General features: G+C 43.6%; 54 protein-coding genes, 16 tRNA genes and 2 rRNA genes (1 of these 72 running past the window's edge). 61 read left to right on the top strand and 11 right to left on the bottom strand.

Annotated features, from left to right (window positions below; all coding sequences use genetic code 11):
- From HWX64_RS05540 to HWX64_RS05675, 28 genes are all read left to right on the top strand, one after another.
- Positions 1–2,067 (top strand): 23S ribosomal RNA (locus tag HWX64_RS05540); it begins 869 nt to the left of the window's first position.
- A gap of 171 nt (positions 2,068–2,238) precedes the next feature.
- A 5S ribosomal RNA gene (rrf, locus tag HWX64_RS05545) occupies positions 2,239–2,355 on the top strand.
- A gap of 7 nt (positions 2,356–2,362) precedes the next feature.
- Positions 2,363–2,437, top strand: a tRNA-Asn gene (locus HWX64_RS05550).
- 3 nt (positions 2,438–2,440) lie between these two features.
- A tRNA-Ser gene (locus tag HWX64_RS05555) sits at positions 2,441–2,533 on the top strand.
- Positions 2,534–2,550: 17 nt separating this feature from the next.
- Positions 2,551–2,625, top strand: a tRNA-Glu gene (locus tag HWX64_RS05560).
- A 43-nt stretch (positions 2,626–2,668) separates the two neighbouring features.
- Positions 2,669–2,744, top strand: a tRNA-Val gene (locus tag HWX64_RS05565).
- 114 nt (positions 2,745–2,858) lie between these two features.
- A tRNA-Met gene (locus tag HWX64_RS05570) sits at positions 2,859–2,932 on the top strand.
- Positions 2,933–2,939: 7 nt separating this feature from the next.
- Positions 2,940–3,016, top strand: a tRNA-Asp gene (locus HWX64_RS05575).
- A gap of 176 nt (positions 3,017–3,192) precedes the next feature.
- Positions 3,193–3,268, top strand: a tRNA-Phe gene (locus HWX64_RS05580).
- 11 nt (positions 3,269–3,279) lie between these two features.
- A tRNA-Thr gene (locus tag HWX64_RS05585) sits at positions 3,280–3,355 on the top strand.
- Between the two features lie 10 nt (positions 3,356–3,365).
- Positions 3,366–3,449: transfer RNA gene (locus HWX64_RS05590), tRNA-Tyr, on the top strand.
- A 119-nt stretch (positions 3,450–3,568) separates the two neighbouring features.
- A tRNA-Trp gene (locus HWX64_RS05595) sits at positions 3,569–3,642 on the top strand.
- A gap of 11 nt (positions 3,643–3,653) precedes the next feature.
- Positions 3,654–3,729, top strand: a tRNA-His gene (locus tag HWX64_RS05600).
- A 39-nt stretch (positions 3,730–3,768) separates the two neighbouring features.
- Positions 3,769–3,840: transfer RNA gene (locus HWX64_RS05605), tRNA-Gln, on the top strand.
- 7 nt (positions 3,841–3,847) lie between these two features.
- Positions 3,848–3,922 (top strand) — tRNA-Gly (locus tag HWX64_RS05610).
- Between the two features lie 7 nt (positions 3,923–3,929).
- Positions 3,930–4,003 (top strand) — tRNA-Cys (locus HWX64_RS05615).
- A 7-nt stretch (positions 4,004–4,010) separates the two neighbouring features.
- Positions 4,011–4,095: transfer RNA gene (locus tag HWX64_RS05620), tRNA-Leu, on the top strand.
- Between the two features lie 3 nt (positions 4,096–4,098).
- Positions 4,099–4,172 (top strand) — tRNA-Gly (locus HWX64_RS05625).
- 699 nt (positions 4,173–4,871) lie between these two features.
- On the top strand, positions 4,872–5,813 hold the full coding sequence (locus HWX64_RS05630; protein ID WP_175988002.1) for a carbohydrate ABC transporter permease: 942 nt from the start codon (positions 4,872–4,874) through the stop codon (positions 5,811–5,813).
- Positions 5,813–6,640, top strand: a complete 828-nt coding sequence (locus HWX64_RS05635; protein ID WP_175988004.1) for a carbohydrate ABC transporter permease — start codon at positions 5,813–5,815, stop codon at positions 6,638–6,640. Before HWX64_RS05630 ends, HWX64_RS05635 begins: the two co-directional genes overlap by 1 nt.
- A 70-nt stretch (positions 6,641–6,710) precedes the next feature.
- A complete protein-coding gene (locus HWX64_RS05640) occupies positions 6,711–7,988 on the top strand; it encodes an ABC transporter substrate-binding protein (RefSeq protein ID WP_175988005.1) in 1,278 nt (425 codons plus the stop codon).
- Positions 7,989–8,181: 193 nt separating this feature from the next.
- Positions 8,182–9,993 carry a sensor histidine kinase gene (locus HWX64_RS05645; RefSeq protein WP_175988007.1) on the top strand — a complete coding sequence of 604 codons (1,812 nt, stop codon included), beginning with the start codon at positions 8,182–8,184 and terminating at the stop codon, positions 9,991–9,993.
- A complete protein-coding gene (locus HWX64_RS05650; protein ID WP_175988009.1) occupies positions 9,974–11,548 on the top strand; it encodes a response regulator in 1,575 nt (524 codons plus the stop codon). The genes HWX64_RS05645 and HWX64_RS05650 overlap by 20 nt, the downstream gene beginning before the upstream one ends.
- A gap of 13 nt (positions 11,549–11,561) precedes the next feature.
- Complete coding sequence (locus HWX64_RS05655; protein ID WP_175988011.1) at positions 11,562–12,287, top strand: ThuA domain-containing protein; 726 nt, start codon at positions 11,562–11,564, stop codon at positions 12,285–12,287.
- Positions 12,288–12,301: 14 nt separating this feature from the next.
- The gene (locus HWX64_RS05660; RefSeq protein ID WP_175988013.1) at positions 12,302–13,327 is read left to right on the top strand and encodes a Gfo/Idh/MocA family protein; all 1,026 of its coding nucleotides are present in this window, start codon (positions 12,302–12,304) and stop codon (positions 13,325–13,327) included.
- Positions 13,328–13,344: 17 nt separating this feature from the next.
- Positions 13,345–14,385 (top strand): Gfo/Idh/MocA family protein, encoded by a 1,041-nt coding sequence (locus tag HWX64_RS05665; RefSeq protein WP_175988015.1) that lies wholly within the window; start codon positions 13,345–13,347, stop codon positions 14,383–14,385.
- A 12-nt stretch (positions 14,386–14,397) separates the two neighbouring features.
- Entirely contained in the window at positions 14,398–15,366 is a 969-nt protein-coding gene (locus HWX64_RS05670; protein ID WP_175988017.1) for a sugar phosphate isomerase/epimerase, read from the top strand.
- A 5-nt stretch (positions 15,367–15,371) separates the two neighbouring features.
- Positions 15,372–15,569: a hypothetical protein gene (locus tag HWX64_RS05675; RefSeq protein ID WP_175988020.1), complete on the top strand. Its 198-nt coding sequence runs from the start codon at positions 15,372–15,374 to the stop codon at positions 15,567–15,569.
- 9 nt (positions 15,570–15,578) lie between these two features.
- Here the strand turns inward: HWX64_RS05675 and HWX64_RS05680 are convergent, their stop codons facing one another.
- A complete protein-coding gene (locus tag HWX64_RS05680; protein WP_175988022.1) occupies positions 15,579–16,250 on the bottom strand; it encodes a B3/4 domain-containing protein in 672 nt (223 codons plus the stop codon).
- 106 nt (positions 16,251–16,356) lie between these two features.
- On the opposite strand from HWX64_RS05680, the gene queG reads away from it, so the two are divergent.
- The 13 genes from queG to proC all read left to right on the top strand — a co-directional run bounded on the left by queG (position 16,357) and on the right by proC (position 28,020).
- Positions 16,357–17,499 (top strand): tRNA epoxyqueuosine(34) reductase QueG, encoded by a 1,143-nt coding sequence (gene queG, locus HWX64_RS05685; protein WP_175988024.1) that lies wholly within the window; start codon positions 16,357–16,359, stop codon positions 17,497–17,499.
- Between the two features lie 91 nt (positions 17,500–17,590).
- Entirely contained in the window at positions 17,591–18,463 is an 873-nt protein-coding gene (locus HWX64_RS05690) for an amidase domain-containing protein (RefSeq protein WP_254871115.1), read from the top strand.
- A 64-nt stretch (positions 18,464–18,527) separates the two neighbouring features.
- Positions 18,528–19,016 (top strand): tRNA (uridine(34)/cytosine(34)/5-carboxymethylaminomethyluridine(34)-2'-O)-methyltransferase TrmL, encoded by a 489-nt coding sequence (gene trmL / locus HWX64_RS05695; RefSeq protein WP_175988028.1) that lies wholly within the window; start codon positions 18,528–18,530, stop codon positions 19,014–19,016.
- Between the two features lie 91 nt (positions 19,017–19,107).
- Entirely contained in the window at positions 19,108–19,857 is a 750-nt protein-coding gene (gene nfsA, locus HWX64_RS05700) for an oxygen-insensitive NADPH nitroreductase (RefSeq protein ID WP_175988030.1), read from the top strand.
- A gap of 439 nt (positions 19,858–20,296) precedes the next feature.
- A complete protein-coding gene (locus HWX64_RS05705) occupies positions 20,297–22,192 on the top strand; it encodes a PrkA family serine protein kinase (RefSeq protein WP_175988032.1) in 1,896 nt (631 codons plus the stop codon).
- A gap of 519 nt (positions 22,193–22,711) precedes the next feature.
- On the top strand, positions 22,712–22,906 hold the full coding sequence (locus HWX64_RS05710) for a hypothetical protein (RefSeq protein ID WP_175988034.1): 195 nt from the start codon (positions 22,712–22,714) through the stop codon (positions 22,904–22,906).
- Between the two features lie 87 nt (positions 22,907–22,993).
- Entirely contained in the window at positions 22,994–23,164 is a 171-nt protein-coding gene (locus HWX64_RS05715; RefSeq protein WP_175988036.1) for a hypothetical protein, read from the top strand.
- A 314-nt stretch (positions 23,165–23,478) separates the two neighbouring features.
- The gene (gene yhbH, locus HWX64_RS05720; RefSeq protein WP_175988038.1) at positions 23,479–24,648 is read left to right on the top strand and encodes a sporulation protein YhbH; all 1,170 of its coding nucleotides are present in this window, start codon (positions 23,479–23,481) and stop codon (positions 24,646–24,648) included.
- Positions 24,649–24,800: 152 nt separating this feature from the next.
- Positions 24,801–25,295, top strand: coding sequence for an STAS domain-containing protein (locus HWX64_RS05725; RefSeq protein ID WP_175988040.1), 495 nt, complete (start codon positions 24,801–24,803; stop codon positions 25,293–25,295).
- A gap of 125 nt (positions 25,296–25,420) precedes the next feature.
- Positions 25,421–25,744 carry a YciI family protein gene (locus tag HWX64_RS05730; protein ID WP_254871046.1) on the top strand — a complete coding sequence of 108 codons (324 nt, stop codon included), beginning with the start codon at positions 25,421–25,423 and terminating at the stop codon, positions 25,742–25,744.
- Between the two features lie 22 nt (positions 25,745–25,766).
- On the top strand, positions 25,767–26,783 hold the full coding sequence (locus HWX64_RS05735) for a phosphotransferase enzyme family protein (protein ID WP_175988042.1): 1,017 nt from the start codon (positions 25,767–25,769) through the stop codon (positions 26,781–26,783).
- Between the two features lie 6 nt (positions 26,784–26,789).
- On the top strand, positions 26,790–26,993 hold the full coding sequence (locus tag HWX64_RS05740) for a hypothetical protein (protein WP_175988044.1): 204 nt from the start codon (positions 26,790–26,792) through the stop codon (positions 26,991–26,993).
- 220 nt (positions 26,994–27,213) lie between these two features.
- Positions 27,214–28,020 (top strand): pyrroline-5-carboxylate reductase, encoded by an 807-nt coding sequence (gene proC, locus HWX64_RS05745; RefSeq protein ID WP_175988046.1) that lies wholly within the window; start codon positions 27,214–27,216, stop codon positions 28,018–28,020.
- Between the two features lie 57 nt (positions 28,021–28,077).
- Here the strand turns inward: proC and HWX64_RS05750 are convergent, their stop codons facing one another.
- The 3 genes from HWX64_RS05750 to HWX64_RS05760 form a co-directional block, all read right to left on the bottom strand.
- The gene (locus HWX64_RS05750) at positions 28,078–28,746 is read right to left on the bottom strand and encodes an SIMPL domain-containing protein (RefSeq protein ID WP_368495571.1); all 669 of its coding nucleotides are present in this window, start codon (positions 28,744–28,746) and stop codon (positions 28,078–28,080) included.
- 3 nt (positions 28,747–28,749) lie between these two features.
- Positions 28,750–29,121: a collagen-like protein gene (locus HWX64_RS05755; RefSeq protein ID WP_175988064.1), complete on the bottom strand. Its 372-nt coding sequence runs from the start codon at positions 29,119–29,121 to the stop codon at positions 28,750–28,752.
- Between the two features lie 94 nt (positions 29,122–29,215).
- On the bottom strand, positions 29,216–30,166 hold the full coding sequence (locus HWX64_RS05760; RefSeq protein WP_175988066.1) for an L-lactate dehydrogenase: 951 nt from the start codon (positions 30,164–30,166) through the stop codon (positions 29,216–29,218).
- Positions 30,167–30,508: 342 nt separating this feature from the next.
- Between HWX64_RS05760 and HWX64_RS22180 the strand changes: the two genes are divergently transcribed.
- The 3 genes from HWX64_RS22180 (at position 30,509) to HWX64_RS05780 (ending at position 32,635) form a co-directional block, all read left to right on the top strand.
- Complete coding sequence (locus HWX64_RS22180; protein ID WP_368495572.1) at positions 30,509–31,561, top strand: tetratricopeptide repeat protein; 1,053 nt, start codon at positions 30,509–30,511, stop codon at positions 31,559–31,561.
- Positions 31,562–31,861: 300 nt separating this feature from the next.
- Entirely contained in the window at positions 31,862–32,065 is a 204-nt protein-coding gene (locus tag HWX64_RS22185; RefSeq protein WP_175988068.1) for a DUF2614 family zinc ribbon-containing protein, read from the top strand.
- 15 nt (positions 32,066–32,080) lie between these two features.
- Positions 32,081–32,635, top strand: coding sequence for a histidine phosphatase family protein (locus tag HWX64_RS05780; protein ID WP_175988070.1), 555 nt, complete (start codon positions 32,081–32,083; stop codon positions 32,633–32,635).
- A gap of 232 nt (positions 32,636–32,867) precedes the next feature.
- Here the strand turns inward: HWX64_RS05780 and HWX64_RS05785 are convergent, their stop codons facing one another.
- Positions 32,868–34,169, bottom strand: a complete 1,302-nt coding sequence (locus tag HWX64_RS05785) for an NCS2 family permease (protein WP_175988072.1) — start codon at positions 34,167–34,169, stop codon at positions 32,868–32,870.
- Between the two features lie 191 nt (positions 34,170–34,360).
- Here HWX64_RS05785 and HWX64_RS05790 point away from each other — a divergent pair, with 191 nt between their 5' ends.
- Complete coding sequence (locus tag HWX64_RS05790; protein WP_175988074.1) at positions 34,361–36,007, top strand: M20/M25/M40 family metallo-hydrolase; 1,647 nt, start codon at positions 34,361–34,363, stop codon at positions 36,005–36,007.
- A 57-nt stretch (positions 36,008–36,064) separates the two neighbouring features.
- Here the strand turns inward: HWX64_RS05790 and HWX64_RS05795 are convergent, their stop codons facing one another.
- Positions 36,065–36,676 (bottom strand): nitroreductase family protein, encoded by a 612-nt coding sequence (locus HWX64_RS05795; RefSeq protein WP_175988076.1) that lies wholly within the window; start codon positions 36,674–36,676, stop codon positions 36,065–36,067.
- 149 nt (positions 36,677–36,825) lie between these two features.
- Between HWX64_RS05795 and HWX64_RS05800 the strand changes: the two genes are divergently transcribed.
- Positions 36,826–37,149, top strand: a complete 324-nt coding sequence (locus HWX64_RS05800; protein WP_175988078.1) for a helix-turn-helix domain-containing protein — start codon at positions 36,826–36,828, stop codon at positions 37,147–37,149.
- 38 nt (positions 37,150–37,187) lie between these two features.
- Here the strand turns inward: HWX64_RS05800 and HWX64_RS05805 are convergent, their stop codons facing one another.
- On the bottom strand, positions 37,188–37,325 hold the full coding sequence (locus HWX64_RS05805) for a hypothetical protein (protein ID WP_175988080.1): 138 nt from the start codon (positions 37,323–37,325) through the stop codon (positions 37,188–37,190).
- Positions 37,326–37,453: 128 nt separating this feature from the next.
- Between HWX64_RS05805 and HWX64_RS05810 the strand changes: the two genes are divergently transcribed.
- The 7 genes from HWX64_RS05810 (at position 37,454) to wrbA (ending at position 46,193) form a co-directional block, all read left to right on the top strand.
- The gene (locus tag HWX64_RS05810; protein ID WP_175988082.1) at positions 37,454–38,413 is read left to right on the top strand and encodes a LacI family DNA-binding transcriptional regulator; all 960 of its coding nucleotides are present in this window, start codon (positions 37,454–37,456) and stop codon (positions 38,411–38,413) included.
- 315 nt (positions 38,414–38,728) lie between these two features.
- Positions 38,729–39,187 (top strand): large conductance mechanosensitive channel protein MscL, encoded by a 459-nt coding sequence (gene mscL, locus HWX64_RS05815; protein WP_175989658.1) that lies wholly within the window; start codon positions 38,729–38,731, stop codon positions 39,185–39,187.
- A gap of 90 nt (positions 39,188–39,277) precedes the next feature.
- Positions 39,278–40,213 carry a RimK family alpha-L-glutamate ligase gene (locus tag HWX64_RS05820; RefSeq protein ID WP_175988084.1) on the top strand — a complete coding sequence of 312 codons (936 nt, stop codon included), beginning with the start codon at positions 39,278–39,280 and terminating at the stop codon, positions 40,211–40,213.
- 596 nt (positions 40,214–40,809) lie between these two features.
- The gene (helD, locus tag HWX64_RS05825; protein WP_175988086.1) at positions 40,810–43,080 is read left to right on the top strand and encodes an RNA polymerase recycling motor HelD; all 2,271 of its coding nucleotides are present in this window, start codon (positions 40,810–40,812) and stop codon (positions 43,078–43,080) included.
- Positions 43,081–43,220: 140 nt separating this feature from the next.
- Positions 43,221–44,192: a sensor domain-containing diguanylate cyclase gene (locus HWX64_RS05830; RefSeq protein ID WP_175988088.1), complete on the top strand. Its 972-nt coding sequence runs from the start codon at positions 43,221–43,223 to the stop codon at positions 44,190–44,192.
- Between the two features lie 147 nt (positions 44,193–44,339).
- Positions 44,340–45,170: an aldo/keto reductase gene (locus tag HWX64_RS05835; RefSeq protein WP_175988090.1), complete on the top strand. Its 831-nt coding sequence runs from the start codon at positions 44,340–44,342 to the stop codon at positions 45,168–45,170.
- Between the two features lie 408 nt (positions 45,171–45,578).
- Positions 45,579–46,193 (top strand): NAD(P)H:quinone oxidoreductase, encoded by a 615-nt coding sequence (gene wrbA, locus HWX64_RS05840; protein WP_175988092.1) that lies wholly within the window; start codon positions 45,579–45,581, stop codon positions 46,191–46,193.
- A gap of 268 nt (positions 46,194–46,461) precedes the next feature.
- Here the strand turns inward: wrbA and HWX64_RS05845 are convergent, their stop codons facing one another.
- Positions 46,462–47,352, bottom strand: coding sequence for an RluA family pseudouridine synthase (locus HWX64_RS05845; protein ID WP_175988094.1), 891 nt, complete (start codon positions 47,350–47,352; stop codon positions 46,462–46,464).
- Positions 47,353–47,527: 175 nt separating this feature from the next.
- Here HWX64_RS05845 and HWX64_RS05850 point away from each other — a divergent pair, with 175 nt between their 5' ends.
- A complete protein-coding gene (locus HWX64_RS05850) occupies positions 47,528–47,923 on the top strand; it encodes a YhcU family protein (protein ID WP_175988096.1) in 396 nt (131 codons plus the stop codon).
- Positions 47,924–48,142: 219 nt separating this feature from the next.
- On the opposite strand, the gene HWX64_RS05855 is transcribed toward HWX64_RS05850, so the two are convergent.
- Positions 48,143–48,610 carry a co-chaperone YbbN gene (locus HWX64_RS05855; protein ID WP_175988098.1) on the bottom strand — a complete coding sequence of 156 codons (468 nt, stop codon included), beginning with the start codon at positions 48,608–48,610 and terminating at the stop codon, positions 48,143–48,145.
- 1 nt (position 48,611) lies between these two features.
- Positions 48,612–49,037, bottom strand: coding sequence for a disulfide oxidoreductase (locus HWX64_RS05860; RefSeq protein WP_175988101.1), 426 nt, complete (start codon positions 49,035–49,037; stop codon positions 48,612–48,614).
- Between the two features lie 313 nt (positions 49,038–49,350).
- Here HWX64_RS05860 and HWX64_RS05865 point away from each other — a divergent pair, with 313 nt between their 5' ends.
- From HWX64_RS05865 to HWX64_RS05895, 7 genes are all read left to right on the top strand, one after another.
- Positions 49,351–50,892, top strand: a complete 1,542-nt coding sequence (locus HWX64_RS05865; protein ID WP_175988103.1) for a bifunctional GNAT family N-acetyltransferase/carbon-nitrogen hydrolase family protein — start codon at positions 49,351–49,353, stop codon at positions 50,890–50,892.
- 141 nt (positions 50,893–51,033) lie between these two features.
- Entirely contained in the window at positions 51,034–51,519 is a 486-nt protein-coding gene (locus HWX64_RS05870; RefSeq protein WP_254871048.1) for a hypothetical protein, read from the top strand.
- Between the two features lie 150 nt (positions 51,520–51,669).
- Positions 51,670–53,403, top strand: a complete 1,734-nt coding sequence (locus HWX64_RS05875) for a phospho-sugar mutase (protein WP_175988104.1) — start codon at positions 51,670–51,672, stop codon at positions 53,401–53,403.
- A gap of 138 nt (positions 53,404–53,541) precedes the next feature.
- Positions 53,542–54,264 carry an SDR family oxidoreductase gene (locus HWX64_RS05880; protein WP_175988106.1) on the top strand — a complete coding sequence of 241 codons (723 nt, stop codon included), beginning with the start codon at positions 53,542–53,544 and terminating at the stop codon, positions 54,262–54,264.
- Between the two features lie 365 nt (positions 54,265–54,629).
- On the top strand, positions 54,630–55,745 hold the full coding sequence (locus tag HWX64_RS05885) for a GAF domain-containing sensor histidine kinase (protein ID WP_175988109.1): 1,116 nt from the start codon (positions 54,630–54,632) through the stop codon (positions 55,743–55,745).
- 10 nt (positions 55,746–55,755) lie between these two features.
- Positions 55,756–56,391, top strand: a complete 636-nt coding sequence (locus tag HWX64_RS05890; protein ID WP_175988111.1) for a response regulator transcription factor — start codon at positions 55,756–55,758, stop codon at positions 56,389–56,391.
- 24 nt (positions 56,392–56,415) lie between these two features.
- Positions 56,416–56,958, top strand: coding sequence for an NADPH-dependent FMN reductase (locus HWX64_RS05895; protein ID WP_175988114.1), 543 nt, complete (start codon positions 56,416–56,418; stop codon positions 56,956–56,958).
- 327 nt (positions 56,959–57,285) lie between these two features.
- Here HWX64_RS05895 and HWX64_RS05900 read toward each other — a convergent pair whose 3' ends face one another.
- Positions 57,286–57,540 carry a YhdB family protein gene (locus HWX64_RS05900; RefSeq protein ID WP_058298714.1) on the bottom strand — a complete coding sequence of 85 codons (255 nt, stop codon included), beginning with the start codon at positions 57,538–57,540 and terminating at the stop codon, positions 57,286–57,288.
- Between the last annotated feature and the right edge of the window lie 131 nt (positions 57,541–57,671).

Consider the following 57,671-nt stretch of genomic DNA (forward strand, 5'->3'; position numbering starts at 1 on the left):
AGCTTTAGGGCTAGCCTCATGTGTAAGAGTCTTGGAGGTAGAGCACTGTTTGGACTAGGGGCCCTCATCGGGTTACCGAATTCAGACAAACTCCGAATGCCAAAGACTTATCCATGGGAGTCAGACTGCGAGTGATAAGATCCGTAGTCGAAAGGGAAACAGCCCAGACCACCAGCTAAGGTCCCAAAGTATACGTTAAGTGGAAAAGGATGTGGAGTTGCTTAGACAACCAGGATGTTGGCTTAGAAGCAGCCACCATTTAAAGAGTGCGTAATAGCTCACTGGTCGAGTGACTCTGCGCCGAAAATGTACCGGGGCTAAACGTATCACCGAAGCTGTGGATTGACACCTCTAGGTGTCAGTGGTAGGAGAGCGTTCTAAGGACAGTGAAGTCAGACCGTAAGGACTGGTGGAGTGCTTAGAAGTGAGAATGCCGGTATGAGTAGCGAAAGATGGGTGAGAATCCCATCCACCGAATGCCTAAGGTTTCCTGAGGAAGGCTCGTCCGCTCAGGGTTAGTCGGGACCTAAGTCGAGGCCGATAGGCGTAGACGATGGACAACAGGTTGATATTCCTGTACCACCTCTTTTCCGTTTGAGCAATGGGGGGACGCAGGAGGATAGGGTAAGCGCACTGCTGGATATGTGCGTCTAAGCAGTTAGGCTGATGATGAGGCAAATCCCATCATCGTGAAGGCTGAGCTGTGACAGCGAGCGAATTATAGTAGCGAAGTTCCTGATTCCACACTGCCAAGAAAAGCCTCTAGCGAGGAAAAAGGTGCCCGTACCGCAAACCGACACAGGTAGGCGAGGAGAGAATCCTAAGGTGAGCGAGAGAACTCTCGTTAAGGAACTCGGCAAAATGACCCCGTAACTTCGGGAGAAGGGGTGCTCTTTGAGGTGCATAGCCTCGAAGAGCCGCAGTGAATAGGCCCAGGCGACTGTTTAGCAAAAACACAGGTCTCTGCGAAGCCGTAAGGCGAAGTATAGGGGCTGACGCCTGCCCGGTGCTGGAAGGTTAAGAGGAGTGCTTAGCGCAAGCGAAGGTGCGAATCGAAGCCCCAGTAAACGGCGGCCGTAACTATAACGGTCCTAAGGTAGCGAAATTCCTTGTCGGGTAAGTTCCGACCCGCACGAAAGGCGTAACGATCTGGGCACTGTCTCAACGAGAGACTCGGTGAAATTATAGTACCTGTGAAGATGCAGGTTACCCGCGACAGGACGGAAAGACCCCGTGGAGCTTTACTGTAGCCTGATATTGAATTTTGGTACAGCTTGTACAGGATAGGTAGGAGCCTTGGAAGCCGGAGCGCCAGCTTCGGTGGAGGCGTTGGTGGGATACTACCCTGGCTGTATTGAAATTCTAACCCGCGCCCCTTATCGGGGTGGGAGACAGTGTCAGGTGGGCAGTTTGACTGGGGCGGTCGCCTCCTAAAGAGTAACGGAGGCGCCCAAAGGTTCCCTCAGAATGGTTGGAAATCATTCGCAGAGTGTAAAGGCACAAGGGAGCTTGACTGCGAGACCTACAAGTCGAGCAGGGACGAAAGTCGGGCTTAGTGATCCGGTGGTTCCGCATGGAAGGGCCATCGCTCAACGGATAAAAGCTACCCCGGGGATAACAGGCTTATCTCCCCCAAGAGTCCACATCGACGGGGAGGTTTGGCACCTCGATGTCGGCTCATCGCATCCTGGGGCTGTAGTCGGTCCCAAGGGTTGGGCTGTTCGCCCATTAAAGCGGTACGCGAGCTGGGTTCAGAACGTCGTGAGACAGTTCGGTCCCTATCCGTCGTGGGCGCAGGAAATTTGAGAGGAGCTGTCCTTAGTACGAGAGGACCGGGATGGACGCACCGCTGGTGTACCAGTTGTCTTGCCAAAGGCATCGCTGGGTAGCTATGTGCGGAAGGGATAAGTGCTGAAAGCATCTAAGCATGAAGCCCCCCTCGAGATGAGATTTCCCATCACTTTATGTGAGTAAGATCCCTGGAAGATGACCAGGTAGATAGGTCAGAGGTGGAAGCATGGCGACATGTGGAGCTGACTGATACTAATCGATCGAGGACTTAACCACAAAGAGTCATTTTTAAATGAACACATTGGTCGATATTCGGCTTTCTTGACATCAATCCTTTATCTAGTTTTCAGGGAACAAAATTCTCATGAAAAGTACAAAAAAAGTCTTGAAAAATCTTTAAAAGACGATATAATAGTACTTGTCCTTAAAAAAGACATCATAAATTTGTCTGGTGACTATGGCGAAGAGGTCACACCCGTTCCCATGCCGAACACGGAAGTTAAGCTCTTCAGCGCCGATGGTAGTTGGGGGATCTCCCCCTGTGAGAGTAGGACGTCGCCAGGCATATCGTTCCGCAGTAGCTCAGTGGTAGAGCTATCGGCTGTTAACCGATCGGTCGCAAGTTCGAATCTTGCCTGCGGAGCCATAAGGAGAGCTGTCCGAGTGGTCGAAGGAGCACGATTGGAAATCGTGTAGACGGTCAAACGCTGTCTCAAGGGTTCAAATCCCTTGCTCTCCGCCATATAATTTCTTTTACCTGGCCCGTTGGTCAAGCGGTTAAGACACCGCCCTTTCACGGCGGTAACACGGGTTCGAATCCCGTACGGGTCACCAAAGAAGTCTTTTCGCCTAAGCGAAATGAACACACATACAATTTGGAGGATTAGCTCAGCTGGGAGAGCATCTGCCTTACAAGCAGAGGGTCGGCGGTTCGATCCCGTCATCCTCCACCATGGATTTTTGCATAGCGTAGCGGAGCAAAAGATCCTTCCAAAACTTTCACGAAGCACAACAAAGTGAAAGTAGCGCTCCTTACTATAAGGAAAACGCTTAAAAAATATTATCGTCGCGGGGTGGAGCAGTTCGGTAGCTCGTCGGGCTCATAACCCGAAGGTCGCAGGTTCAAATCCTGTCCCCGCAATACCATTGGTCTGGTAGTTCAGTTGGTTAGAATGCCTGCCTGTCACGCAGGAGGTCGCGGGTTCGAGTCCCGTCCAGACCGCCATTTTTCTTAAAATGCTAATAATGAATATGGCTCAGTAGCTCAGTTGGTAGAGCACGGTGAATAAGCTTCACCCGAGTAATCATCAGCGTACAGCTCGAGCAGCAACTTGAATAATCCTTCTGAGAGCTGGATGATGGACAATTGGATGCTCACATTAGGAACGAAAATATTAATATGGCTCAGTAGCTCAGTTGGTAGAGCAATGGACTGAAAATCCATGTGTCGGCGGTTCGATTCCGTCCTGAGCCACCATCTATTTTAGTGCCGGTGTAGCTCAACTGGTAGAGCAACTGACTTGTAATCAGTAGGTTGGGGGTTCAAGTCCTCTTGCCGGCACCACTGAACAGATGGAGGGGTAGCGAAGTGGCTAAACGCGGCGGACTGTAAATCCGCTCCTTCGGGTTCGGCAGTTCGAATCTGCCCCCCTCCACCAAGAATTTTTGCGCAGCGTAGTGAAGGAAAAGATTCCTCATTAAAGTTTACGAAGCGTTAGCGGAGTAAAATAAGCGTCCTTATATTTTGCACAGCGAAGCGTAATAAATAAATTTTCATAGGGGCATAGTTTAACGGTAGAACGAAGGTCTCCAAAACCTTTGGTGTGGGTTCGATTCCTACTGCCCCTGCCAATATGATCATGGCGATTGTGGCGAAGTGGTTAACGCACCGGATTGTGGTTCCGGCATTCGTGGGTTCGATTCCCATCAGTCGCCCCATAATTGTCACATTAACAATATTGTGACATATACTATCAATGGGCTATAGCCAAGCGGTAAGGCATCGCACTTTGACTGCGACATGCGTTGGTTCGAATCCAGCTAGCCCAGTAGTATTGCGGAAGTAGTTCAGTGGTAGAACACCACCTTGCCAAGGTGGGGGTCGCGGGTTCGAATCCCGTCTTCCGCTCCATTCATATGGCGCCATAGCCAAGTGGTAAGGCAGAGGTCTGCAAAACCTTTATCACCGGTTCAAATCCGGTTGGCGCCTCCATATGAATGCCGGTGTGGCGGAATAGGCAGACGCGCACGACTCAAAATCGTGTTCCTCACGGAGTGCCGGTTCGACCCCGGCCACCGGTACCATCCGCGGGTGTAGTTTAATGGTAAAACCTCAGCCTTCCAAGCTGATGTCGTGGGTTCGATTCCCATCACCCGCTCCAATCATACATACAAAAGACTTTCTCTTTAGGAGAAAGTCTTTTTTGCTATTCAATTGGAGAAATAACTTCAGAGGATCTTGATGAGACTGTAATGAAGTCGTCTGTGATATCAAGGGAGCAAGCAAGTTGATGGACTTCCATTCTTATTATACTAATTCTAAGTAGCGCAATAATCCATAATGTGGCGCAATAAATAAAATTGCTGCGCGATTATCGAAAAAGCTGCGCAATAAATGAGATTCCTGCGCAATTATCAGGAAACTGGCGCCATTATTTAAGTCTCAAGAGAATCCTGTATGGCACAAGGGCATATGTCCACTCGGGGACATCCAGACTATCGAAAGTTGGTACTCTTTTATACGATCCAGACCGTTTCGAGTACTTTCTAGCAACTGCTATAGCCCCCATGCCATTAACTTACACCATTCCCAACCACCGTTTAATTAGATAACAATCATTTTCAATTCGAATCATCTGTACTCCTCCAAAGCCAATCAATAAAACAACCCATGTCCACACCATAAATCCCACCCCATTCCCTGATAACCAAAAATCCTAATACTTAAATCCTTGCAATCAACCGATATCACAACTAGTCAAAATATTGCACCTTCTTTGTCAATTTTGTTGACCTAATAAAATAAGCACAGCCTTTATACTATAAGAAAACGGTTACATAACAAAGGGGTGGTGAAGCGTGTGGAACCAACATTGAAGACTGGACCGGTAAGTACCCAAGCACAGATCAAGGCAGTGTCAAAGAAGAAATTTAAATATAAGAGCTTGTTGACTTACGCTGCCTTTGTAGGACCTGCACTACTTTTTTTCATTGTGATACAGATTCTTCCCTTTTTAATGGGAGTCTATTATTCTTTCACTTCATGGAATGGAGTCAGTTCTGTTGTAGAGTGGGTAGGTTTTGAGAATTATAAGCAGATTTTCACGAATGACAAAACGTTCTTTAATTCTTTTATGTTTACGACGAAATTTATGTTTGCTGCCGTTATCATTAGTAATTTAATCGGTTTTGGTTTTGCTTTGCTTTTGAATGCAGCGCTGAAAACCCGTAATATCCTGAGAACGGTGTTTTTTATTCCGAATGTCATCGGAGGGTTATTATTAGGTTTCATCTGGCAATTCATCTTTGTTAAAGGATTCGCTTCAGTCGGGAACATGACGGATATCGCATTCTTCAAGATGCCATGGCTTGGTGATGAAAAGACTGCTTTCTGGGGAATTGTCATCGTATTTGCCTGGCAGATCAGCGGTTATATGATGGTCATCTACGTAGCAGCCTTGCAAGGGGTGGATAATTCCCTGTTGGAAGCTGCTAAGATGGACGGGGCGTCGAATTGGACTCTCCTGACGAAGATTATTATTCCATTAATTCTTCCGGCATTCACGATTTGCTTCTTCCTCACGATATCAATGGCTTTCAAGATCTTTGATCTGAATATATCGTTAACCGGCGGAGGTCCATTTAATTCGACTCAGTCTGTAGCGATTAATATCTATCAGGAAGCATTCCAGAATAATCGTTATGGTCTTGGAACAGCAAAGTCCATTTTATTCTTTGTTGTCGTAGCGATCTTTACAACGTTCCAAGTCATGCTGACGAAGAAGAAGGAGGTTGAGGCATAATGGGCAATCGATATACAAAAAAGACGTTTGTACTTGAGATTATCGGGATTGTCCTTGGTCTCATCTTCTTGATTCCCTTTTACTTTGTTTTTATCAATTCTGTTAAGCCGTTTGCAGCCATTCTCATTGATGCTGCGGCATGGCCGAAGGAATTTATGTTTTCGAACTATGCTAAGGTGTGGGACATCATCAATTTCCCCAGGGCATTCTGGAATTCACTTGTCATCACGGTAGCCAGCAACATCGGTTTAGTGGTGATCAGTTCAATGGCTGCCTGGAAGATGGTCCGGACACCTGGCAAGTTCAGTAAGATTCTATTTGTTATTTTCGTATCAGCGATGGTCATCCCTTTCCAGACGGTGATGATTCCGCTTATGAAACTCGGAGGGGCTTTGAACCTGACGAACAGCATACCAGGGTTGATCATCATGTACTTTGGTTTTGGAGTACCGCTATCTCTGTTCTTATTTCATGGTTTTGTGAAGACGGTGCCTGTTGAGATTGAAGAGTCAGCGATGATTGACGGATGCAGCCAGTTTGGCGTGTTTTGGAGAATTGTATTTCCTCTCCTGAAGCCGATCACCGTTACAGTTATCATTTTGAATACTCTCTGGATATGGAATGATTACCTGCTGCCGCTCCTGGTTTTACAGGATGCCGAGCTGCGTACGATTCCACTTGCTGCAAGTTCATTCTTTGCACAGTATACAAAGCAGTGGGATATGGGGCTTGCGGCATTGGTGCTGGGCATTGCACCGGTCATCGTTTTCTTCCTGTTCTTACAGAAACATATCATTAAAGGAATTGCTTCAGGTTCTATTAAGTAGATATAAAGGTTCTGTTATTCATGCAGGACTTTATATACAATAAAATTATATCAGGGAGGTCAAACCAATTATGAAACGCATTCTTTTACTTCTTACATCTTTCGTTCTTGTATTTGGTATTATCGCAGGGTGTTCTTCAAAAGATACATCATCAGGCGGTGACAGTGATTCCAAGTCAGGCGATGACGTAGTCACTCTTAACTTGTTCCAATTCAAAGTGGAAATTGCTGATCAGCTTCAAGAGATGATCAAGGAATTCGAAGCAGAACATCCAAATATCAAGGTGAAACTTGAAACTGTTGGCGGCGGTGCCGATTACGGTGCTGCACTTAAAGCGAAGTTTGCTTCCGGGGAAGAGCCGGATATTTTCAACAACGGTGGTTTTAAAGAGTTAGAGCTATGGCAGGAGAAGTTAGCGGATCTTTCAGGTGAGCCATGGGTGGAGCATGTTCTTCCTATCGGCAAAGTTCCTATGACTGCTGAAGACGGTAAACTGTATGGTATGCCGGTAAACCTTGAAGGTTACGGGTTTGTATACAATAAAGATCTGTTTGAAAAAGCAGGCATTAAAGAAGCTCCTAAAACAATTGATGAATTGAAAGATGCTTCCAAGAAACTTGAGAAAGCTGGAATCACTCCATTTTCGGCTGGATACGGCGAATGGTGGGTAATCGGACAGCATTTACTGAACATTCCTTTCGCTCAGCAGGATGATCCTGAGGCTTTTATCGCAGGATTATACGATGGTTCTGAAAAGATTGTCGGAAATGAAAAGTTCAAGCAATTCAAGGAAGTGCTGGATACTGAGCTGAAATATGCGAATGATAATCCATTAACAACTGACTACAACACGCAGGTAACGCTTTTCGCTTCTGGTGAAACAGCAATGCTTCAGCAGGGTAACTGGACGGAAAATATGATCACTGAGATCAACCCTGAAATCAACATGGGCTTCCTTCCGATTCCGATCAGCAATGATGAAAGTGCTAACAGCCTGCCTGTAGGTGTTCCGAATAACTGGGTATTAAATAAAAACTCAGAGCATCTAGAAGAAGCAAAAACGTTCTTGAACTGGATGGTTTCGTCTGAAACAGGAAAACGTTATATCACTGAAGAATTCGCGTTCATCCCGGCATTTGATAACATCGAACCTGCTGGACTTGGTGACCTTGGTACGTCAATCCTTGACTACTCTAAAGAAGAGAAAACAATTCCTTGGACTTGGTTCAAATGGCCGGATGGAGCAAACAAAGAATTTGCTGCCGCCATCCAGGAATATGCTGCAGGAAAAATCGACTATGATACTTTACTAGAGAGATTCCAGCAATCCTGGGATAACTTGAAGTAAAACAGAATAAACGGAAGCATGTCTGTGAAGGCATGCTTTCTGTTTATTCCTAAAAGTATCTCACGGGGGAAGTTAACAACTCTCGTAAACAAAGTTTACTTTAGAAAAATTTCATTATTTTGAAAAAACTCTTCATGTATGTACAAGCAGGTATTATACTAGGGGTAAGCAAAATGTGGAGGTACCTTTCCTCATGTTAAAGAACAGTATACGGAATAAGCTGATCGTGCTCCTGATGATCACAACCATAGTACCTTTTGGCAGCTCCATTGTGATTACATATTTGTACACGAAGAATTCGATAGAAGACCAGGTGGTTGCAGAAAGCCGGAATTTGTTATATCAGGGTAAGATTAATCTAGAAAGTTATATTAATGAATTAAATGATTTGACTTTATCCCTCTATAATAATCCTGATTTTATCAACTATATGAGAAACCCGGGACAGGAGAATGATTACCTGACAATCGGGATCGTGAAAAATGTGGTGCAAACCATTTTATACACTGCAGACACAATCACCGGGGTAAAGATTTCGTTTGAGAATGAAGACAGGGTCATCTCGGCTACAAAACGTTCAAACGTCGTATTTTCAAGTGAAAAAAAGGAGACAAAAAAAGAAGCATTTCTAAGAGCGGAACGCAGTCCTTACAATATGTATATTGAACCGACCTTTCCTCAGAAAGAAAATGAAATCAAGCGTTCCAAAAATATCATTACGGTTCACCGGGCGTTCAGGAATATCCCTGATGATGAGGTTCTCGCTTACATATCCCTTGAGATATCCCCGGAAAAAATCATTGATTTGAGCAGGAATTTATATACGGCCGAGACAGAGGAGTTCTACATTCTGACTCCTCAGGGAGAAATGATTTACAGCTCTGACCTTGACGTGTCGGATGATCAGAATAACCAGAAGTGGATCAAACGCATTGTTGAGGGGAAAGAGCTTGCAGGGACGCTTGAATGGAAAGAAGATGAATTCAACGGCGTGATTATGTATGATCAGCTGCCTGTATCGGCAGGGGGCTGGATCCTTGCGAAGCGGGTCAGTTATGCGAACCTTTACGAAAGCGCCTTCAGTGTCGCGAAGATCAATATTCTATTTGGCATTCTCGGATTGACGCTGGTCGTGCTTGCCACATTGTTCGTGTCATTCAAGATCACGTCGCCGATCCGGGTACTCCTTAAGAATATCCAGCAAGTGGAAAAAGGGAATATGAATGTTCAGCTCCCGTCCTTTGGTCCAGATGAAATCGGATTACTGGGGTTCAGGTTTCAACAGATGATCGAGCGGGTCAATATGCTGATCAATCGTGAATACAAGCTCGAGCTTGAGAATAAGAACAATCAATTAAAAGTGCTGCAATCCCAAATAAACCCCCACTTTCTATACAACGCACTTCAATCCATCGGAACAGTGGCGTTAAAGAATAAAGTGCCGCAAGTCTATACACTCATTACTTATCTCTCGAAAATCATGAGGTACGGAATGAATATGGAGGAGGACATGGTACCGCTGGATAAGGAGATCAGCTATACAAAGGCATTTCTTCTGCTTCAAAAGGAGCGGTTCGGGGAAAACCTTGACTACACGATAAAAGTGGATGAACGGGTAAGGGAAGCTGCCGTTCCGAAGATGATTCTCCAGCCAATCATCGAAAACTATTTTAAGCATGGTTTTGATATACGTGAAGGAATCGGCAAGATCGAGCTGAATTGCATGAGTAAAGATGATCAGCTCGTCATCACCATAGAGGACAATGGCATTGGGGTGACCGGAGAGCGATTGGAGGAAGTATTTGCTCATTTCAAGGCTGCTGCATTAAATAATATCGGCGAAGACACGAACATTGGATTGAAGAACGTATTTGTACGCTTGAAGCTTTATTATGATGATGACGCAGCGTTACTCCTTGAAAATCCTGCAGAAGGAGGCTTTAAGGTCACTATGAAGCTGCCAATAAAGATGGAAGGTGAAGCGAATGAAAGCAATCATCATTGACGACGAAAAACATGTGCGTGAAGGGTTACTTTTATTGGCTGACTGGGCTCAATTCGGCATTCATGCCATCCTTGAAGCAGAAGATGGAGAACAGGCAAAGAAGCTGATCACTGAGCACCGGCCGGAAATTATTTTCACCGATATGAGGATGCCGAAGCTTGATGGAATCAGTCTCTTAAAGTGGCTGCATTCTTCCGATATAAAAAGCAAAACGATTGTCGTAAGCGGGTATGATGATTTTGAGTATATGAGAAATGCAATTTTCTATAAAAGCTTTGATTATATCCTCAAACCGATTGAACCAGATGTGTTGAATGACACATTGGAGAAAGCGGTCAATGAATGGAAGGAACAGAGGCGTTCGAGAAAATACCTCGTGGAAGAAAGCAGGGTTATAAATGAGGTGAAGCCGCTTTACTGGGATCAGCTGTTTTCAAATCTGTGCACGGCTGAAATCATTCCTGGTGCAGCGGAAGAGAAGATTGAAAATGAATTCGGCATTGTATTCAGTAAACTGCAAAAGACCGCTGCACTCATTCCAATCAAGCCCATTGTTATGAAATCATTCCAGGGAGATAAGGATCTCGCCTTCTTTACGTTGACGAATATTTGCAATGAACTGCTGAGAAAACATAATGACGGGGTTTGTTTCAGAAACATCCGTAAAGACGAAGAGCTCGTAATCCTTTTTTGGAACGATAAGAACGTAAAGTTTCTACTGGAAGAACTTTACTCACTGATTTATCAGTTCAGCAAAATCTGCATAACGATTTCTTTGGGGGAGAAATCACTGAACATGCGGGAAGCTTATAGTTCCTCTCAGGAAGTGTATATGAAACATGATTTAAGGAAGCCGGATAAAATCATTACGTCCGGTGGAAAATCTAACCCGCTTCTGCATTTACTGGATTATGCAAATGATCTGAAATGGACGATCCGTACAGGCAGTCCTGCTGCGGTTGAATCCTTGCTTCAGCTAATCTTTCAGGCGTTGGAGAACAGTCATACGCTTTCTCTTGAGCAAATTGAGGTATGGGAAAGTCAATTTGAACTGCTCCGGAATAATTGGTTGAAAGAATATGAGATTGAAAGTCGAACCTCTTTTTACCGAGGAGTGGATTATTGGAGTGAAGAGGGGGCATTTTCACTTCAAAAATTTAAAGAAGAAAAAGTGAAAGAATTTACCGAGTTGGTCGAAACCTTGACCAAGAAGAAGTATCAGAAAGAGAAAAACAATATGCAGAGAATCGAAGAGTACTTACAGCAGCATTATCAGGAGGATGTGAACCTGCAGGAAATCGCCGATACATTTTTCCTGAGCAGGGAATACATTTCAAGGAAATTCAAGCAGGAATACAAGCTGACGATCACGGATTACTTAACGAAAATCCGACTTGAAAAAGCTATGAAGCTATTAGAAAATCCATATCTCAAAATATATGAAGTTGCATATGGCGTTGGATATGGAAATGAAAAATATTTCAGCAAGGTGTTTAAAAAGCAAGTCGGGATTACGCCCAATGAATTCAGGCAGTCCCTTCTAAAACAAAACTGACGGAGGTCAAATCATGGTAAACGTAACAGTATGGAATGAAAATCGACATGAACAGAAAAGTGAAAAGGTGCGCGAGGTATATCCGGAAGGAATCCACGGAGCGATTGCTTCATTCCTGGGTGAGGAATCCTTCAACGTCAGGACCGCGACGTTGGATGAAGAGCAGCACGGGCTGACAGATGATGTACTGAATTCAACAGATGTCCTCCTTTGGTGGGGGCACATCGCCCATGATGAGGTATCGGATGACGTGGTGGAAAAAGTGAAGCAGCGCGTCCTTGACGGGATGGGTCTGATTGTCCTTCATTCCGGCCATTTCTCAAAAATTTTCAAAGAGCTGATGGGAACGTCCTGCGATTTGAAATGGAGAGAAGCGGATGAAAAAGAACGTATCTGGATTGTCGACCCGAGTCACCCGATCACTGCAGGTCTGGGGGAATACATCGAGCTTGAAAAAGAAGAGATGTACGGTGAACATTTTGACATCCCGGCACCCGATCAATTGGTGATGGTGAGCTGGTTCGAAGGAGGCGAAGTGTTCAGGAGCGGATGTACCTATCAGCGGGGGAACGGGAAGATCTTTTATTTCCGTCCTGGACATGAAACATACCCTACTTATTACAACCGTGAAGTCCAGAAAGTGATCATCAATGCAGTGGAATGGGCAAAGCCTGTAGAACGCAAGAGACCTGTTTACGGAAATGCAAAGCCGTTGGAAGATATTAAAGGAACTAACTAAAGGAGGAAGTAAAAATGAGTAAATTGAAAATTGGTGTTATCGGTTGTGGAAGTATCGCACAGCATCGCCACCTTCCTGAATATGCGGGCAACAAAGATGTTGAGATTGTTGCCGTATGTGACATAGTGGAAGAGCGTGCTAAAAAGACCGCTGAAAAATATGGGGCGGAAGCTTATACAAGCTATAAGGAACTCCTTTCAAATCATGAGGTGGAGGCAGTAAGTGTATGTACGCCGAATTTTCTGCATGCACCGATTTCGATCGCCGCACTGAATGCAGGTAAACATGTACTTTGTGAAAAGCCGATGGCGACATCGACTGAAGAAGCGGAAAATATGATTGCAGCAGCTGAAAAGAACGGCAGGAAATTGATGATCGCTCATAATCAGCGCTTTGTTCCATCGCATCAAAAAGCAAAAGAGTTGATCGAAAAAGGTGAAGCAGGCAAGATCTACAGTTTCCGTACGGCATTCGGCCACGGCGGTCCTGAAGGATGGAGTGCCGATGGGAAGGACAGCTGGTTCTTTAAGAAAGATGAGGCATTCATCGGGGCGATGGGGGATCTCGGTGTACATAAGACCGACCTGCTCCGATACGTGCTGGGGGAAGAATTCGTTGAAGTGGGAGCATTTGTGGAAACGAGTGCAAAGGAAAATGCCGATGTGGATGATACAGCGGTATGTGTGCTGAAGACGGAAAGCGGCACGATTGGAACTCTGGCTGCCAGCTGGTCGTACGTGTCAAAAGAAGACAACTCTACGATAATCTACGGAGAAAAAGCGATCCTCCGGTTAGAGGATGACCCGGTCCATTCACTGGTTATTCAATATGCGACTGGGGAAGTGGTTCGATATGAGCTTGGCGGCATACAAACGAATGAAGAAGGCGGCCAGTCTAATTCGCGCGTGATTGATCAGTTTGTACAGTCTGTACTGGGTGATACTGAACCGCCTGTAAGTGGAAGTGAAGGAATGAAGTCGCTGCAGGTCGTATTATCTGCACTTGAGTCAAATGAAACGAAAACAATCGTAAAACTGTAACCTGAGGTGAATGCAGCATGTCAAAACTTCGAATGGGAATGATCGGGACAGGCGGGATCGCTCAAGGCCGCCATATCCCCACGTTCAAGAAACTGTCAGAAACGGTCACTCTCGAAGCGGTCAGTGATATTAACGAATTGACGGCTCAAGATGTGGCAAAGAAATTCAATATCCCGAAAGTTTTCAGCGACTATCGCGACATGTTCGAGCATGTCGACGCCGTCACAATCTGCACTCCGAATAAATTTCACGCTGAAATCACAATAGCGGCACTAAAAGCGGGTCTCCATGTATTCTGTGAAAAACCGATGGCGATGACGCCTGAAGAATGTAAGGCGATGATCGATGCAGCGGATGAATCAGGAAAAGTTCTTGCCATTGCTTATCACTATCGGTTCATGAAAGATTCGCGGGCTGCGAAACGATTCATCACCGCAAATGAAATCGGTGAGCCGATCGTTGCAAGAGCCAGGGCGATCCGCAGGCGCAAGGTGCCTGGATGGGGAGTATTCACGAACAAGGAGCTTCAGGGAGGGGGAAGTCTGATTGATTACGGCTGCCACTTCCTGGACCTGTCCCTTTGGCTATTGGGGAATCCAAAGCCAGTCGAGGTGACAGGCACAGCCTATAACAAGCTCAGCAGAATACCGGGAGAGGTCAACCAATGGGGGGACTTCGACCGTGAAAACTTTGAAGTGGATGATCATGTGACGGCTTATATCAAGTTTGATAACGGCGCATCGATGCTTTTTGAAACATCCTGGTCCGCTAACGTCAAGAGTGATGAAGAGAGCTTGAGTATATCCGGTGAAACGGGCGGTGTCGATCTGTTTCCTCTCCACATCAATCAAATGAAGCACGGAATGCTCTTGAACAGCGAAGCTGATTGGATACCCGGAGAAGACGATCCCAGTCTTCCCCAAGCCGAGAACTTCATCAACAGCTGTCTAGGGATTGAAGAGCTGATTGTAAAACCGGAAGAAGCGATGGCCGTTTCCCAGATCGTCGATGCCATTTATAAGAGCAGTGAAACGCGCCAAAGCATCACATTGAAATAGGAGGAAGCAAAGATGAAATTAGGTGTATTTACGGTATTATTTTCTCAGAAAAATCTTGATGAAATGCTTGACTATGTTAAAGAAGCAGGCTTGCATGCGGTCGAAATCGGAACGGGCGGCTACCCGGGAAATGCTCATTGCGACCTTGATGGACTTTTGGAAAGTGAAGAAAAGCGCAGTGAATATTTGGAGAAAATCACTTCTCGCGGGCTTGAAATCAGTGCGTTCAGCTGTCACGGCAACCCGATCTCACCGGATTCTGCATTCGCTGAAGATTCGCATGCGGCTCTTGAGAAAACGATCAAGCTTGCCGGTTTGATGAACGTGCCCGTCGTTAACTGCTTCTCGGGAACAGCCGGTGATCATGAGGGTGCTAAACATCCGAACTGGCCGGTGTCTCCTTGGCCGAATGAATACGGCGAAATTCTTAAATGGCAATGGGAAGAGAAGTTGATTCCTTATTGGAAGAAGATGGGTCAGCTCGCAGAGGAACATGGGGTGAAGATCGGCCTCGAGCTGCACGGCGGTTTCCTGGTCCACACTCCTTACACACTCTTGAAGCTTAGGGAGGAAACATGCAACGCAATCGGTGCCAACCTGGATCCAAGTCACCTGTGGTGGCAGGGGATCGATCCGGTGGCTGCGATCAAGCTTCTTGGAAAAGAAAATGCGATCCATCACTTCCATGCAAAGGATACGTATATCGATCAGGATAACGTCAATATGTACGGACTGACTGACATGCAGCCTTATGGAAGCATCCAGACCCGTGCCTGGTCTTTCCGTTCGGTAGGGTGCGGGCACAGCCTCCAGGAATGGTCCGATATGATGAGTGCACTGCGTACTTTCGGATATGATTATGTGGTAAGCATTGAACATGAAGATCCGATTATGTCGATCGAGGAAGGTTTCGGGCGTGCGGTCAAGAATCTAAAATCGATCTTGATCGAGGAGCAGCCTGCGGATATGTGGTGGGTGTAAAAGATATGATGGAGAGAGGCCCCGGCGATGACATGGGGTCTCTTTTTTGTGCTGCGATGGGAGGATTATTCTTTACCTCGGGTGCTGGAATGAGGGGACGGGTCCCGGATGTATTTTTCCATTATTTAGTAGGATCCATAAAAAATAACCCGAATCCAATCATTCAATTGGAATCCGGATTAATCATGATTCTCTTTCCCTAAATATCAGGCCTATCCTCCGACCACTTCGTACACGCCTTCACCGCCATGAATCCCGACAAACATATCCATCAGCGATTTTGTCAGTTTCTCGCCTTCTGCAGCAGGAAGGGAAGGCTTCAAGAAGATGATCTCGACCGCGTTTTTCGTCCCGTTCCCAACAGGGGCTCGATTCGAGTCAACAAACGGGCTGCCGAATGGACCAGCCTCATTCACTGCAACGATCAAGTTCTCAAGGGAGTTATCACGCCCGTTCAATCCGGTATAAATTTCACCTGACTGCCCGATCCTCAGCTCGATCGTATTCCCCTTGAGCTGATCCAGATCATAAATCCCGATCGGTACTTCATACTGTAGTGAAAAAAAATTATTCAGATCGATAGCCGAGTTGATGGTCGTAAGATAATTCTGCTTTTTCACCCGGCGGTAAAGGGCTTCAGCCGAGTGACGGTAACGGTTCGGATCTTTACCTGTTTTCTTGAATACATCCCGCCACTCAGCCACGCCATCGATGTCAGTCACATTCTTTTCCTGAAGGTCGAAGAAAATATTCTCCTGGAATAATTGCAGCCTGCCCTTCAGCATTTGAGGGGAGTCGCCGACTTCGATATTATGGTAATGTATGACGCCTATCTTAAAATCGGGAATGATTGAAGTTATTGAAGAATCGATTGTCATTTCCATTATTTTTCCTCCACATTTCGTTTAAAATAGTTTATCATAATACTCGGCTCTAATCATTTTTGACGAATTCAATAGCTTTTATATAGAAGGAAAGGAGGCAATCGCAATGGATTTTGATCAGTTAAAGCAGGATATCATCGAGTACAGTAGAGAAATCGGGATCGATAAGATAGGCTTCACAACTGCAGATACGTTCTCAGAAATGAAGAACAGGCTGCTTCGCCAGGAGTTGCTCGGATATCAATCAGGATTTGAAGAAAAGGACATAGACAAGCGTGTCGATCCTTCTCTCATATTCGACGGACCTAAATCGATCATCGCCATCGCTCTCGCCTACCCTTCCAGGATGAAGGATGCACCGCAAAGCAAACGCGGTGAAAGGCGGGGCATTTTCTGCAGGGCTTCATGGGGGACCGATTATCATCATGTGCTGCGTGACCGTCTCGCCAAGTTAGAAGAATATATTGTTTCACGGATCCCCGAGGCACGCTTTAAATCGATGGTGGATACAGGTGAACTTGTTGACCGGGCGGTTGCAGAGCGTGCGGGGATTGGCTGGAGCGGTAAAAATTGTTCCATCATCACCCCTGAGTTTGGATCCTATGTGTATCTGGGTGAAATGGTGACCAATCTTCCTTTTGAACCTGATGAACCAATGGAGGATCAGTGCGGGACATGCAATAAATGTGTGGACGTTTGTCCGACAGGGGCTTTGATAGAGGGAGGACAGCTGGATGCGCAGAAATGCATCGCATTTCTGACACAGACAAAAGGTTTCCTTGCCGATGAGTACAGGGTAAAGCTAGGAAATCGATTATACGGCTGTGATACCTGTCAAACAGTCTGTCCTGAAAATAAGGGGAAGGACTTTCATTTTCATGAAGAAATGGAGCCAGATCCTGAAATTGCGAAGCCTTTGTTAAAACCTCTGCTCACAATCAGCAACCGTGAATTCAAGGAAAAGTATGGGCATGTTTCAGGTTCATGGAGAGGCAAGAAACCCATTCAGCGTAACGCAATCATTGCGCTCGCTCATTACAAAGACGAGACAGCAATTGGAAATCTAATTGAAGTAATGCAAAACGATGTTCGTCCGGTGATGCGTGGAACTTCTGCGTGGGCACTCGGGAAGATAGGTGGCAGCGAAGCAGAAAAAGCATTACTGAAACAGAAAACAATCGAGAAAGACGAAGACGTACTCTGTGAGATTGAAAAGGGTCTTCGGCTGCTTACCTCAGGTGCGGGTTAAGGATAAATCCATGTGAAAGTTGGATTTATCCTTTTTTGTTGTGAACAGAGTGTTTCCTTCATAGACATGAAAAGAGGGAGGGAAGGCGATGATCAGAAAACTTCTGATGGATCAGATCAATCATGTGATCAGTGAATATACAACCCGTGGGCAGACCCGCTTTGAGTACGATAAAGTAAAAAGGAAAAAAGAATCCTGTGAGAAACGGCATGCTGAAATCGTCAAAGTGGAAGCTGCCGGTAAAATAAATGAGGTTTCCAGGATGCCCGATGATACCAAGACAGTTCTCTATGATGTTCATTATAAATACTTAGTGAGACAAGGTTCATTTATCTATTTAGAAGAGGAAGTGGAAAATCGGAGGGCGGTCTATTATGACGGAAGGATATATAATGATGGGGAAGTGCCTGCTGAGGCTGACGGCTCAAGTACGGAGGAAGGGTTTTTTGAAGGTGATGTGGAAGAAAGGCTTTCGTTTAAATATGACAGATTGAAAGCTGTAAAATACGCAGAGAAATGGTGGAACACGTTCAACCCGGCATACCGGAAGTTTGAGAATGACTGCACGAATTATATTTCACAATGCCTTCATGCAGGGAATGCGCCGATGAGAGGCTACCCGTCGCAGGGGAAGGGCTGGTGGATGAGAAGTAATAGCTGGAGCTACAGTTGGACGGTAGCGAATGCCATGAAGCTTCATCTGCCAGCATCAACCGTCGGACTGCGTGCAAGAGAAGTGGAAGGCCCGCATAAGCTCAAGCTTGGTGATGTCATTTGCTATGATTTTGAAGGAGACGGGCGCTACGACCATACGACGATTGTGACAGGTCGGGACGCTGATGCCATGCCTTTGGTGAATGCCCACACATTCAACAGCAGGATGAGATATTGGAAGTATGAAGACTCGACTGCCTATACCCCCAACATCAAGTATAAGTTTTATACGATCGTTGATGACCGTTAAGTATTGTCCTTCCGTCGATAAATGGTATAATGTCACATAGAGTTTTATGAATGAGGTGACATACATGGGAGTACATGTTGTATTATATCAACCAGAAATTCCAGCAAATACAGGTAATATCGCGAGAACGTGTGCAGCGACCGACACTACCCTGCATTTGATCCGTCCACTCGGTTTTTCGACGGACGATAAAATGTTGAAGCGGGCAGGGCTTGATTACTGGCAGTTCGTAAATATCGTTTATTATGATTCCCTTGAGGAATTTTTCGAGAAGAACGAAGGCGGGGAATTTTTCTATTTAACAAAATACGGAAAAACACCGCATTCTGATTTCGACTACAGTGTCGAGGAGAAGGACTACTTCTTTATATTCGGACGTGAAACAACCGGGCTTCCGGATGATGTAATCCAAAATAATCTGGACCGCGCACTCCGGATTCCGATGAATGAGAATGTCCGTTCATTAAATCTGTCCAATACGGCAGCCATTTTAATCTACGAAGCACTTAGACAGCGTAACTACCCGGGTCTTCATAGAGAATTGCCCAAGTAATAAACGGGGAATGAGAATCATATGATTTTCATTCCTTTTTTTATTTGGCTTATACTATAGGGAAAGCCAGACAAAAAGGAGAACTACATATATGAACCATACAATTGAAACCATCTTGAATCACCGATCAATCCGCAAATTTAAAAAGGAACCATTGACGGACGAACAGATTCGTACCATCGTACAAAGTGCCCAAGCAGCCAGTACTTCGAGTTATATTCAGGCATATACCATCATCGGGGTGAAGGATCCAGTTAAAAAGAAAAAACTCTCCGAACTTGCAGGAAACCAGAGCTATGTCGAAGAGAACGGCCATTTCTTCGTGTTCTGTGCTGACTTGCATCGTCATGAGAAGATCGGTCAATGGGAGGATGTTGATGTGAATCCTTCTCTAGAGAGCACGGAGAAATTCATGGTGGCATTGATCGATGCCTCATTGGCTGCCCAAAATGCTTCGATTGCTGCAGAATCAATGGGTATGGGCATCTGCTATATAGGAGGAATCCGAAATGACTTGGAAGCAGTGAGCGAAGTGCTCCAGCTGCCGCATCGTGTGATTCCGTTATTCGGACTGGCCGTGGGATATCCAGATGCAGATACAGACGTCAAGCCGCGTCTGCCGATGAATGCTGTTTATCATGAGGATGCTTATATGTCTGATGAAGCAGGAATGAAGGCAGAATTAGACCGCTATGACGAAACGATTTCTGCCTACTATCATGAACGTACCGGAGGCAAACGTTCCGACCGCTGGACCGAGCAAATGGCGAAGATGCTGTCCGGGAAGAAGAGGATGTACATGAAGGAGTTTGTGGAGAAGCGCGGGTTTGATAAACGTTGAGAAAAAGCAGAAATAAGCAAAAAAACCCCGGAAAGCGAGAGCTTTTCCGGGGTTTTTTCAACTTAGTTTGAACCTGGCTTGTCGTTATAACCAGCAGTGAAGATTGCTGTCAAAAACGCCGCAGTAACACCTAAAATCATCAAAGTACCCATAGTTGGTAACCTCCAGTTTCATATTCCACAGTCTGTCTTTAGTATAGCCTATTTTATCAAAGTTGTGAATGAAAGAGGAATATTTTTGTGACAAATTCATTAACTTCCATTGCGGTTTGACCTCTCTATGAGTCAGGCCCTGCCATCAATGAGGACGGGGGACTGGTGGAAATCCAGACGGCAGTTTTAAGGAAATAAGAACGAAATACATCTTCTTAACATGTTAGAGTGAACAAGCGCATACAGTATATTAATCGTCTCTCATTAAGCGACAGGGGGAGGTCCATATGGATATTTTAAAAAAAGTTGAACATTACCGCGAAGAAGAAGTAAAACTGAAATGGGAAGGGACGTTTGCTCAGTATCTGGAGTTGTTGAAGGAAAAGCCTTGGATTGGTCAATCAGCTCACTCTAGAGTCTATAATATGATCAAGGATGCTGGAGTCGAAGAAGTAGATGGGAAACGACGATATAAATTCTTCAGCAATCAGTTATTTGGCTTGGAAGAGGCGCTCGAAAGACTTGTAGAAGAGTATTTTCATCCTGCTGCTAAACGATTAGACGTGAGAAAGAGAATCCTTTTACTGATGGGACCCGTCAGTGGTGGTAAATCGACGCTGGTGTCCATGCTGAAACGCGGTTTGGAACAGTATTCACGTACAGACCGTGGAGCTATTTTTGCCATAAAGGGCTGTCCGATGCATGAGGATCCGCTTCATTTGATTCCGCAGCACTTGCGAGAGGATTTCCATCAGGAATACGGGATTCGGATTGAAGGGAATCTTTCACCGTTGAATACAATGCGGCTTGAAAAAGAGTATCAGGGCAGAATTGAAGATGTTCAGGTAGAAAGAGTCTTTTTCTCAGAAGATAAACGTGTCGGAATCGGGACGTTCAGTCCATCCGATCCGAAGTCACAGGATATTGCAGATTTGACGGGAAGCATCGACTTCTCGACGATAGCCGAATATGGTTCTGAATCTGATCCGCGTGCGTATCGTTTTGACGGGGAGCTGAATAAAGCGAACCGAGGCCTGATGGAATTCCAGGAGATGCTGAAATGTGATGAAAAATTCTTATGGCATTTGTTATCCCTGACGCAGGAAGGGAACTTCAAAGCCGGCCGATTTGCGCTGATTTCAGCCGATGAACTGATCGTGGCGCATACGAATGAAACCGAGTACCGCTCTTTTATTTCCAATAAGAAAAATGAGGCATTGCACTCGCGTATCATCGTGATGCCGGTTCCATATAATTTGAAAGTGACACAGGAAGAGAAGATCTATGAAAAAATGATTGGGGAAAGTGATGTTTCCAATGTTCATGTTGCGCCTCATACTTTACGTGTCGCAGCGATGTTCACCATTTTGACCCGATTAAAAGAGCCGAAGCGCGGTGACATCGATCTGATTAAGAAGATGCGCCTGTATGATGGCGAAAGTGTAGAAGGCTTCAACTCAGCCGATGTGGATGAAATGAAAAAAGAGTACCAGGATGAGGGGATGAGCGGTATCGATCCGCGTTATGTGATCAATCGGATTTCATCTACGATTATTCGTAAAGAGATACCGACCATTAACGCGCTGGATGTTCTCAGGGCCCTGAAGGAAGGTCTTGATCAGCATCCTTCGATCACAAATGAGCTGCGTGAAAGATATTTGAATTTCATTTCGCTTGCCCGCAAGGAATATGATGATATCGCTAAAAAGGAAGTCCAAAAAGCTTTTGTGTATTCATACGAGGAGTCGGCTAAAACGCTTATGGATAATTACCTGGATAATGTAGAAGCATATTGCAATAAAGCAAAACTGCACGATCCATTGACAGGTGAAGAAATCAATCCTGATGAAAAGCTTATGAGGTCGATTGAAGAGCAAATCGGAATTTCTGAAAATGCGAAGAAAGCATTCCGTGAAGAAATCCTGATCCGCATCTCAGCCTATGCACGTAAAGGAAAGCGGTTTGATTACAACTCACATGACCGCCTCCGTGAAGCAATCCAGAAGAAGCTGTTTGCCGACCTGAAGGATGTCGTGAAAATCACGACCTCGACAAAAACACCGGATGAGCAGCAGCTTAAGAAAGTCAACGAAGTCGTTGCCCGCCTCATTGATGAGCACGGATACAATTCTACTTCTGCAAATGAACTGCTGCGCTATGTAGGAAGCTTGTTGAATCGTTAACAGCTCGGTGCAAAGAACGAGGCTAGGACATAAGTGTTATAGTCTAGTAAAACCCGAACTAGTTTGCCTCTTAAAATGCAAATTAGTTCGGGTTTTTAGTTTTGTTAAAATGTACAATTAGACTTTAGCTCTTTCTAGCGGTTGATTGGAGTGCAAGACGAAGACTCCTGCGGGAAGAGTAGCTTATGTGAGACGTGTCTAGCTTTAGGGCTTAGAGGCACATGTCATAAGTCAAACCGTCCAAGAAGGCAAAGAACGCCTTCGTGGTCGATTCGCCTTATGCCACCCGCCTCTAAACAAAGCCCTTCCGCTTTTCTTCCCGCAGGCTTGCCGAGGAGGCTCACGGGCTACCCGCGGAAAGCGAAGTCTTGCACGGAAATCATTAGCGGTATTAAGAGACTAATCTGAGATCATTCGTCTCTATGGTGATTTTTTAGTTTTGTCTCAGCATCGTTTTTTGCTGTTTACTAATGAGAAGAGAGGGGAATTGTAATAGTAATATAAAGAGGTGATGACAAGATGAAAAAGAAGCATGAAGTTAATAAGCAGCAAGAACTCGAGAAAAACTACGAGCCCGACAACGGATCCATGGCCCATGACATGGAAGAGATGGAGCAGCTCGGAAAACAGATGGACAGGCTGCGTACAAACGAGGAATTAAAGGAAGACGACAAACAACCCGATCCGGTTCAATACAAAGAAAAAGATAAATAGCGTAAATATTGACAGAAAAATCAGAATATACTATTCTGTAGATAGATAGAGCCGGGCCCATATCTCTTATGAAAGTGGGTGAAGGGGATGTCTTCTAAATCTCAGCCTCGAGAAGAAGCAGAACCTTTTAACGGAAGCATGGCCTCCAATATGGAGGAACTGATCAAGCTAGGCAAGCAAATGGAGAAGCTGCGTTCAAGCGGAGAGTTAAAGAACCACAATCGAGTACAAGACCCGGCTCAATATGAGGAAGAATAGATAACCAGGTGAAATCACCCGGTTATTTTTTTGTATTTAAATATGTAATGAACATTCTCCTGCCAAACTTACATATTGTCAGGCATAACTGTATACATATCATAGTATTCATTTCTCGAAAAAACAGGCTCGTCCATTTTCAAAAAGATTGTTTAATTGTCGAAATTATTTGTAAATTTATCAATACTTCTGCATAGGATAGAGTAATCCCCGATTCATTCCTTTCAGGGGGAAGAAGACAGTAGATTAGGCAGTCAACATAGTGTATGCAGCGTGAAGAAAAAGTGTGAAAAAATGTTAAGGAGGGGAATAGTTTGAGTCAAATGGATAATCATCAGTTTGTCATTTCCAAGGAAGATTGGGCCCTCCACCGCAAAGGTCACGATGATCAGCAAAGACATCAAGAAAAAGTACAGGATGCAATAAGAAATAATTTACCTGATCTGATCACTGAAGAAAACATCATTATGTCCAATGGCCGTGATGTCGTCAAAATCCCGATTCGCTCTTTAGATGAATATAAAATCCGATATAACTATGATAAAAATAAACACGCAGGGCAAGGAGACGGCGACAGTCAGGTTGGAGATGTAATTGCGAGAGATGGCTCTCAGCAGCAGAAAGGTCCCGGAAAAGGTCAAGGAGCAGGAGATAAAGCAGGCGAAGATTATTATGAAGCAGAAGTGTCTCTCATGGAAATTGAAGAGGCATTATTTAGTCAGTTGGAACTTCCGAACCTGAAAAGGAAAGAGCAGGATGTCCAAACCGTGGAACACATTGAATTCAATGATATTCGAAAAACGGGACTCATGGGAAATATAGATAAGAAGAAAACGATGATGTCTGCATTTAAGAGGAATGCCATGAAAGGCGCCCCAAGCTTTCATCCGATCATAACCGAAGATTTGAAATTCAGAACCTGGAATGAAGTATTGAAGCCTGAATCCAAAGCCGTTGTGTTAGCAATGATGGATACAAGCGGAAGTATGGGAGTATGGGAGAAGTATATGGCAAGAAGCTTCTTCTTCTGGATGACACGGTTCTTAAGAACAAAATATGAGACCGTGGAAATTGAATTCATTGCTCATCATACTGAAGCGAAAGTTGTGTCGGAAGAACATTTCTTCTCAAAAGGAGAAAGCGGAGGGACAATTTGTTCATCTGCTTATCGTAAAGCGTTGGAGCTCATTGATGAGAAATACAATCCGACTAGATACAACATTTATCCGTTTCATTTCTCAGACGGTGATAATTTAACATCAGACAATGTACGCTGCGTCAAGCTTGTTGAAGAATTGATGAAGGTATCCAGTATGTTTGGATACGGTGAAGTAAATCAGTATAACCGTCACTCAACCCTCATGTCCGCTTACAAAAACATCAAGAATGAAGACTTCCGTTACTATATCCTCAAGCAAAAAGCCGATGTATTCCATGCCATGAGAAGCTTCTTCAAGAAAGAAGAAGAAAAAGCATATGCGTGATAAAAACCAGCCGATAAGGCTGGTTTTTATTTGTTTACCCGGCAATATGCTATTACCATGAAAAAATAGTACTCTTTCAGAGAAGATTGGTGCTAGAATAAAGGTATATGTGTTTTCTCATTTTAAAATAATATGACATGGTGAGGTTTAGAATGACAAACGATTCAACGCTAATACATGAGCTTAAAGAGGAAATTTCTCAACTTAAAAAACAACTGGCAGAGTCTGAGGAATTAATCAGAGACATCTCAGCACCGATCATACCTTCAATCGTTCCTGAAACCATCCTTGTCCCGATTACTGGCCGCCTTTTTCCTGAGCGTTTCGAAATGATCATCACCAGAATCCTGAATGAATCATATCGAGAAGATATCCATACCATCATCATAGATTTCTCTGCCATATCAGAAAAAGAAATTTGTGAGCTGGACGTTTTCGGCACGTACATTGATAATATGGCAAAAGCTATATCGTTAATGGGGGTAGAAGTTATATTTGTAGGTTTTACGCCTTCTCTTACCCAGATTATCGTCAATTCAGGATTACAGCAGATTTTGGAAGTGAAAAGCTTCCTTTCCTTTAGAACGGCTCTGCAATATTTAATGCAGCAAAGAGGATTACAGTTTCAGAATATCAATGATCAATAGGCCAGCCTTAATGGGTTGGTTTTTTTGTTTAGGGATCATATTTATCTTGATAAGTATTGGATGCAGAAGCTGCTTTTGAAAGGAATTCCAGGTTGAAAAGTCGTATATATAGGAGTGAGTGTAAAATGTATACAGAAGAGAGGGCCACGATGGAATATATCTATGTATTGAGACTGATTCCCCGGTTACATAAAGAAGAAAATTGGACTGAGGAAGATGAAATAGTCGTTGCAGAACATTTCAAGAGATTGAAAGAATATAGAGATCGCGGGGTGGTCATTTTAGCCGGAAGAACATTGAATGAAGAAGAAAATGCATTTGGGATCGTCGTGTTTGAAGAAGAAAACGAAGGAAAGGCAGAGGAATTCATGAGTGAAGATCCCTGTGTTAAGGAGGGGATTATGAGGGCGGAGCTATTCCCATACCGTGTAGCATTGTTGAAGGAATAATAGAAGGTTAGGTGAATGAAAGATGGAAAAATGGATAGAAAATCTGTTCAATGAGGAGATCCTGGAAACAGCGGCAAAAAGATTTGGCTGTGACGCTTCCCTTGCAAAGAAGCTTGGGGATTTTGAGAACTACGTGTATGAAGTGCATAAGGAAGGGACGCCGTACATATTAAGATTGACCCATAGCTCCCACCGCTCTAAAAACGATGTGGAGGCCGAACTGAGGTGGGTGAATTATTTACATCATAATGGGGTGAATGTTTCGCTGGTCAACCTTTCGGAGGGCGGGAGTCTGGTTGAAGTCCTGGAAGCAGGTGAAACCTGTTTTTATGTGTGCTTATTTGATAAAGCTCCCGGTAAGCCCGTCAGCGTCAAGGATGATCTCTTTGATGAAGAACTGTTTAAGAAATGGGGAAAGATCACCGGCAAAATGCATCGGGTCACAAAGGATTATAAAGCTTCAGAATATGTAAGGGAACGCTGGGATGAAGATGATATCTTGCAGTATTCAACATATCTTTCCTCGGAAGATGCTGTCATTATCGAAAAGGCAGAGCGAAATAAGAAGAAGCTTCATGAGCTTGAGGAGTCCCCTGAAAACTTCGGTGTTATCCACTCTGATGTTCATCCAGGCAACTTTTTTTATCATGACGGAGAAATTCATGTGTTTGATTTTGATGACAGCATGCAGTTTTTCTTTTTGAGTGATATAGCGATTCCACTTTATTATTCTGTGTGGTGGAAGCTCAGGAAGGAAACGCTTGAGGTGCGTTCTGCTTTTGGTGAAACCTTTTTAACGGCGTTTCTGAGCGGGTATCTGGAGGAATATTCGCTGGAAGAAGACTGGATCGATCATCTGCCTTCATTTTTATTATTGAGGGATCTGACTCTTTATACAGTTTTTCACAAAAAATGGGATCTGAACAATTTATCTGAGGTCGAAGAGTCGTTACTCGCAGGTTTGAAAGAGAGGCTGATGAATGATGAACCTATCGTTAATCTTGATTTCAAGGCTGTTCTCGAGAGGGCTAAAGGGTAAGGCGGGATGATCTGGGCATTGTTGGTGACGGGAGTGGTGATCGGGCTGCTGGTACGTCTGACAGCGAAAACGTTTAAAAGCGGCTATGGATTGTCTGAAGATCTGTTCGATCAGCCGCAATATGTAAAAACGTGTTCTCACTGCCATAAGAGACTTCCGAAAGATTACAGGAAAACACTATGTCCCCATTGTGGAAAGTTGACGGAATGAGTGAGTGATGAAGACCTCGCAGAAGCTTTAGCTTCTGCCGGGTCTTTTTTGAAGGAGTCTATTTGCTGGATTGCTGCCTTTTGAACGTTTGGATAAGGATGAATGAAATGACCGTTTTCTAATTCCGGTTTAATTTAGCCGCGATTTTACTTTTATTCACGAGGGTGCAAAAGTTTGTTATGATTCTAAAGGTGAGAGTCAAAGACAGAGGTGAAACGCTATGAAGAAAACAATTGGATTTATTGGATGCGGAAATATGGCTCAGGCCATTTTAGGCGGAATACTGAAGGCTGGGATCGTGGATGAACGGGCAGTTATGACCAGTGCCAAATCAGCAGCAACACGTAAGAAAGTGTCCGAAGATTTTCACGTTGAATGTACAAAGGATAACCTGGCTGTTGCGGAGTTCTCGGATGTTTTGTTCCTGTCCATTAAACCGGATCAATATAAACAGGTCATTTCAGAAGTGAAGGATGCAGTGAAAGAAGATGTGATTGTCGTGACGATGGCGGCCGGGATCACGCTGGAGTGGATGGAAGTCCAGTTTGGCAAAGATATAAAGCTCGTCCGCACGATGCCGAATACACCTTCATTAGTTGGGGAAGGTATGACGGCGTATTGTGTCAATGAACGATTGGCTGATGAGGAATTGGCGGACGTTTCAGTCATCCTGGGAAGCTTCGGGAAAGCAGAACAAGTGGATGAAAACTTAATGGATGCGATTCCTGCAGTAAGCGGATCTTCGCCTGCCTATGTGTTTATGTTCATTGAAGCTCTAGCAGACGGGGCTGTCCTTCAAGGGGTTCCAAGAAATCAAGCCTATGAACTGGCAGCGCAGGCTGTCCTTGGGGCTGCCAAAATGGTACTCGAAACAGGCAAGCACCCCGGAGAACTGAAAGACGCAGTCTGCTCTCCGGGGGGTGCCACCATTGAAGCAGTTGCAGCGCTTGAGAAAAACGGATTCAAAGGAGCCATCTTAACCGCCATGGAAGCATGCGGAAGGAAAACGAAATCATTGGGTGAATAATGGGCAATGAAAAAGTCCGTCCCTCAGTGCTCGAGCACTAAGGGATGGACTTTTTTACTAGTAGATTCCGAATTCTGCCGTGAGTGAAGCGGTTATGCCGATTTGGCCGGGCTGAAGGGTTGTGCCCTCTTCTGCTGCTTTGACGAAGCCAGTGGGAGCGAACGGAATCACGGCAGTCCAGGAATGTTCTTTAATCGATTTGGGGTACGGGTTCAATTGCTGCCCTGATTGGCTGGAAAGGGTGATCGCTTTTTCATATGCTTTTTGATAAGCTGCTGCAAGGGCTTGTTGATAGGTCTTACCAGGGTCAGAATTAACAAATTGGATATTCTCTACACGATTTGCTCCACTTTTAACGGCATCGTCAATTATTTTTCCGAGGGAATCGATGTCGTTCACTGTGACCCGGAAAACATGCCTTACTTCATAGCCTGTAAAAATTTGCTTTCCATCCTCATAACTATATTGCGGGAAAATTTGATAGGTGGACGTTTGGATGTCCTTTTCCGGAATATCATTCGCCAATAATGATCGCACAACAGCGTTTGAAATCTCACGGTTTTGGCTCTGAGCTTCTTCAAGATCTTCATTTTTTGTAACGACACCAACCGAAACGATTGCCTGATCCGGATCTACATACATGGTATGTTCCCCTGTAACCATAACAGTTCCTGTTCTACCTTCAGTCGTGGTTCTATAATAAGAAGGGTAGGAGTACATATTCATCCCCTACACACACGTGAAGGATTGGATTTCATCTAAATCAATCCCGAAATAAACCCATCTCCAGCCGATCCATCTCCAGCCGGCAATTGAACGGCGTCCGATAAATATCGGGTAGAACCAAAATTGATCTCTTCTCAGCCAAATATATGTGTATCGGAATAAACAGCGCCGGATCGCACCCGGATCTACGGCAAATGTGCTTGGCCCGCCCTGCATAGCCGTCATCTGAGGGGTGAAGCTTGGCGGCGGTCCCGGTGGAGGCTGATTCCCTCCTCCTTGCGGCCCTCCAGGCGGTGGAGAGCTTGGTGGTCCGCCAGGGAACCCGCCGCTTGGACCTCCGGGAAATCCCGGGAATAACTGTCTTTCATCGTACATAGAAGAACCTCCTCATAAACGAATTCTCAATAGTTTATGAGGAGGATGTCTGGGCGTGCGTGTCTATTCATTTCTCTCGTACAATCTTTTGTGCTCAATCAACGAATGCAGTCTTCATTACCTCTTTTAACGTCTCGGCAGAGTGTTTGAATTGACTTTGTTCTTTTTCATTTAAAGGCAGTTCGACCACTTTACGGATTCCTTCACGGTTGATGATTGCAGGAACTCCTATATAGATATCCTCCTGGTTATATTCGCCGTCAAGCAGCGCAGAAACGGTTAGGATACTGTTTTCATTGTTGAAAATCGCTTTTGTGATCCGTGCCAGCCCCATGGCGATTCCATAATAGGTAGCACCCTTTCGTTCAATAATCTGATAAGCGGCATCCCTGACATTGATGAAGATTTCTTCCAACTTTTCTTGAACGTCTTCTTCATCCAGATCAATCAATTCACTTAAATGACTTGCCCCGACCGTTGTATGGCTCCATACAGGAAATTCTGTATCTCCATGCTCACCCATTATATAGGCATGTATATTGCGGGTATCGATATCGAAATGCTCTCCTACTAAATATCGCAGTCTGGCTGTATCCAGGATGGTACCTGAACCGATGACCCTCTCTTTCGGCAATCCGGAGAATTTCCAGGTTGCATAGGTCAAGATATCAACAGGGTTGGTGGCAACCAGGAAGATGCCGTTAAATCCGCTGGCCATAACTTGTTCGACGATACTTTTAAATATTTTTATATTTTTTCCTACTAAGTCAAGACGGGTTTCACCAGGCTTTTGGTTTGCTCCGGCAGTGATTACGACGATGTCTGCGTCTTTACAATCACTGTAATCACCTGCGTGAATCTTCATCGGGGAAGCAAACGCCAATCCATGATTAAGATCGCGTGCATCTCCATCGGCTTTTTCTTTATTCATATCAATCAATACGAGTTCATGGGCAATCCCCTGATTCAAAAGGGCGAAAGCATAGCTTGAGCCGACAAACCCGGTTCCGATAAGGGCTACTTTGTTTGTGCATTTAATAGTCATTCTTCATCACACACCTAACTTTAAGGAAGTTTTGTATTGTACTTGTTTGAAATAAGATATATTGTGAAATGTTTCACAAACTAATAATAACATGATTTCCTAGCTTATTCTACTTCTAACCATATAAGAAAATACCTAAACACCCTAAAATACATAACCTTTCACATTATTGTCATAATACGGTGAGGATCGAAATGGAGAGCAGCTTCTCCTTTTAACACATTCCAGTACTAAAAGCCCGTCCCTCGATGCGCTGCCGTATGAAATACCTTTTCTCAGTTTGGCTGAAGGATTTTTTCTAGGGAACAGTGAACTAATATAATATAGAAGAAAGGGGCGTGGATGATGATGGAACTCAGGAATGGGGATATAGAGATTCGACCGATTAAAGTCGATGATAAATATATAGTAACGAAATGGCTGTCCGACCCGGAAGTTCTTCAATACTATGAAGGAAGGGACTGCCCATTTACACTCAAGATGGTCGAAGATAAATTTCTAGGGAGATCTAATGGTGTAGTCAGCTGCATCATCATTTATAAAGGAAAAGAGATCGGGTATCTTCAGTATTATCCAATCGATGAAGAAGAGAGAAGTAAGTATGGTTACAGTCATTCCGATGAGGTGATTTTCGGAACGGACCAGTTTATTGGTGAACCGGCCTATTGGAATAAGGGAGTCGGGACCCTGATCATCAATACGGTGAAGAAACATCTAATCGACATAGCCGGTGCTGACCGCCTTGTCATGGACCCCATGATATGGAATGAAAGAGCCATAAAGTGCTATGAAAAATGCGGCTACCAAAAAAAAAAAATCCTCCCCCGAAACGAACTGCATGAGGGAGTCTGGCATGATTCGTGGCTTGTGGAGTATAGGCCGGAAGAGAGGGGGAGACATGTATCAATTGAGGAGAGAATTAAGGAAGGTGCTAAACTGAGAGAAGAAGGGGAAATTCAGTCTTCTATTGATCTTTTTAAAAAGTTGATAGAGGAAGATCCTCAAAATGGCAGGATTCATTATCAATGTGCATGGAGCCATGATGCACTTGGGAAGGAATTGGAAGCCATACCTTACTATAAGGAGGCGATACAACTCGGTTTAAATGAATACGACCTCCAGGGTGCCTGCCTGGGGCTTGGAAGCACCTACCGCACATTAGGGGAATATGAAAATGCAAAAATAATTTTAAATGAAGGGATGGAAAGATTCCCGGAGAACCATGCATTAAAAATCTTTTACAGTATGACATTACATAATGTTAGCGAGCATAGTGAGGCTATGGAAATTCTTCTAAAATTATTGGCTGAAACCTCGGAGGATAAAACGATTCAGACCTATAGGAAAGCCATTAAATTTTATTCCGAACAGCTCGATACGATTTGGAAACAGTAAAAAGATGAAACCTTACTTCTTTATTTCCATATGGAATACGAAGGGTGAATTTTTATCCTAAAATAATGGGGATAGTTTATTGATGTACTGATAATCTGTTAAAGTTTGATGTAGTTTTTACTTGTTTTCAGCTGTTGATTGGAGTGCAAGACGAAGACTCCCTCGGAAAAGCGTGTTAGGTGAGACCCCGCAGGAGCTATAGCGACGAGGAGGCTCACCAACCGCCCGCGGAAAGCGAAGTCTTGCTCGGAAATCAATAGCGGCGATTTAGCAGTCTACTATTAAGAGAAGGGATTTTCAATGGATCTTGCGCTCATATTACTTATCATTGGCATCATACTCGGTTTTACGATTTACCTGATAAATAAATCTTACCTTAGATGGCTGCATGGCAATAAAGGGCTTGATCTTCATTCAAAAGACGTTGAATGTCCCAATTGCCACAGGCTCACGAAAAGGCAGAAATCAGCCCAGCATTGCTCATATTGTTATACAAGTTTTTAGAAATGAAGTGATAGTATGAAAACCAACATTTATTTTGTCCGTCATGCACATTCCGTCTATACGCCTGAGGAATTGGAGAGACCGCTCTCCGAAAGAGGAAGACGCGATGCCGCTCGAGTGACGACTATATTAAAAGACAAGAATATACAGGCAGTCTGTTCAAGCCCCTATAAAAGAGCGATAGAGACCGTGCAAGGTACAGCCTCATACTACGATCAAGAAATTGAGGTTTATGAAAATATGAAAGAGAGGACCCTTTCTGAAAAGTCACTGGACGATTTTGAACAATCTATTCTGAGAGTATGGCAGAACCCTGATTTTTCTTTTGATGGAGGGGAATCGAACAGGGAAGCCCAGAAAAGGGGAATCCAGAGCTTCATGCAAATCTTAGAAAAATACGAGGGCAAAAATGCAGCCATCGGGACTCACGGAAACATCATGGTCCTGATCATGAATCATTTTGATGAAAGCTTCGGATTTGAATTTTGGAATAAGCTTGAGATGCCGGATATCTATAAAATGACCTTTGAAGGTAAATCGCTTGTCGGCGTTGAGAGAGTATGGAATTGAGGCTCAGCTGTTTCCACCGCCTTCAAGCTAAACTCATAAAGAAAAAAATCGCCCGGATTGAGTCCGGGCGATTTTGTTAAAAAGTTAAGAAATAATTTTAAATTTGAGAATTGTCCAGCTTCAGCTCCTAGCCCCTCGAGAAGTTTCAGTCCGCCCACTGAAGTCAAAGAGCGACTTCACCAGTCGGCCCTAAAGCGCTTGTCGGGGCTGCACAAGGCGCTTTCGCTTTTCTTTAATGAGGCAGAAAGGCCAGCTGATAGAAGAATAATACCGCAAAGATGTAGACAAGCGGATGTACCTGCTTCCATTGTCCTTTGACCACTTTCAATAACGGGTAAGAGATGAATCCCAGTGCAATACCTGTTGCAATGCTTGATGTCAGAGGCATACTCAGGATGATCAGGAATGCAGGGAAGGCTTCATCGAGCTCATCCCATTTAATATGAGAGATGCTGCCCATCATTAAACTGCCGACAATGATCAGCGCTGGAGCTGTGATGGCCGAAATCCCAGAAACGGCACTTACCAGCGGACCGAAGAACGCGGCTGCAATGAATAGAATCGACACTGTCAAGGTTGTTAATCCTGTTCTGCCGCCTGCAGATACACCTGCTGAAGACTCGATGTAGGCGGATGTAGGACTTGTACCGAACATTGCCCCGACTGTCGTCGCAACTGAGTCTGCCAATAGTGCTTCACGTGCCCTTGGCATTTGGTTGCCCTTCATCAATCCTGCCTGCTGCGCAACGCCGATCATTGTTCCGGTCGTATCAAAAATGGTTACGAGCAAGAAGGAGAATACGACTGCATAAAGCCCATATTGCACCACATCTGCAAAAGCAGTCAGCGGATTGCTGATGATGAGGCCTTCCGGGAGATGCGGGATGGCAAAGATCCCTTTATCAAAAGAAAGCTCCCCCGTAAAATAAGCAATCAATGCTGTCACGATCATCCCGATGAATAGTGCCCCGTGGACATTCATCACCATAAGTACAAGCGTCACTGCCAATCCGGCAAGAGCCAGAAGTGCAGAAGGAGAATGCAAATCCCCGAGCTTCACCAAATTGGTAGGATGGGCTTCGATCAGTCCTGTCAAGCGCAGTCCGATGAATGCGATGAACAGACCAATTCCTGCGGTGATTCCGTGCTTTAAATTTTGAGGGATTGCTTCGATTAATTTTGCCCTGAATGGTGTAAGTGAAAGGATAACAAATATGATACCTGCAACGAATACAGCTGAAAATGCCACAACATATGAAATATCTTCATTCGCCCCAACAACCGAGTAAGTAAAATATGCATTCAATCCCATGCCTGGAGCAATTGCAATCGGGTAGTTTGCAAATAAGGCCATCCATAATGTACCCACAACGGCTGATATAATGGTTGCCAGGAATACTTGATCAAACGGTACACCGGCATCCGCCAAAATGATCGGGTTGACGATCACGATATAAACCATCGTAAGGAAAGTCGTCAAACCAGCCAGTATCTCAGTTTTTGGAGTCGTTCCATTCTCTTGTAATTTAAACATTGTGATACCTCCATAAAAACGAACATTAAAAACACACAACTAATATAATATTCGGTATTAGGATTGAATTCAATAGTTTATCCAAAAAATAATAAAAAAATAATTTTGAAACCCCTTCCAAATGCTGTGCTTTTTCGTTAAGATGTTATCAATTATAGAGAATATTTTTGAGGGAAAGGAGCGGTACTAACGTGTATTTACAGCTGAAAGACAAACCAATCTCCGAGCAGATTGAACTCATCACACGATCCTTAGTCGCTCTGAAAAGTTATAACGGTACAGACGGTGAAGGCCGAAAAGCGCATTATATATATGAAATTATCCGGTCATTTCCGTACTTTCAAAAGCATCCAGAAAAAGTGTGGCTGCAGGAAGTTCCAAATGACGGGGTCGGTCGTCAGAATGTTTTTGCTCTTCTGGACGGTGAAACGTCAAAAACATTATTATTCCATGCCCACTATGATACGGTAGGCACGGACGATTACGGCGCCCTGCAGGACATGGCACATGACCCGGATTTTCTTCAGAAATTCTTTATGGACTATGAAGGAGAAGAAAAAGTAAGGGAAGATGCCCTTTCAGGGAATTGGCTGTTTGGAAGGGGAGCTCTGGATATGCAAAGCGGCATCGCCGTTCACCTTGCAAATCTGCTTCATTATTCGGAACAAAGCAAGCCTCCAGAGGGGAATCTTTTATTTTTGTTCAACGGTGATGAGGAAAGTGAACACGCAGGGCTGATTGCAGCTTTAACAGAGCTTGACCGCTTAAAGGCTGCAGGCTTCGATTACTTGGCAGCCATTAATACCGATTTTATTTCTCCCATTTATGACGGGGACTGCAAGAGATATATTTATACTGGGGCAGCCGGTAAATTTCTTCCTGGTTTTTATATTTACGGGAGGGAAGCTCATGTTGGTGATGTTCTGACGTCCATTGACCCGACTGCGATTGCCTCTAAAATCAATTTGGAGGTCAATCAGAATCTCGATTTTGTAGAAAAGATACCAGGTGAATTCACACTGCCACCGTCCTGCCTCTATTTTAAGGACGATAAGACGGCGTATAATGTTCAGACACCTCTTTCCACGTCTATTTATTTTAACTATTTTGTTTATGAAAAGACGGCCCGGGATGTGTTATACCAAATGAAGAAAGCAGCCCTGGAGGCGGTGGCACAGCTTGAACAACGGAGTAAAGAACAGTATGAAAGTTACCGTCATTATCACAATTTCCCTGAGCGGGAGCTGTCCTGGCAGGTGGATGTTCTTACATTAAGAGAATACATTTTCTGGCTGAAAGAAAGGGGGCTTGATCCGGAGCCTGTCATGGAGGACGTGTTTCGTGATCATGAGGGTGAGGACAGACGGACAATTGCCTACAAAATGGTAGAAGCCCTTCAGCATCTCGATCCTGACAGAACGCCAAGAGTCATCATTTTCTTAGCCCCTCCGTTTCTGCCGCATAACTATTTGAATGAAGAAAATGAGTATGGAAAGAAAGTAAAGGAGGTCCTGAACCGCTGTCTGGGTGAAATTTCCCGGGAGACAGGAGAAGATTTCGTAGTCAAACGCTTTTTCCCATATCTTGCAGATGGAAGCTTTTTGTCTCTTCATGAAGAAGATGAAGATATCGAAGTGATTAAAAAAAATCTGCCGATGATTGATGATCTGTATCCGGTCCCGATTGATACGATCCGAAAGCTGAATATCCCTTCCATTAATATAGGTGTCTATGGAAAAGACGGCCACCAGTGGACGGAACGGGTATATAAGCCTTATACGTTTTCTGTACTCCCGGAGATCATTCAAAGGGTAACAAGGGATTTATTGAATATATAATGAGAATGAAACATTCAAAATCAAAAGCCACATCGTTTAAAGCGATGTGGCTTTCTATTATTCAGCCCAGTCGATTAAGTTACGGATATCCAGGCGGTCTGTTTTTCGTGCTTCCTTAAGAGGTTTGCCGATTGTGATCAACATGATCGGTAAGTAACGTTCGGAAATATTAAATTGTGAAACAAGTGCCGAAGGGTTGAAGCCGCCGATCGGACAAGTGTCCCATCCTTTTGCCTTGGCTGTAAGCATTAACTGCATGGCTGCGAGTGATGCGTTGCTGAATGCGGCATCCCTTGGATACTGGTCGCGGCTGTATGCCCCTTTGATTTGTTTCGTCAGGATTTCTTTTAATTCTGTAGTCATTTCACCTTTTTCAACTGAGGGATCTAGTACAGGGTCGATATTTTTGTCTGCTTCAAGATCACCCAGAACGGCAACGACTGCTGACGCATCAACGACTTGCTGCTGATTATACGCGATAGGCAGCAGGCGGTTCTGAACTTCTTTTTGATCAAACACAAGGAATTTCCAATGCTGCAGGTTCCATGCGGATGGAGCTTTCCCTGCAACCTCAAGAATCTCTACCAATTCTTCACGAGGGATTTCCACTTCTGGATTGTATACTTTTGTGGAGCGGCGTTCTTCTGCCACCTGAAAGAAGTTTGTCATGATTATGCCTCCTTGATGTGAGAAAAGTGCTATAATATAGGGTATATCTGGATGTTGCTTACTTTTTGTAAGTAGCTTATAACATGACCACTATAACGGACGTGTTTTTTTGCGTCAAGCAATGAGACTTTAAGGAAGTGTGAACCATCATGAAATCAACCATTTGTCCTAAATACGAAGCAGCTTTTTCTCTATTGGGAAAACGCTGGGTCGGCATGATTATAAGAGTATTATTTGACGGAAGCTGCCGTTTTAAAGATATGAATGAGAGAATACCGAATATCAGTCAAAAAGTTCTGGCGGACAGATTGAAAGAACTGGAAGGGTGCGGCCTTGTCCAGCGTAAATATTTGGAGGATAAGCCCGTGAAAATCATGTACAGTCTTACAGAAAAAGGAAGAGATCTGCAGCCGGTGCTTGAATCTGTCCATACATGGGCGGGAAAATGGATGAAATCATCCGGCAAACAGTGAAAAACTGCTCCCCTCAAAGGAAAGCAGCTCATTCAGCATTACATATGTCTTTTAAATAATGAATCAAACGGATCTTCAACATCTGTCCTGGTGAAAAAATCAATGGGCTCCAATGCCAAGTAGCTGCCCCCGACTATGATGATACAAAGAAGGGGGAGATATAAAATACCAAGCATATCGCATCCTCCTTGCCTTTCATTATTTTAATGCGTTAACCTTATCTTGACTATAATCTGTGAAACGCGTTTCAGAGCAAGCGCTTATGGCAAAAAAATAATAATCCTTAATAGAAGGGGAAGCCATCGTGACAAATATCCGAAAAATAGCCCAACTGGCCGGTGTCTCGGTTTCAACCGTCTCAAGGGTATTGAATGATCACCCTTACGTAAAAGAAGATAAGAAACGGAAAGTGATGGACGCCGTTAAAGAACTGAATTACATAAAAAACGCGAATGCCGTTCACTTATCCAAAGGGAAAACCTATTCTATAGGTGTGGTCCTTCCTTTTTTGAACCTTCCTTACTTTGGGGAGGTACTGCAGGGAATCGCCGGAGAGGCATTGAAGCATGGATACCACCTGCAGATTTTTCAAACCGATTATGAAAAAGATGCAGAACTTGATGCGTTTCACCGCCTCAGGATGAAAGAGGTGGATGGTCTTATCATCACATCGAGGGCGAATTCCCTCGATACACTTTCTCCATTGATGGAGGGGCTGAATGTCGTTTTCTGTGAAAACCTTCATGGGGTGGAGAAAAAAGTGTTCATCAATCATTACGAAGCGATTCGAACCGCGATGGATCAACTTCATTCAAAAGGCCATACTGACATTGGGTTGTGCCTGCATCGGACTTTCGGTACCAATAGTGAAGAGCGGGTCCGCGGGTTCTTTGATGCGGCCGAAGCTGCCGGTAATGAAATGAGGGAAGAATGGATCTTCAATGAATGCATCCATCTTCAGGATGGAAGGGATGTGGTTGAACAATGGGTGGCTTTAGAGAAAAAGCCTTCTGCCCTCATTGTCACGAGTGATCAGGTGTCGGCCGGGATCGTATCCGAAGCGGGGAGGAAGGGCATCCGCATTCCAAAGGACCTGGCAATCCTAAGCTTTGATAATCATCCTATATCCGATGTCTTCGATATCACCTCGTTCGAAGTGCCAATCAGACAGATGGGAGAAGAGGCTTTTAAGCTGTTTCTGGAGAAAGGTCGTTCATCTCCTGTAATCCTTGAAACTGCCTTGCACGAGCGTGAAACGGTGTAATAAGTGTTGTAAGCTGAATTCTGGGTAAAATTATATTACACTGGGTAAAGGGTACATCAAAGGGAGGCGTGTCATTATGCTTGGAAATAAAGATGAAAAAATCCTGGTCATCGTCATGTTTGTTGTTGCCTTATTCCTTCTTTTTGCGATTGTAAGAAAGTATATTATGTAGAATGTCGATAACAAGCCGATCCGGAATACGGGTCGGCTTATATTTTTGTCAGCAGCTCATCGGCGGCCGGAAAAATACGATTGTCCTCATACCCTGCTGATTTCTGCCATATGATTTAATAAGAAACGGCAGGTGAAGGGATGATGTGGACAGAATTTAAGCAGTTCATTTCCAGGGGGAATGTAGTGGACCTTGCCATTGCGGTGATTATAGGGGCAGCATTTGGGAAGATTGTAGAATCTCTCGTTCAAGATATCATGATGCCCATTGTCGGCATATTATTCGGCGGCATTAATTTTGAAGGGCTGACCTTGAAAGTGAAAGCTGAGGTGATTGAAATAGGAAAGTTCATCCAGACGACAGTCGACTTTCTCCTTGTAGCTGCCAGTATATTTTTTATGATCAAGCTCTTTAACCGCCTTAAAGGAGGAGAGGAGCAATATAAAGTCAAACAGACCACCAATCTCGAAGTTCTTCAGGAAATTCGGGACCTGTTGAAGGTGGAGAGGACAAGTGAGCCTCTACAACTGAAAAGTGTTCAGCCGACCATAACTAAAAGCGGTATGAAAATTCAAATAAAAAATAAACGGAATGTGAAATGAACAGTCGATTTTGACAGTAATCCTACTTTTATAGTAGGATTACTTTGTATTTTAACGGATTTTTGATCTTATAAAAAATGAGGTAATGTTATGGAAAAAATTTATGTCATACATGAAAACAGTGAATGGACCGATCATTTGACATTTCGTTTGAATGAACTGGAGCTGCCATACGAGGAATGGTTTCTCGATCAAGGGGTTGTCGATTTGTCGGAAATCCCTCCAGCCGGCGTATTCTATAATAGAATCAGCGCCTCATCACATACAAGGGATCACCGCTATGCACCGGAATTGACAGAAAGTGTTCTGTCCTGGCTGGAACGTCATGATCGAAAAGTATTGAATGGGACACGTGCCCTGCGGCTGGAAGTAAGCAAAGTGAATCAATATATGGCTTTGAATGCAGCCGACATCAAAACCCCAAAGACCATTGCGGCTGTCGGAAAAAAACAGATCGTCGAAGCAGCAGAAAAACTGGGGAAGGATTCGTTCATCACTAAACACAACCGTGCCGGTAAGGGGTTGGGCGTACAATTATTCCATTCAGTTCAAGCGTTAGAGGAATACGTTTACAGTGATTCTTTTGAGGAACCATTGGACGGTACAACCTTGATACAGGAATATATTCAATCTCCTGACTCTTCCATTACCCGATGTGAGTTTGTCGGCGGGAAGTTTCTATATGCCGTGCGCGTGGATACGTCTGAAGGTTTCGAACTTTGTCCGGCTGATGCGTGTCAGATCGATGACCTATTTTGTCCGGTCGGAGAGAAGGAAGAGACACCAAAGTTTCAGGTGATCGATGGTTTCGAAGACGAAATCATTTCTAAGTATCAATCTTTCCTCATGGAAAACAAAATAGATGTCGCCGGCATTGAATTTATCAGGGATGCTGATGGCACGATCTATACGTATGATGTGAACACGAATACGAACTATAACAAGGATGCTGAACTGGCTTCGGGTAAATTCGGCATGCTTGAGCTTGCAAAATACTTGGGAGAAGAGTTGGACAATATTAAATAAATTACATCTGGATTGTGGGCCTCCTCTTTATAGAGGGGGTTTTTTGTGTTTTAGATAGACCATTTATTTCGATTTGGAAGTGAAATGGAAAAACGGATGATTTACTTGGGAAACTCGAAGATTATTGGAGAAAACTCGAAGATTTTCAGTGAAAACTAAAAGATTATTGGCAAAAACTCGAAGATTCCTGTTGAATTTAATGAAGGAAAAGAATTTTTCACCTTATATTTTGGAAGAACGGTCGAATCGAGTATCAAAATGACCTCATTTTGAACTTTTGCCCTCCATTTTTGTGGTTTAGGTTATTCATTCTTTCTAAAAAGCTAAAATTCTAGCATTCAAAAAAGCCAAAACACCATTACAGCCGGATCACCTTTATGACACCCGCCTCTTACCAAAGCCCCTGCGCATTTCGTATTGAAACTTTACCAATTATCTGATAATATATATTTCTGCTCCCAAACGCCTACATAATTTTTACAGATTTCGATGAGTCACATTTAACGTGTTAGACCGCACGGGAGTCGTTACCCCGGCGGCATGATTAAGACGTTTTTTTCTCCATTGCGTAAAACCACATTTGAAAGGAGAAAGCTATGACGAAGGAATCAGCATTACACCCCGATTTTTCAAATGAATCAGAACGCCTGGAATTCACAAAGAGGTATATTGATGTGGTGATTGAAACATCACAGTCAAGCAAAGAGAAGTACAAAGAAAATATGGAAAAAGCTTTTGGAGATGTCGATTGGGGAGAGTCCAGTGCTGCCTACATCGATATTCTTACCAACTCAAGCTTTTTCGAAATGTCCAAAGAAGAATTGGAATCCCTTCAAAAAGCGAAAAATAAGCCTTATTTTGCCCGAATCGATTTTAAGAATGAGGGTTCTGATAGAACCGAAAAGCATTACATCGGGAAGACGTCTTTGTACCAGCGTGAAAACCAGGAGCAAATCATCGTCGACTGGCGCTCACCGATCGCGAATCTTTACTATGAAGGAAGGATTGGCGATGTCTCATATGAGGCGGAGGGAGAAATGTATGAAGGTGACTTGTCCCTAAAGCGCCAGTATATGATTGAAGACGGGTACCTTGAAGAAATCAGGGACATCGACCTGACCACCACTGACGAACTGCTGCAGGATTCCTTGGCAAAAAGTTCGAGCAATCGATTGACAGAAATCATTTCCACCATTCAAGAAGAACAGAACAGGATCATCCGGGCCGATCTGAACAAGCCGATTATCGTTCAAGGGGCTGCAGGAAGCGGGAAAACAACCATTGCCCTTCACAGAATTTCCTACTTTATTTATAACTATAAACAGCATTTTGATCCGAGGCAGTTGATGATCCTTGCTCCGAGTAATCTGTTCATCGACTACATTTCGGAAGCATTGCCTGAGCTCGGAGTGGAAAGAGTGAGGCAGACGACTTTTTCCGATTATGTCATGACCTGTCTCGAAAAGAAATTGAAGCTCGTTGAGGATGACAAACTGATCAGGCTGATTGAGCGAAATCATGATGTTGAAGTTAAAAAGGCTTCGTGGATTTCAGGATTTAAGGGATCAAAGACATTCAGAAGGATCCTCGATCACTATATTGAAGAAATCGAGAAAAGGTTTTATCCAGCGGACGATTTCTATGTGGATAAATACAAACTATACTCCGCAAAGAAATTCACGCATCTTTTCAAAGAAGAATACACCTATATGCCGATGTACCGCCGGCTTGATAAGCTGAAATCCTTATTGCAGAGCTATGTGCGTACAAACAAGAAGCAGATGATCGAGAAAGTTGAAACGTTCTTTGACGGGAAAATTGAAAAGGCACTCTACCAGCGGGCCAATGCCGGTAATCGTAAAGAGTATATTTCGAAAGCACTGGATAAGAAGGCTGAGCGGCTTGATGAAGTGAAGAAGGCTGTAAGGACAAGTGTCTCTCAGTATATGAAACAATTTGAAAAGAAAAACCTGGAACAGTACTATTCAGACCTATTTTCTGATCCGGAACGGCTTGTGGAGTACTCCAGCGGCGAGCTGGATTTAGTTCAAGCACAGGATCTATGCTTCTACACGTCGAACCTCTTGATGAAGAAGAAATACGAAGTGGAGGATCTAGCGCCCCTTCTGTACTTGCAGACCCATCTTTTCGGGATCGACAAGTTTTATAAAGCTAAAAACATCGTGATTGATGAAGCGCAGGATTATAGTTATATGCAGCTTTATGCGCTGAAAAGGGCCTTGGAAACCGATATGTTTACCCTGGTGGGGGACCTTGCACAGGGAATCCATTCTTACAGGGGGCTGCAGGCATGGGATCCGGTCTATCGGGAAGTGTTTCCCAGGGCCACTTATACCGAGCTCCAAAAAAGCTACCGTACCACGATTGAAATAATGGAAGAGGCAAATAAGCTATTGAGACTTCTGCCTCATGAATTTCCAAAGGTGAATCCGGTGGTAAGGCATGGAGAAGCGCCCGACGCATATACGTATATAGACAATGAGGAGATGGCCGGCATCATTGCCTCAAAAGTTAATCGAGGAAAAGAAAAAGGCTTTCAAACCTTCTCGGTCATCGGGAAAAGCATGAAAGATTGTAAGATGATCTATAAAATCCTGGAAGAACAAATGCCCGGAAAAGTGAAACTTTTGGAAGAACAGGAGTCGATCCCAAAAGACAAAATCGTCGTTGTGCCTTCCTACTTGTCAAAAGGATTAGAGTTTGATGTGGTCATGATTACCGTCATCGACGAAGTGTTCAGCAGTGAAAACGAACTGGATATCAAACTGCAATACGTTGCCATGACGCGTCCGCTGCACCAACTTACCTTCATAGGAAAAGACCTGAACCAATTCATCAACAGATAGGATGGCTGCCAGCCCGTCCATCAGTGCTTAAATGCATTGATGGACGGGTTTTTAAATTATAGGTAATTTGTCACGGTTTTGTAGTATAATAGATTTGAAGAATTTGGTTAAAGGACTTTGAGTGAAGGAGCTTGCTTTCTATGTTCTCTGCTATTTCGATCACGCTGATTGCAGCAACTGCAGTGACCGTCTTGATCCTGATGGTCTTTTTCTGGAAAGTGGTTATGCATTATAAACAAAAAGCAGCAAGTTTTGAGAAAATTTTTCAGCTTGTAGAACGTTCTCAGGATATAATCTATCATTTTGAAATCAAGCCGGACTTCGAGTACAAATACTTGAGTCCCGCCATTGAAAAAGTATTAGGGGCCGATTTAATAGAAGAAAGTAAAAAAAACCCTTTAATCGCCTTTGATAGAATCCACCCGGATGATTATAATATCCTGCTAAGGAAGATTTCCGGAAAGCTGGATTATACGAAGCCTGTAAGGCAGCGCTGGAAAAATGATGAAGGAATATATATTTGCTTCGAGGAATTTGTTACGCCTATTTATGAAAATGGTGAATTGACAGCGGTACAGGGGATTATCAGGAATGTGGATGATAAGGTAGCCCTTCAAAAAGAACTAGAATACAAGGCCACCCATGACTCGCTGACGGATTTATTCAATCGGGAATTCTTTGAATCCTTAATGCAGAAATATAACGACTGTGAAGATATTTCTACAGGTATGATCATCTGTGATCTTAACAACCTGAAACTGATAAATGATCGATATGGACATAAAATGGGTGATCGGTTGATTGTAGAGACAGCAGGCATCCTTAAAAAAGTATCTGCTGATCATATCTCAGTATCGAGAATTGGTGGAGATGAGTTTGCAATACTTATCGAGCATTGTTCACCAGGATCCCCTGACGAACTGACCCACCTTCTTCAATCTACTATCCATAGCTTTAATCAAAACAGTACCGAATTCAAATTAAGTATGGCGATGGGCAATGCCCATTCGGAATCCTCAATCGGCAGGATGGAAGAACTCTTTAAACAAGCCGATCAACGGATGTACCGAGAAAAACATCATCATAACATGGCCCGTCCTTCTATAAATTAGAGGGACGGGCTTTGCACCTTAGGTTTAGGCTCTGGTTTTCATATCTCTATATTATTTAATTATTCACCTCCGAGTAATTAGACTGTAATCATAATATTCGCCTTCCTGCTAACAGGTTTAGTAAAATATAGAAAGGAGGGATGCACTATGTTAAAGAATCTGCAAAGCAAAAAAACGTTACATAATGGGATTGAAATTCCTTACGTGGGGCTGGGAGTTTTCCAAATGAAAGATCCCCGTGAGACGGTTGAGGCTGTAAAGTCGGCTATTGAAACTGGATACCTTTCAGTCGATACGGCGGCTGTTTACGAGAATGAGGAAAGTGTCGGACAAGGTGTAAAAGAAAGCAGTGCCAGAAGAGAAGATCTATTCATTACGTCAAAGGTATGGAACAGTGATCAGGGCTACGATACTACGTTGAAAGCATTCGAAACAAGTTTAAAAAAGCTGGATATGGATTATATGGATCTTTATTTGATTCACTGGCCTGTTGAAGGGAAATACAAGGATACGTGGAAAGCCCTTGAAAGACTTTATAGTGAAGGGCTCGTGAAATCAATCGGGGTAAGCAACTTCCATCAGCATCATCTTGAAGACTTGATGAGCAGCAGCAATGAAAAACCGGTGATTAACCAAATCGAATGCCATCCTCGTTTAAATCAGGAGAAGCTTAGAGCTTATTGTCAGGATGAAAATATTGCAGTGGAAGCGTGGTCCCCAATCGCACAAGGAAGAGTCCTTGATGAAACGATTCTAAAACAAATCGCCGAAAAGCATGGAAAGTCCGCAGCTCAAGTCATTTTGCGCTGGCACCTGCAGAACGATGTCGTGATCATTCCTAAATCGGTTCATTCAAACCGCATCAAGGAGAACGCTGATTTATTCAATTTCGAACTCTCTACAGATGAAATGAACCAAATAAATGACCTAAACCAAGACGAACGCTTCGGACCAGATCCGGATAACTTCGACTTTTAATTTTGAAGGCCCGTCCCACCGAATTAAAGAGGTGAGGGACGGGCTTTAAATTTATATTATCTGTTGACAGGGGAGGAGGGGATGATATACAATTATCTCGAAATCGAAATAAATATCTTTGAGATATTTTTTTTGGGGTTATATCTCAAATTCAAGATATTCAATTGAAGGATAAATGAATTTGAAACGTTTTGTTTGTGATTTCAATGGGAAGAAGGTAAAGAGGAAGTTTTTAGTGTATGAAGAAGCATTTGACTATTTGAGGCAGTTTTGTCGATTGTCCTGTATGTGATGCTTTAGTAATAGAAATGAAAATGCAGGTTTATGCTTGATAGCATACCCGCATACTAACTTATGTGTATCACCCATTTACTATATATTTTAGGAAAAAAGGAGAGATTTTTTATTATGTCTAACGTAAAATTAGCGATCATGTATTACAGTTCTACAGGAACGAACTACCAAATGGCAAAATGGGCTGAAGAAGCAGCAAAGGAAGCAGGAGCGGAAGTGAAATTACTTCGCTTTGAAGAAACGGCTCCCGAAGCAGCTATCTCATCGAATCCAGCTTGGGAAAAGCATTACAATGAAACAAAAGACAGCGTTCCGACAGTCACTCTTGACGATTTAGAGTGGGCAGATGCATACCTGTTCAATGTACCCACACGTTTCGGAAATGTCCCGTCTCAGGTGAAATCCTTCCTCGATACAACTGGCGGCCTTTGGTTCCAAGGAAAACTGGCTAACAAAGTGGTGAGTGCAACGTCCTCTGCAAGCAACTCGCATGGTGGTCAGGAGCAGACCGTTCTGGCGCTCTACACCACTATGATGCACTGGGGTGCCATCATCGCTGCACCTGGATACACGGATGAATCATCATTCGCTACTGGAGGAAACCCATACGGTACAAGTGTAACGGTTGACCAGGAAGGTAATATGGTAGAAGGCGTAGAGCCAGCTGTAAAGCATCAGACCCGCCGTACGATCCAAGTAGCGGAAGCGATCAAGAACGGATTGAAATAATAGGAAAGAAAGAGTACCCGGCTGAAGCAGCCAGGGTGCTCTTTTTTTGCGGGCAATTATAAGAAGGCGGCATGGTCTATACCGTTTCGGTTTGTTTTGTTGATAAACTGATATTTTCGTTGATAAACCCGGGAAAACGTTGATAAGTCTGAGAAAACGTTGATAGCCCCGAAAAAACGTTGATATATCAATATTCACGTCTGTAACACCAATCCACCAACATCCCACTAAAAAAACCGCTGCAAAAGCAGCGGCGCAGCCAAAAAGATTATTTCGACAAGCCAATATCATCCAGACATTCAGCCTCACACTCAATTCTTTCACCTGTCAAAGGATGAGGAAATGCAATCCTTGCAGCATGCAAAGCCTGACGCCTAAATACAGGTTTACCCCCGTACAATGTATCTCCTGCTAATGGATGTCCGATATGACTCATATGGACCCGGATTTGGTGGGTACGCCCTGAATCCAGGACCACTTCTGCAAGAGTCATATTTCCCCTGTCTTCTAATACTTTATAATGTGTGACTGCTTTCTGACCCGATGGAGAGATTCTTCTTCTTGTGTTGTGATGACGATCCCTGCCTATTGGCTCGGAAATGGTGCCTTTCTTCTGCTTGAGCCTCCCGTGGACGAGTGCCAGATAAGTCCTTTTCACTTTACGCTCGATAAGCAGCCGGTCAAGAATTGCTTTGCTTAAAGGATGTTTAGCGAAAATGATTGCTCCGGAAGTGTCGCGGTCGAGCCTGTGAATATGCATCACCCTGCAGCTTTCTCCCTTTGCCTGAAAATGATAGGCGATCAGGTTTGCAAGGGTATCCGTATCACCTGGCTGGTTGGGGTGGGTATCTATGCCGGCAGTTTTATTTACGACAATCAAGTGATCATCTTCATAAAGGATATGAAGATCACCATAAGAAGGAGGGACATCATAGTCCGTTTCTTTGAATAGGGTGATTTGGAGAAGGTCGCCGGGGGATAACGACTTATCCCATGGAAAATACTCGCCGTTTACTTTGATGTCCTTGTCCATTCTCATGGAATGAATGAGTTTTTTAGGGGCATGCCAATGATTCTTAAGGATGTGATCTATCGTTACATTTTTCCAATTGGCTGGTATCACTACTTGGTAGAGTGAACCTTTTCTCATTGTTTTCATCAAAAAGCTCCTTTAAATGACAAAAATCTTATACGTTGATGGGTATTTAATCCCATTTAAGCACCTGTTTTACCAAATTCATGGGTATAATTACCACACTTGAGGGGTCATATCTATGTTATTCTAAGTGTATCTATTACAGAGAGATTACAACCATTACAAAGGTGGGTTATTGGTGAAGGTATTACTAGCTGCAACACATGAACAGGATACAAAAATCCAGGAATTAATCAGTCATATGTATTGTACTATTTTCCCTGATTATTTCACAGACGAAGAAATAGAGCAATTTGAAGATATGGAAATTTTACATACGACAAATAGAAACTTTGAATATTGCGGTACATTGAAAGAAGCGTTCCAAGTGATTTCCAGTCTTCAGACGCTGATTTCAATCGTGGAATGCGGGGAGAGAGACGAAGTTTATGAGGATATGTTCTATCATAATGTTCAAATCCTGCAAGGGTTTGGACTATTCTTTCCGTTGTCTTTCGATCAGTTTACAGATGAATCGGAATGCAAACACTCGCTAAGCGTTTATTCAAAAGCAGCCAACCAGCTGTTAATTTAGTGATTGTTTAGAAAATTAGATTAATACGTTTTATCTTTGTCCGAGCGGGGAATATATCAAGTAACCAATTTTAATTTGAGGATACAGTGTATCTTCTCTTGAAATTCCTCCTCATGGATAGGGACTGGCGAATGACTCGCCGGTCCCTCTTTTTTTGGATAGTGAAGGCCCGCCTCTCCAGTTTTAAAGCATGGAGGGACGGGCCTTAAACATTTAAATTTATTTCACATTCTTCTCAAAGAAGCTTCTGAATTCTTCTTCAGGCTGACTTCCGACAACACGGTCGACTTCTTCACCGTTTTTGAAATGCACTAGGGTAGGTGTGGCTTCAATTTGATAGTCCGTCCAGCCCTGCTCGAATTCCAGTACATTGTATTGAACCATGTCCACTCCCATTTCATCAGCAAGTGGAGCAAGGACAGGTGTGGTCTCTTTACAATGAGGGCAAGTGGAGCTATAGAAGTACACCGTCACATCTTCTTTATTTTCAAGCTTTTTATCAAGTTCTTCCGGGAGGATGACGTTTTGATAGTTGGGATCATCCAATAATTCCACGGTAGCAGGGTGAAGCTCGTCTTTTTTGAATTTATTTCCTTCTGCTTTTTGACTGTTCTGCATATTGGTCACGATGGCGATTGCAGCAAACAGTCCGATGACAACGGCTAAAAAGATAATGATTTTCTTCAAATTAATGATCCTCCTTTAGTGCTTTAAGCGTTAACAGACTTGCAATGAAGATGATACTGAATCCTGAAAGTGCCAGGAAGGGAATGGTCATGAACCCCATCCAATTTATGTATTCGCCTGTACACGGCACGCGACCGCATGAAGGGGCGCTTTCGGAAAGAAATGATATCTTTTGAAGGGAGTAATGATAAATAGAAATAACCAGTCCAATTCCTGAAAAAATCAAAGAGTATAATGCAACTTTGAAATCTTTACGGACATAGGCAACCCCCAGAAGAATAACCAAGGGATACATCAGGATACGCTGATACCAGCATAACTCGCATGGCTCATATTTCATCACTTCTGAAAAATACAAGCTGCCGAGGGTGGCTGTAAGTGAGGCGGCCCATCCAAGGAAAAGAAGGGAATCTGCTTTTTTATTCATAAGGAAATCCTTTCTTGACGCATTTTTCTCTTACTATTATAAAGGTAAAACCATCCGTTCTGTTAAGAAAAGATGACCGTTTTTTATTATTTTTTGGTTAGGTATCTTTCCCCATTACTATATAGTAAGTTTTATTACACATTTGAGCAAATCATTTGCGCAACCCGGGGTTCAAAATCCTTCTAAAATGATTCTTTTTTTTGGTAAAATAATATAGATTGCTAACCAGACTTTATTTTCATGCACTCATGAACTTCGTTTTACACGTGCATGATAAGGGTATAACAACAGCGTACAGAGGAGTGATTTATAAGTGGCAGAAAAACTGGACTTATCTCAATTTGAAAAGAAAATGATCATACGTCCAATGGAACATAAGGACATCAAACATATAATCAGCATGCAGGAAGTTTGCTTCCCGGGCATGGAGCCATGGAAGGTGGAACACCTGGAAAGTCATTTGGATGTATTCCCGGATGGCCAGCTGGTGGCAGAACTTGATGGTGACATTATCGGATCCTGCTCGAGCTTGATTATTAACTTTGACGAGTACGATGATCGTCATACCTGGGATGATGTCACGGACAACGGATACATAACCAACCACAATCCCGACGGATATAATCTTTATGGGATCGAAGTGATGGTCCACCCGGATTACCGCCGGATGAAAGTGGGGCACCGCCTGTATGAAGCACGTAAAGATCTTGCGCGTCAATGGAATTTAAAGAGTATCATCATCGGGGGGCGGATACCGAATTATTATAAACATTCAGATGAAATGTCCCCGAGGGAATATGTGGATGCGGTAGGCCGGCACAAAATTTATGACCCTGTTCTGTCATTCCAATTACTGAACGGATTCACCCTGATGCGTATCAATCCGAATTACCTGCCGGATGACAAACGGTCGCAGAAATATGCTACATTGATGGAATGGAATAATGTTGATTACCGTCCTTCAAGCAAGCGTCATTTTAAAACGAGTTATCCTGTACGGATTTGTGTGGTGCAATATATGATGCGTAAGATTAACTCGTTCGAAGAATTTGCAAATCAGGTAGAATATTTTACCGACGTAGCTTCTGATGCAAAGTCAGATTTTGTGGTATTCCCTGAGATTTTCACCACACAGCTCATGTCGTTTCTGAACATTAAATCCCCAAGCCTTGCAGTGAGGAAGCTGACTGATTTTACGGAAGAATATATTGAGCTCTTCACAGACTTGGCTGTCCGTTACAATGTCAATATCATCGGGGGATCTCACTTTGTTAAGGAAGAGGATGACGAAATTTATAATATTGCCTATTTGTTCCGCCGGGATGGAACCATCGAGAAGCAATATAAGATTCATATTACCCCAAATGAACGAAAATGGTGGGGTATCAGCCCTGGTGATTCAGTGAGGGTGTTTGATACAGACTGCGGTAAGATTGCCATACAAATCTGTTACGATATTGAATTTCCTGAACTTGCCCGAATTGCAACGGATAAGGGGGCAAAGATCATCTTTACACCATTCTGTACAGAAGACCGCCAAGGCTATCTGCGCGTCCGTTACTGTGCGCAGGCACGTGCTGTTGAAAACCAGATCTACACGGTTATTTCAGGTACAGTCGGAAACCTGCCGCAAACGGAGAACATGGATATCCAATACGCTCAATCGGGGATCTTTGCACCGTCTGACTTTGAATTTGCGCGTGATGGGATTGTCGGTGAAACCAACCCGAACATCGAAATGGTCATGATTGGGGATGTCGATTTGGAAGTGCTCAGGCGCCAACGCCAGTCCGGCACGGTCCGCCAGCTTAAAGACCGCCGACATGACGTATATGGTGTGAATTATAAGAAATAGTGCAGATTGAAAGACCCAAGGAACCAGATTTCTTCCTTGGGTCTTTTTTTGTATGGTTGAGGAGTATTTTCATCATGCAATGCTGAATAATTCATGGACCCCTGAAAAACAATAAACAATCAGAGTTGTTGAGGAGGGTTTATGTTGGTCAACAAACTTATACTTTGGTTCATTCTAATTGCCCCTTGGTTAACATTGTTCTTTTTGAAAAAAGAAGTGGTGAAGCGATTTATGCCAGTTTCACTCCTTGCCTCGTTCATTATGCTCGTTTATAATCTTGTGGCTGAAAATCAGAACCATTGGATCATAAATGTTTCGATCATCCCTTCCTTGGAGCCAGCTTTTGTGTCAGGTGTTTTTGGCGCATTCCCAGTCATCACTTTGTGGATATTCCGTTTTACTTTCGGGCACTTCTGGAGATATGCTGTGACAAATATTATTGCAGATTTTATGTTTGCTTTCTTTCCTATTCATTATGTATTACAAGATGTATTGGGGATTTATAATTTGATAAACATTACACCATTTGGAAGGTTCATTCTATTTATCACATTTGCCATGATTCTTTATGGTTTTCAGGTCTGGCTGGAGAAGGGGGATGACCCCCTGCCAAGGAAAATCCAATAGTATAAAACAACTTAATACTCCCCTCCCCCTAACGAAATTATGCTAAAATAAGAACGGTTACATCGTGTCGGAATGTGACGGAAGGTTTTAAAAGGAATGCGGGTAACTATGATAGAATTAATTATTATACAGCATTAGGAGGGGATCGTTATGAGTTGGCAATCAGCGTGGAAGAAGTGGAGTGACTATTTACATATCGATCGTGAAATAAACGATCATTTAGCTTCAATGAAGGAAGATGAAAAAGCATTGGAGGACGCTTTCTATAAGAACCTTGAATTCGGGACTGGCGGAATGAGAGGGGAAATCGGTCCTGGAACCAATCGCATGAACATATACACGGTTCGTAAAGCTTCAGAAGGTTTGGCCCGATATATTGAAAATGAAGGGGATGAAGCTAAAAGGAGAGGTGTGGCAATCGCTTACGATTCACGTCATAAATCTCCGGAGTTTGCAATGGAAGCAGCGAAAACACTTGCGACTCATGGTATTCAAACCTATGTATTCGATGAACTTGCCCCTACCCCGGAGCTCTCATTTGCACTCCGGTATTTACATGCATTCTCAGGTATTGTGGTGACAGCAAGTCATAATCCGCCTGAGTACAATGGATACAAAGTATACGGTGAGGACGGAGCACAATTGCCTCCGCATATTGCAGACGCCGTCATTGATAAAGTGAACGAAGTGGAAAATGAACTTGAAATTGAAGTCAAATCCGAAGAGGAATTGAAATCACAAGGTTTGATTAAGATGATTGGAGAAGAAATCCACCAATCCTATCTTGATCACCTGATTTCCATTTCAGAAACGCCTCAAATCAGCAAAGAGGTGGATTTGAAAATTGTGTTCTCACCTCTGCATGGAACGGCTCTCAAGATGGCTGAAAGAGGTTTGAATGCCCTCGGTTATGAACAGGTCCATGTTGTAAAAGAGCAGGCAAAACCCGATCCTGAGTTTTCGACTGTGAAATCTCCGAATCCAGAGGATAAAGAAGCTTTCGAACTGGCTATCCGTGATGGAAAAGAAATGAATGCTGATATCTTAATTGCTACAGATCCAGATGCAGACCGCTTAGGGGTTGCCGTTAAAGGGAAAGACGGGGAATATGTCCTTCTTACCGGAAACCAGACAGGTGCCGTGCTCATGAACTATATTCTTTCCCGCAAGCAGGAAAAAGAGATGATTCCTGCTAATGGACGTGTCTTCAAAACGATTGTCACTTCTGAGTTAGGAAGAAAAGTGGCTGAACATTACGGTGCTTCGGTTGAAGACGTTCTGACAGGCTTCAAATTCATCGGAGAAAAGATCAAGAAATATGAAGAAACCGGTGAATATACATTCCTGTTCGGTTATGAAGAAAGCTACGGCTATCTGATCGGGGATTTTGCACGTGATAAAGATGCGGTCCAAGCCGTATTGATGGCTGCAGAAGCGGCAGCATATTATAAAAAACAAGGCAAGACTCTGTATGATGTTCTCAACGAACTATATGAGCGTCATGGCTACTATCAGGAAGGGTTAAAGAGCCTGACCCTGAAAGGGAAAGAAGGGGCAGAGCAGATTCAGGGTATCCTTAAGAAATTCAGAGAGAAGCCTTTGGCTGAAGTGGCAGGTCTAAAAGTTTTATCAGCCGAAGATTATAAGACAAGCAAAAAAGTGGAACTCTCTACAGGAGCAGAAACAGCCATCACGCTTCCCGCTTCGAATGTATTGAAGTATTTCCTTGAAGACGGTTCATGGGTGTGTCTCCGCCCATCAGGTACAGAGCCGAAGATCAAGTTCTACTTCAGCGTCATAGGCAAAACCCAGGGGGAAAGTGACAAGAAATTAGCTTCCTTGACTGAAGATCTAATGGATAAGGTAGAAAGTATCATCCAGTAACCTTAAAAGGTCCGCCCTTATCACTTTGAGGGGACGGGCCTCGTTTTCTTTTCGGGTTGATGCATTCGTATAACCTTGCTCGGGTAAGAGATGCTAGATAAGAGATGGATACAACATGGATAAAAAGGAGAATGAAGTATGTTAAAAGACCAAGTGGCAATCATTACAGGCGCGTCCAGAGGAATCGGGCGTGAAATTGCACAACAATTTTCAAAAGAAAGCACGAAACTATCACTGGCAGGCAGTTCTGAAGATATACATAAAGCAGCTCAAGATCTGAAAGAGAGCGGATTTGAACACGTGATTTCCATCCAGGCGGATGTGTCTAAAGAAGAAGACGTCCAAAAAATTATTGATGAAACACTTTCTTCATACGGAAAAATAGATATTCTGGTCAATAATGCGGGTGTTGGATTCTTTAAACCGACTGAAGAAGTAACCGCAGAAGAGTGGAAGAAAATCTTCGATGTAAATGTCCAAGGTGTCTTCCTGTGCTCAAAAGCTGTTCTGCCGCATATGAAAGAACAAAAATTCGGCACGATCATCACCATCTCTTCAGATGTGGCACGATACACCATCCCTAACGGATCGGCATATGTGTCGACTAAATATGCAGTCCAGGGCTTCTGCGGTTCACTTGCACAGGAAGTAAGAGAGTATGGGATAAGGGTCGGTACCATCAATCCTGGTATGGTCGATACCTACTTTGCTGAATCGAAGCAGGGTCTTCCTGAAAAAGAAGACTGGCTGAAGGTAGAGGACATCGCTAAATCTGTCATTTACATGGCTTCGGCTCCCAAGCATATGCTGATTGACGAGATCAAGATCCATCCATTTGCACAGGATTATCCAATTGCATAATTTCTACTGAGGAGCGGTGAATCATGCCGCTCTCTTTTTTTTTGGAAAGTGTGCGATATTAGGCGTTTTTTTGTCGAACGGTCGATATCTTTTATTTTTGGTCGATAAAATCAAAATGGACGATAAAAATAGAAATCGGACGATAAAAAATCATTTTAGCCGATAAATAAAAAAAACGGACGATATCTATTGATAAAGTACCAACACCCACTTAAAGCCCTTACAAAAAGCAATTAACGACCCAAGATATGCAAAGAACAAACGTTTTCAGTCAAAAGTCGTAGAAAAATTCCTTCTTTCTTAGAATATCGAATTCCGTTCCTGAACTGTATACTAATAGTAAGAGACTAGAGAGGACGATGACAATGAATGAGGAGGCACTTTCAAATATCGAGCTTTTAAAAGAAATCGCCGAATTTCTTAATAACGAAACCGACCAGTGTGATATGCTCCATGGTGCCTTGAAGAAATTAATCAAAGGCACGAGCTTTACGACAGGATGGATCTTTTTTATTGAAGAAGGCGGAAAGCATCAGCTGGCGTCTTATGAAGATCTTCCGGAATCGCTGAAACATAACGGTTGTGAATTGATGCATAACGGCGGGTGCTGGTGTGTCAATCGCTTTCGCAAAGGGAAGCTGACGAAGGCCTCGAATATCATCGAATGTCAACGGATAGAAAAAGCCATCGAAGAGAACAGGGGAAAAACCGACGATATCACCTATCACGCCACAGTCCCCCTGCAATCCGGTGACGAAGCTTATGGATTGTTGAATGTAGCGGCTCCTCACAAAACCCATTTTTCAAAAGACGAATTGGCACTGTTGGAATCAGTCGCCTTTCAAATTGGCTCAGCGATAAAACGGATTGCCCTCACTAAAAAAGAACAGGAAGTTGCACTTCTTGCGGAAAGAAACAGGCTGGCAAGGGATCTTCATGACTCTGTGAATCAATTACTATTCTCGCTTACCCTGACAGCCAGAGGCGGTGCTGAGATGACAAGTGATGAAGAAGTGAAGGAAACGTTTCTAACCGTTCAGACCCTCGCCCAGGAAGCTTTATCGGAAATGCGCGCCCTTATCTGGCAGCTGCGGCCCCATGGACTGGAGAATGGGTTGGTGGAAGCGGCAAAAGGCTATTCTGAAATGCTCGGCCTGACTCTCGAATCACGTGTGGAAGGCGTCATTTCTTTAAGTTCCAAAGTCGAAGAAGTCCTCTGGAGGGTCAGTCAGGAAGCACTGAATAACTGTAAAAAACACTCAGGTGTGAAGAATATCAGCTATCTTTTAAAAGACGATGGAAATATGATTGCCCTTTTGATAGAAGATCAAGGCTTCGGATTTCAATACGATGAAGGACAGCCGCTTCCCTCCATCGGGATTGAAAGCATGAAGGAACGGGTGAAGAGCCTTGGGGGAACATTTCATTTAAAGAGTGCACTTGGAAAAGGAACAATATTAATGGTGAAAATACCATATTAGGAGGACCGGTATGACGATTCGTATCTTGATTGCAGACGATCATCACGTAGTGAGAAGGGGGCTTGTTTTCTTTTTAAAAACTCAAAAGGATTTAGAAATTGTAGGTGAAGCAAAGAATGGGGCAGAAGCCGTTGAATTGGCGGATAGCTTACAGCCTGACCTGATCTTGATGGACCTCATGATGCCGGTCAAGGATGGAATCGAAGCAACGAAAGAAATCAAAAAGAAGCATGGCAGCGGCATCCAGGTTCTGATGCTGACGAGTTTTTCAGATCAAAACCATGTCATCCCTGCAATCGAAGCCGGGGCCGCGGGATATCAATTAAAGGATATTGAGCCGGATGAGCTGGTTGCAAGTATCAGAAAGCTTTTATCAGGGGAAAACTCACTCCATCCCAAAGCCACCAATCATCTGCTGACGAGAATTTCAAAACAAGACCCCCCACATAAAATCCATGCTCTTACAAAAAGGGAAAAAGATGTTTTGGTGGAGCTGACGAAAGGGAAGAGTAATAAAGAAATTGCTTCAAGCTTGTTTATAACGGAAAAGACGGTCAAGACCCATATATCAAACATATTCTCAAAGCTTGAAGTATCTGATCGGACACAAGCGGCACTTTATGCAGTGAAACATAATCTGGCTTGAAAAACAGAAAGGACGATTTAAACAATGAACATCGTGATCATTAATGGAAGCCCGAGAAAAAGGGGACGCACAGGCATTGCAGCCCGTTTCATGGCAAGAACCTATAATGCTGATTTGATTGATCTCAGTGATGGGACACTGCCTCTTTACACTGGTGAACAGGAGCAGGCGGAGGTTTCGTCCGTACAGTCCCTGAAACAAAAAGTGAAAAAAGCAGATGCGGTCATATTAGCTTCCCCCGAATATCACAGCGGCATGAGCGGGGCTTTGAAGAATGCACTCGATTTCTTGAGCAGCGAGCAATTTGCGCATAAACCAGTGGCACTGCTTGCGTGTGCAGGAGGAGGAAAAGGCGGGATCAACTGTCTGAACAACCTCAGGATAGTGGCACGCGGCGTCTATGCGAATGTTGTCCCAAAACAGCTTGTCCTCGATCCGCACTGCTTTGATTATGACCATGACGGGTTGTTGGAGGAGCCGGCAAAACTGGTGGATGATATGGTTCAGGAATTGAAAGTGTATGTGAAGGCGGCGGAGATTGTACAGAATGAAGCGCCTGCTAAATAATTGGTTGGCTGGAAACTGACGCAAGTTGTCGGTTTCTTTTTTTTAGTTTTGTGCAGGGTTTGGGAGGCTGGGTGTGGGTGAATAAGGTGATCCTTGTGGGATTGTCGATAGTCGGCATATTGCAAAGAAATGTCCACATTTCCAATATTGTGACCGCAAGACGAAAAATTGTCCGCAAAACAAAAGTTTCGTCCGCAAATCCCCAAAAATGTCCTCTAGCGTACCATTCACGATATAAATACCTATTTTACATAAAATCTGACTGCATGCACATACTAAAAGCTGATTCAGCATAGCTGAATCAGCACGGTTAGGTGGAATTCTCTTTTACATTTCTGCAAATGTTTCCTCTAGTGGTTGCTCGACACTGAAGGTGTAATTTGCATGTTCGATATAACGCAGTAGTGTGTAAAGATTCCGTTCAACAACGGTATAATCCTTTGAAAAGTGATAGGCGTGCAAGAATTGTTCAATTCTTTTCGAAAGGAGGTCATCCTTCGTCCTTACCATCAGAATAAGCAGGTTATCCCATTCTGATCGGTGGGTGTAGTACAAGGCCCGGTCATAATCGACTTTGTTCACTTTTATTTCCCTCCTTCTGAAGGGGGTAATCTTATTGTGTGACGAAACTCAGCATTTTTTCTCTGAAAAACTTGGTACTCCTGCTTACACTGACTTTCCTTCTATTGGGTGAATAATTTAGATTTATTACA

It is taken from the genome of Bacillus sp. Marseille-Q1617 (genome assembly GCF_903645295.1).
In the GTDB taxonomy this organism is placed as follows: domain Bacteria; phylum Bacillota; class Bacilli; order Bacillales; family Bacillaceae_B; genus Rossellomorea.

What these genes read in the sequence shown, in the direction of transcription:
- HWX64_RS05845 (WP_175988094.1), bottom strand. Translation starts at nt 47,352, where the DNA reads ATGAAAACAATGAGAAAAGGTTCACTCTACCAAGTAGTGATACCAGCC.
- HWX64_RS05835 (WP_175988090.1), top strand. Translation starts at nt 44,340, where the DNA reads ATGTTAAAGAATCTGCAAAGCAAAAAAACGTTACATAATGGGATTGAA.
- HWX64_RS05895 (WP_175988114.1), top strand. Translation starts at nt 56,416, where the DNA reads ATGAACATCGTGATCATTAATGGAAGCCCGAGAAAAAGGGGACGCACA.
- HWX64_RS05680 (WP_175988022.1), bottom strand. Translation starts at nt 16,250, where the DNA reads ATGGAAATGACAATCGATTCTTCAATAACTTCAATCATTCCCGATTTT.
- HWX64_RS05705 (WP_175988032.1), top strand. Translation starts at nt 20,297, where the DNA reads ATGGATATTTTAAAAAAAGTTGAACATTACCGCGAAGAAGAAGTAAAA.
- HWX64_RS22185 (WP_175988068.1), top strand. Translation starts at nt 31,862, where the DNA reads ATGGATCTTGCGCTCATATTACTTATCATTGGCATCATACTCGGTTTT.
- HWX64_RS05715 (WP_175988036.1), top strand. Translation starts at nt 22,994, where the DNA reads ATGTCTTCTAAATCTCAGCCTCGAGAAGAAGCAGAACCTTTTAACGGA.
- HWX64_RS05890 (WP_175988111.1), top strand. Translation starts at nt 55,756, where the DNA reads ATGACGATTCGTATCTTGATTGCAGACGATCATCACGTAGTGAGAAGG.
- HWX64_RS05710 (WP_175988034.1), top strand. Translation starts at nt 22,712, where the DNA reads ATGAAAAAGAAGCATGAAGTTAATAAGCAGCAAGAACTCGAGAAAAAC.
- HWX64_RS05725 (WP_175988040.1), top strand. Translation starts at nt 24,801, where the DNA reads ATGACAAACGATTCAACGCTAATACATGAGCTTAAAGAGGAAATTTCT.
- HWX64_RS05740 (WP_175988044.1), top strand. Translation starts at nt 26,790, where the DNA reads ATGATCTGGGCATTGTTGGTGACGGGAGTGGTGATCGGGCTGCTGGTA.
- HWX64_RS05755 (WP_175988064.1), bottom strand. Translation starts at nt 29,121, where the DNA reads ATGTACGATGAAAGACAGTTATTCCCGGGATTTCCCGGAGGTCCAAGC.
- HWX64_RS05880 (WP_175988106.1), top strand. Translation starts at nt 53,542, where the DNA reads ATGTTAAAAGACCAAGTGGCAATCATTACAGGCGCGTCCAGAGGAATC.
- HWX64_RS05735 (WP_175988042.1), top strand. Translation starts at nt 25,767, where the DNA reads ATGGAAAAATGGATAGAAAATCTGTTCAATGAGGAGATCCTGGAAACA.
- HWX64_RS05830 (WP_175988088.1), top strand. Translation starts at nt 43,221, where the DNA reads ATGTTCTCTGCTATTTCGATCACGCTGATTGCAGCAACTGCAGTGACC.
- HWX64_RS22180 (WP_368495572.1), top strand. Translation starts at nt 30,509, where the DNA reads ATGATGATGGAACTCAGGAATGGGGATATAGAGATTCGACCGATTAAA.
- HWX64_RS05670 (WP_175988017.1), top strand. Translation starts at nt 14,398, where the DNA reads ATGAAATTAGGTGTATTTACGGTATTATTTTCTCAGAAAAATCTTGAT.
- HWX64_RS05650 (WP_175988009.1), top strand. Translation starts at nt 9,974, where the DNA reads ATGAAAGCAATCATCATTGACGACGAAAAACATGTGCGTGAAGGGTTA.
- HWX64_RS05860 (WP_175988101.1), bottom strand. Translation starts at nt 49,037, where the DNA reads ATGAATAAAAAAGCAGATTCCCTTCTTTTCCTTGGATGGGCCGCCTCA.
- HWX64_RS05805 (WP_175988080.1), bottom strand. Translation starts at nt 37,325, where the DNA reads ATGCTTGGTATTTTATATCTCCCCCTTCTTTGTATCATCATAGTCGGG.
- HWX64_RS05635 (WP_175988004.1), top strand. Translation starts at nt 5,813, where the DNA reads ATGGGCAATCGATATACAAAAAAGACGTTTGTACTTGAGATTATCGGG.
- HWX64_RS05795 (WP_175988076.1), bottom strand. Translation starts at nt 36,676, where the DNA reads ATGACAAACTTCTTTCAGGTGGCAGAAGAACGCCGCTCCACAAAAGTA.
- helD (WP_175988086.1), top strand. Translation starts at nt 40,810, where the DNA reads ATGACGAAGGAATCAGCATTACACCCCGATTTTTCAAATGAATCAGAA.
- wrbA (WP_175988092.1), top strand. Translation starts at nt 45,579, where the DNA reads ATGTCTAACGTAAAATTAGCGATCATGTATTACAGTTCTACAGGAACG.
- HWX64_RS05750 (WP_368495571.1), bottom strand. Translation starts at nt 28,746, where the DNA reads ATGAATATGTACTCCTACCCTTCTTATTATAGAACCACGACTGAAGGT.
- HWX64_RS05820 (WP_175988084.1), top strand. Translation starts at nt 39,278, where the DNA reads ATGGAAAAAATTTATGTCATACATGAAAACAGTGAATGGACCGATCAT.
- HWX64_RS05760 (WP_175988066.1), bottom strand. Translation starts at nt 30,166, where the DNA reads ATGACTATTAAATGCACAAACAAAGTAGCCCTTATCGGAACCGGGTTT.
- HWX64_RS05665 (WP_175988015.1), top strand. Translation starts at nt 13,345, where the DNA reads ATGTCAAAACTTCGAATGGGAATGATCGGGACAGGCGGGATCGCTCAA.
- queG (WP_175988024.1), top strand. Translation starts at nt 16,357, where the DNA reads ATGGATTTTGATCAGTTAAAGCAGGATATCATCGAGTACAGTAGAGAA.
- HWX64_RS05655 (WP_175988011.1), top strand. Translation starts at nt 11,562, where the DNA reads ATGGTAAACGTAACAGTATGGAATGAAAATCGACATGAACAGAAAAGT.
- mscL (WP_175989658.1), top strand. Translation starts at nt 38,729, where the DNA reads ATGTGGACAGAATTTAAGCAGTTCATTTCCAGGGGGAATGTAGTGGAC.
- HWX64_RS05785 (WP_175988072.1), bottom strand. Translation starts at nt 34,169, where the DNA reads ATGTTTAAATTACAAGAGAATGGAACGACTCCAAAAACTGAGATACTG.
- HWX64_RS05875 (WP_175988104.1), top strand. Translation starts at nt 51,670, where the DNA reads ATGAGTTGGCAATCAGCGTGGAAGAAGTGGAGTGACTATTTACATATC.
- HWX64_RS05870 (WP_254871048.1), top strand. Translation starts at nt 51,034, where the DNA reads ATGTTGGTCAACAAACTTATACTTTGGTTCATTCTAATTGCCCCTTGG.
- HWX64_RS05640 (WP_175988005.1), top strand. Translation starts at nt 6,711, where the DNA reads ATGAAACGCATTCTTTTACTTCTTACATCTTTCGTTCTTGTATTTGGT.
- HWX64_RS05660 (WP_175988013.1), top strand. Translation starts at nt 12,302, where the DNA reads ATGAGTAAATTGAAAATTGGTGTTATCGGTTGTGGAAGTATCGCACAG.
- HWX64_RS05885 (WP_175988109.1), top strand. Translation starts at nt 54,630, where the DNA reads ATGAATGAGGAGGCACTTTCAAATATCGAGCTTTTAAAAGAAATCGCC.
- proC (WP_175988046.1), top strand. Translation starts at nt 27,214, where the DNA reads ATGAAGAAAACAATTGGATTTATTGGATGCGGAAATATGGCTCAGGCC.
- HWX64_RS05675 (WP_175988020.1), top strand. Translation starts at nt 15,372, where the DNA reads ATGATGGAGAGAGGCCCCGGCGATGACATGGGGTCTCTTTTTTGTGCT.
- trmL (WP_175988028.1), top strand. Translation starts at nt 18,528, where the DNA reads ATGGGAGTACATGTTGTATTATATCAACCAGAAATTCCAGCAAATACA.
- nfsA (WP_175988030.1), top strand. Translation starts at nt 19,108, where the DNA reads ATGAACCATACAATTGAAACCATCTTGAATCACCGATCAATCCGCAAA.
- HWX64_RS05780 (WP_175988070.1), top strand. Translation starts at nt 32,081, where the DNA reads ATGAAAACCAACATTTATTTTGTCCGTCATGCACATTCCGTCTATACG.
- HWX64_RS05645 (WP_175988007.1), top strand. Translation starts at nt 8,182, where the DNA reads ATGTTAAAGAACAGTATACGGAATAAGCTGATCGTGCTCCTGATGATC.
- HWX64_RS05800 (WP_175988078.1), top strand. Translation starts at nt 36,826, where the DNA reads ATGAAATCAACCATTTGTCCTAAATACGAAGCAGCTTTTTCTCTATTG.
- HWX64_RS05730 (WP_254871046.1), top strand. Translation starts at nt 25,421, where the DNA reads ATGTATACAGAAGAGAGGGCCACGATGGAATATATCTATGTATTGAGA.